This is a genomic window from Akkermansia sp. RCC_12PD (assembly GCF_036417355.1).
Classification (GTDB): Bacteria; Verrucomicrobiota; Verrucomicrobiia; order Verrucomicrobiales; family Akkermansiaceae; genus Akkermansia.
The window spans coordinates 230687-288357 of sequence record NZ_CP143889.1; the positions used below are offsets into that span (position 1 = coordinate 230687).

At 52.6% G+C, this 57671-nt stretch carries 42 protein-coding genes, 2 tRNA genes and 1 pseudogene (2 of these 45 running past the window's edge); 24 read left to right on the forward strand and 21 right to left on the reverse strand.

The features are described 5' to 3' along the window. The 5 genes from V3C20_RS00930 to V3C20_RS00950 form a co-directional block, all read right to left on the reverse strand. Positions 1-770, reverse strand: partial view of a hypothetical protein gene (locus V3C20_RS00930; protein ID WP_161983221.1) — the 5' portion only. Its footprint begins 40 nt before the window's first position; the window shows 770 of its 810 coding nt (coding positions 1-770); its start codon is at positions 768-770; the stop codon falls past the left edge of the window. Positions 771-1137: 367 nt separating this feature from the next. After that, positions 1138-1791 (reverse strand): hypothetical protein, encoded by a 654-nt coding sequence (locus V3C20_RS00935; protein ID WP_130083360.1) that lies wholly within the window; start codon positions 1789-1791, stop codon positions 1138-1140. A gap of 211 nt (positions 1792-2002) precedes the next feature. Beyond that, entirely contained in the window at positions 2003-2860 is an 858-nt protein-coding gene (locus tag V3C20_RS00940) for a hypothetical protein (protein WP_130083359.1), read from the reverse strand. A 287-nt stretch (positions 2861-3147) separates the two neighbouring features. Beyond that, entirely contained in the window at positions 3148-3573 is a 426-nt protein-coding gene (locus tag V3C20_RS00945; RefSeq protein WP_130083358.1) for a hypothetical protein, read from the reverse strand. Between the two features lie 551 nt (positions 3574-4124). Next, positions 4125-4199, reverse strand: a tRNA-Arg gene (locus tag V3C20_RS00950). Between the two features lie 114 nt (positions 4200-4313). On the opposite strand from V3C20_RS00950, the gene V3C20_RS00955 reads away from it, so the two are divergent. The 7 genes from V3C20_RS00955 (at position 4314) to V3C20_RS00985 (ending at position 22779) form a co-directional block, all read left to right on the forward strand. Then, positions 4314-5987 (forward strand): hypothetical protein, encoded by a 1674-nt coding sequence (locus V3C20_RS00955; protein WP_130083357.1) that lies wholly within the window; start codon positions 4314-4316, stop codon positions 5985-5987. Between the two features lie 50 nt (positions 5988-6037). Next, the gene (locus tag V3C20_RS00960) at positions 6038-7222 is read left to right on the forward strand and encodes an iron-containing alcohol dehydrogenase (protein WP_130083356.1); all 1185 of its coding nucleotides are present in this window, start codon (positions 6038-6040) and stop codon (positions 7220-7222) included. A gap of 51 nt (positions 7223-7273) precedes the next feature. Next, complete coding sequence (locus V3C20_RS00965; protein ID WP_130083355.1) at positions 7274-8299, forward strand: hypothetical protein; 1026 nt, start codon at positions 7274-7276, stop codon at positions 8297-8299. Positions 8300-8430: 131 nt separating this feature from the next. Further along, positions 8431-14778, forward strand: a complete 6348-nt coding sequence (locus V3C20_RS00970) for an MG2 domain-containing protein (protein ID WP_130083354.1) — start codon at positions 8431-8433, stop codon at positions 14776-14778. 148 nt (positions 14779-14926) lie between these two features. Further along, positions 14927-15841: a DMT family transporter gene (locus V3C20_RS00975; RefSeq protein WP_130083353.1), complete on the forward strand. Its 915-nt coding sequence runs from the start codon at positions 14927-14929 to the stop codon at positions 15839-15841. A 540-nt stretch (positions 15842-16381) separates the two neighbouring features. After that, positions 16382-22222: an RHS repeat-associated core domain-containing protein gene (locus tag V3C20_RS00980; protein ID WP_240042128.1), complete on the forward strand. Its 5841-nt coding sequence runs from the start codon at positions 16382-16384 to the stop codon at positions 22220-22222. A 5-nt stretch (positions 22223-22227) separates the two neighbouring features. Next, the gene (locus V3C20_RS00985; RefSeq protein ID WP_130082905.1) at positions 22228-22779 is read left to right on the forward strand and encodes a hypothetical protein; all 552 of its coding nucleotides are present in this window, start codon (positions 22228-22230) and stop codon (positions 22777-22779) included. Positions 22780-22892: 113 nt separating this feature from the next. On the opposite strand, the gene V3C20_RS00990 is transcribed toward V3C20_RS00985, so the two are convergent. After that, positions 22893-23111, reverse strand: a complete 219-nt coding sequence (locus tag V3C20_RS00990) for a hypothetical protein (protein WP_330935407.1) — start codon at positions 23109-23111, stop codon at positions 22893-22895. 50 nt (positions 23112-23161) lie between these two features. On the opposite strand from V3C20_RS00990, the gene V3C20_RS00995 reads away from it, so the two are divergent. The 10 genes from V3C20_RS00995 to V3C20_RS01040 all read left to right on the forward strand — a co-directional run bounded on the left by V3C20_RS00995 (position 23162) and on the right by V3C20_RS01040 (position 31095). Beyond that, on the forward strand, positions 23162-23395 hold the full coding sequence (locus V3C20_RS00995) for a hypothetical protein (protein ID WP_149877190.1): 234 nt from the start codon (positions 23162-23164) through the stop codon (positions 23393-23395). Positions 23396-23414: 19 nt separating this feature from the next. Further along, entirely contained in the window at positions 23415-23996 is a 582-nt protein-coding gene (locus V3C20_RS01000; RefSeq protein ID WP_330935408.1) for an RHS repeat-associated core domain-containing protein, read from the forward strand. Positions 23997-24040: 44 nt separating this feature from the next. Then, positions 24041-24274 carry a hypothetical protein gene (locus V3C20_RS01005; protein WP_330935409.1) on the forward strand — a complete coding sequence of 78 codons (234 nt, stop codon included), beginning with the start codon at positions 24041-24043 and terminating at the stop codon, positions 24272-24274. Beyond that, on the forward strand, positions 24274-24663 hold the full coding sequence (locus V3C20_RS01010; protein ID WP_130082909.1) for a hypothetical protein: 390 nt from the start codon (positions 24274-24276) through the stop codon (positions 24661-24663). Before V3C20_RS01005 ends, V3C20_RS01010 begins: the two co-directional genes overlap by 1 nt. Positions 24664-26545: 1882 nt before the next feature. Then, on the forward strand, positions 26546-27190 hold the full coding sequence (locus V3C20_RS01015; protein WP_149873413.1) for a hypothetical protein: 645 nt from the start codon (positions 26546-26548) through the stop codon (positions 27188-27190). Between the two features lie 238 nt (positions 27191-27428). Continuing rightward, positions 27429-27572 carry a hypothetical protein gene (locus tag V3C20_RS01020; RefSeq protein ID WP_153812528.1) on the forward strand — a complete coding sequence of 48 codons (144 nt, stop codon included), beginning with the start codon at positions 27429-27431 and terminating at the stop codon, positions 27570-27572. 76 nt (positions 27573-27648) lie between these two features. Then, the gene (locus V3C20_RS01025) at positions 27649-27882 is read left to right on the forward strand and encodes a hypothetical protein (protein ID WP_149874711.1); all 234 of its coding nucleotides are present in this window, start codon (positions 27649-27651) and stop codon (positions 27880-27882) included. A 159-nt stretch (positions 27883-28041) separates the two neighbouring features. Further along, on the forward strand, positions 28042-28824 hold the full coding sequence (locus V3C20_RS01030) for an RHS repeat-associated core domain-containing protein (RefSeq protein WP_238623760.1): 783 nt from the start codon (positions 28042-28044) through the stop codon (positions 28822-28824). Positions 28825-29370: 546 nt separating this feature from the next. Next, positions 29371-30174: a hypothetical protein gene (locus V3C20_RS01035; RefSeq protein ID WP_130082913.1), complete on the forward strand. Its 804-nt coding sequence runs from the start codon at positions 29371-29373 to the stop codon at positions 30172-30174. 291 nt (positions 30175-30465) lie between these two features. Next, positions 30466-31095, forward strand: a complete 630-nt coding sequence (locus tag V3C20_RS01040; RefSeq protein WP_330935410.1) for a hypothetical protein — start codon at positions 30466-30468, stop codon at positions 31093-31095. Here V3C20_RS01040 and V3C20_RS01045 read toward each other — a convergent pair. After that, on the reverse strand, positions 31032-31394 hold the full coding sequence (locus V3C20_RS01045) for a hypothetical protein (RefSeq protein ID WP_130082915.1): 363 nt from the start codon (positions 31392-31394) through the stop codon (positions 31032-31034). The two genes, V3C20_RS01040 and V3C20_RS01045, sit on opposite strands and share 64 nt — an antisense overlap. Positions 31395-31750: 356 nt before the next feature. Here V3C20_RS01045 and V3C20_RS01050 point away from each other — a divergent pair, with 356 nt between their 5' ends. Then, complete coding sequence (locus V3C20_RS01050; protein WP_130082917.1) at positions 31751-34630, forward strand: PD-(D/E)XK nuclease family protein; 2880 nt, start codon at positions 31751-31753, stop codon at positions 34628-34630. Position 34631: 1 nt separating this feature from the next. Continuing rightward, positions 34632-37784: a UvrD-helicase domain-containing protein gene (locus V3C20_RS01055; protein WP_130082919.1), complete on the forward strand. Its 3153-nt coding sequence runs from the start codon at positions 34632-34634 to the stop codon at positions 37782-37784. A gap of 362 nt (positions 37785-38146) precedes the next feature. Here the strand turns inward: V3C20_RS01055 and V3C20_RS01060 are convergent, their stop codons facing one another. Continuing rightward, on the reverse strand, positions 38147-39580 hold the full coding sequence (locus V3C20_RS01060; RefSeq protein ID WP_130082921.1) for a DUF6056 family protein: 1434 nt from the start codon (positions 39578-39580) through the stop codon (positions 38147-38149). Positions 39581-39621: 41 nt separating this feature from the next. Then, positions 39622-41067 (reverse strand): RIP metalloprotease RseP, encoded by a 1446-nt coding sequence (gene rseP / locus V3C20_RS01065; RefSeq protein WP_130082923.1) that lies wholly within the window; start codon positions 41065-41067, stop codon positions 39622-39624. Positions 41068-41189: 122 nt separating this feature from the next. Here rseP and V3C20_RS01070 point away from each other — a divergent pair, with 122 nt between their 5' ends. Further along, positions 41190-41987, forward strand: a complete 798-nt coding sequence (locus V3C20_RS01070) for a thioredoxin-like domain-containing protein (RefSeq protein ID WP_130082926.1) — start codon at positions 41190-41192, stop codon at positions 41985-41987. 128 nt (positions 41988-42115) lie between these two features. Here V3C20_RS01070 and V3C20_RS01075 read toward each other — a convergent pair. Both V3C20_RS01075 and rpmI (V3C20_RS01080) read right to left on the reverse strand, forming a co-directional pair. After that, positions 42116-42313, reverse strand: a pseudogene (locus V3C20_RS01075) (50S ribosomal protein L20); the annotation flags it as partial. A gap of 21 nt (positions 42314-42334) precedes the next feature. Next, complete coding sequence (rpmI, locus tag V3C20_RS01080) at positions 42335-42544, reverse strand: 50S ribosomal protein L35 (RefSeq protein ID WP_130082927.1); 210 nt, start codon at positions 42542-42544, stop codon at positions 42335-42337. A gap of 77 nt (positions 42545-42621) precedes the next feature. Between rpmI (V3C20_RS01080) and V3C20_RS01085 the strand changes: the two genes are divergently transcribed. Further along, the gene (locus tag V3C20_RS01085; RefSeq protein WP_149874405.1) at positions 42622-42882 is read left to right on the forward strand and encodes a hypothetical protein; all 261 of its coding nucleotides are present in this window, start codon (positions 42622-42624) and stop codon (positions 42880-42882) included. Positions 42883-42988: 106 nt separating this feature from the next. On the opposite strand, the gene V3C20_RS01090 is transcribed toward V3C20_RS01085, so the two are convergent. The 8 genes from V3C20_RS01090 to V3C20_RS01125 all read right to left on the reverse strand — a co-directional run bounded on the left by V3C20_RS01090 (position 42989) and on the right by V3C20_RS01125 (position 53380). Then, entirely contained in the window at positions 42989-43444 is a 456-nt protein-coding gene (locus V3C20_RS01090) for a hypothetical protein (RefSeq protein ID WP_130082929.1), read from the reverse strand. 87 nt (positions 43445-43531) lie between these two features. Continuing rightward, positions 43532-45367 carry a hypothetical protein gene (locus V3C20_RS01095; RefSeq protein ID WP_130082930.1) on the reverse strand — a complete coding sequence of 612 codons (1836 nt, stop codon included), beginning with the start codon at positions 45365-45367 and terminating at the stop codon, positions 43532-43534. A gap of 63 nt (positions 45368-45430) precedes the next feature. After that, a complete protein-coding gene (locus V3C20_RS01100) occupies positions 45431-47158 on the reverse strand; it encodes a hypothetical protein (protein WP_130082931.1) in 1728 nt (575 codons plus the stop codon). Positions 47159-47406: 248 nt separating this feature from the next. Further along, the gene (locus V3C20_RS01105) at positions 47407-47850 is read right to left on the reverse strand and encodes a hypothetical protein (protein ID WP_130082932.1); all 444 of its coding nucleotides are present in this window, start codon (positions 47848-47850) and stop codon (positions 47407-47409) included. 321 nt (positions 47851-48171) lie between these two features. Further along, complete coding sequence (rplT, locus tag V3C20_RS01110) at positions 48172-48555, reverse strand: 50S ribosomal protein L20 (protein WP_067571526.1); 384 nt, start codon at positions 48553-48555, stop codon at positions 48172-48174. Positions 48556-48706: 151 nt separating this feature from the next. Then, positions 48707-48916, reverse strand: a complete 210-nt coding sequence (rpmI, locus tag V3C20_RS01115) for a 50S ribosomal protein L35 (RefSeq protein WP_012420592.1) — start codon at positions 48914-48916, stop codon at positions 48707-48709. A 107-nt stretch (positions 48917-49023) separates the two neighbouring features. Continuing rightward, on the reverse strand, positions 49024-50607 hold the full coding sequence (locus V3C20_RS01120; protein WP_130082933.1) for a hypothetical protein: 1584 nt from the start codon (positions 50605-50607) through the stop codon (positions 49024-49026). Between the two features lie 634 nt (positions 50608-51241). After that, complete coding sequence (locus tag V3C20_RS01125; RefSeq protein WP_130082934.1) at positions 51242-53380, reverse strand: excinuclease ABC subunit UvrB; 2139 nt, start codon at positions 53378-53380, stop codon at positions 51242-51244. A gap of 86 nt (positions 53381-53466) precedes the next feature. Between V3C20_RS01125 and V3C20_RS01130 the strand changes: the two genes are divergently transcribed. Continuing rightward, positions 53467-53847, forward strand: a complete 381-nt coding sequence (locus V3C20_RS01130; protein WP_130082935.1) for a hypothetical protein — start codon at positions 53467-53469, stop codon at positions 53845-53847. A 31-nt stretch (positions 53848-53878) separates the two neighbouring features. Here the strand turns inward: V3C20_RS01130 and V3C20_RS01135 are convergent, their stop codons facing one another. Next, positions 53879-54334, reverse strand: coding sequence for a hypothetical protein (locus V3C20_RS01135; RefSeq protein WP_130082936.1), 456 nt, complete (start codon positions 54332-54334; stop codon positions 53879-53881). A 104-nt stretch (positions 54335-54438) separates the two neighbouring features. Here V3C20_RS01135 and V3C20_RS01140 point away from each other — a divergent pair. Both V3C20_RS01140 and V3C20_RS01145 read left to right on the forward strand, forming a co-directional pair. Next, positions 54439-54523, forward strand: a tRNA-Leu gene (locus tag V3C20_RS01140). 355 nt (positions 54524-54878) lie between these two features. Beyond that, positions 54879-56192, forward strand: a complete 1314-nt coding sequence (locus tag V3C20_RS01145; protein WP_130082937.1) for a hypothetical protein — start codon at positions 54879-54881, stop codon at positions 56190-56192. A 369-nt stretch (positions 56193-56561) separates the two neighbouring features. On the opposite strand, the gene V3C20_RS01150 is transcribed toward V3C20_RS01145, so the two are convergent. Then, positions 56562-57671, reverse strand: partial view of an MFS transporter gene (locus V3C20_RS01150; RefSeq protein ID WP_130082938.1) — the 3' portion only. 51 nt of this gene lie beyond the right edge of the window; the window shows 1110 of its 1161 coding nt (coding positions 52-1161); its start codon lies beyond the right edge, outside the window — the gene reads right to left on this strand; its stop codon occupies positions 56562-56564.

The window sequence follows — 57671 nt, forward strand, 5'->3', positions numbered from 1 at the left end:
AGGGGAACCTGCCGCAAAGTCACCTTGTTCCAATAGGACACTGTCACCTTCAAGGAACGGATCTTCTCCGGCACGAGGTACCCTGTCTCCCAAAATCTGCTCTTGCTGCTTTCCCGTCCAGAGCTAGGAAAAAAGCTGTTTCCCTGTCTCCATGCATATTCCGGCAGCGCCATCCCCTTATCGTCCTTGACAAGGAACGCCCTGAAGTGGAAGTCCATATCCCCCTCCACCTTCAGTCCCCAGGCCTCCGGGTATTTTTTCAAGGAAAGCGTCACCTCTTTTCCGGAAGAATCCGGCAGCGGGACCCGAATTTTCGCTTCTTCTTTGTCCAGAAAAAACGTCACCGGCCCCAATTCCGCGGTTTCTTCTCCAAAGGCGCAGAGCAGGTTTCCCCGCAGGCGCACCCACTCGGCAGAGGAATCCGGAGCCGGAGAACGCATGAAAATCCTGACGGGATCTCCATGAAAAGGCCGCTGGCTCTTTTCCGACTCCGAACAAATATGGGAAATCTTCAGCACGTTTCCGTTGGAATCCGTACAGGTGACATCTTCCGGATTCTGTTCGTAATAAACGGGCGCTCCAAGCTGATCTTCATAACGGCACAGCAGTTTTAGCATCATCACGGGCGGCCGCAGGGAAAAACGCAAGGCGGGACGCACATCCATGCCGCGCAACTCCAGGCGCGGATGGCTCAGCAGCGCTGCCGCTGGAGCAGGACAGCCGGCTTCCACCGCCATGCAGGAAAAAACACATGCACACAGCGCCTTCATGGGAGAGAACGAGGCGCAATCTAACAAACAGCTAAAAACAGGCAAGAAAAAAGATCAATCCTTTCCGGAAGACAAATGGCCTCCGGCAGCCATTGCATCCTGTAAAACTTCCGGAACCTTTTCCAATTAGCCCTATAGATGGCATGCCTCATGATGAGTTTAATTTTCTCTGTATCGTATGAGATGGTTATTCCTTCTCATTTTTCATTCCGTTCAAAACACCTCCATATCCTGCAAGATGAACAATGCGGGGCCACTGTTCACACTGTTTCCGACTGGATGTCATCGCGGCGACCGATCCCAGTCAAGTCAATTGTCCGCATTTAAAAGTTGATTGCCGGAACAAAATTAAAGCATGTAATTCCGTTCAATAATAATCAATTTTTCTTAGATTCCGAAGACGGACCCCTGACTCAAATTTTTGAGGCAACAAAAAAGTCGGCTCACACCGGTGAGTTGGAATGGGATATTTGCAATAGGCCAGCATGAGTAATGCATCCATGTAAGGAACAGTAAATGAAATGCTTTCTGTACACTTAAAGTAATAGGTATATTTATGTTGATAACCGCTCGATAAAATTGCCACTATGTAATTTATGGATTGTTCCTTGTAATTATCATTTAGTTCATTCATCTTGCGCTTCCCTGATTCAGAGAAGGTAATATTCAAATTGACTTGCCCAGGTTTATTTTTAATAGTTTGATAACCTATTTTTTTAATATCATTCTCTAAAATAAGAATAGGTTTCTGATTAATGAAAGACAAATCCGGAATTTCATTTGTTGCAAAAAATGGAAATAGCATGGAACACGATGTTTTTTCATTTTCTAAAACGATAGAAATACTCGCATTGTGTATCATGGATTCTCCGGGCAATAAAGTTTTCAACTTTATGTTTTTCCCGGTCCATTGCAAAATGCTTTTTTGTTCGGATTGTTCGGCTGACACATGACTCTGCAACTCAATATAGCTCAGAAAGGTCAGTCTGTTCGTAATAATGTTCTGGATAACATCAACCATGCAATTCGGAACTCGAATTTCACAGATAATATCAGAAGAATTTTTTTTAACTTCTTCCTGAGCGAATACAAATGGGGAAGAAACTAGAAAAAAATGGATAACAATATGAAAAATTTCATGATTTTTTTCAGGACTGAAGGAATATAAATTGTTTCTCGTATAAAAGGTGGAAAAAATAAATGCCGGATTCCCTTTTATTCATCATAACCTTCTATATTTCACCACAGAAATCAAAAAAACTGGATATCAATATTTTATATTCTTGAGAGGAAATATATTTTTTAGACATTTCTCTTTGATCGTTAGATTTATTCCCGTTTTCTTTACCATAAGACTCAGGAAATGCAAATGAATCATAATCATAATATTTTTCGAAAGATTTTCTCCACTGGCCTTTATTTTCTTTGACATAACGAAAATATTCATTCTCCCACCCATCAAAGCCTTGATGTGATAAATGCTGTTTTTCCAGCCATATGGTAAAACATATTGCTAACAGTAACGCATGATGGGAATCAGCAACTTTAGAATTTTCAATATATGATAAGAGACTGTGTATTTTATAAAATTCTGACAAGGAATTTTTCTTAAAAAACATGTATTTATCTTGATTATCGGCGTTAATATTAAAAGATGGCTTACTTTTAATATCAAATTTTGGAAACCTCAGTCCTTTAAATATTTTAGACATATATACTTGCAAAACATTATTCCATCCCTCATTTATTAAAAAGTAAGCATATATATCTGAGTTATTTTTAAGAACTGACTGAAACAATCCTTTCTGTTCAGATTTTTTAAGAATATTATCATATTCGATAAATATTTTCATTAAATCGTTATAGCATTGTTCTCTTATGGATGAATTTTTTATTAAATTCATGTTAAGAAAATCAACTTTGGTAAATAGAAAAAGAAGGCAGTTCTTTTTCCAAAAGCTCCTCATCCAAAGATCATATTTATTATCTTTTTCGCACTTGCCACAGGTTTCTTCTAATTGACTTATTTCTGCATTCGCTTTAACAGCAAGCATAGTGGATATCATTAATATAATTACAAGGGCTTTCATTTTTTCAAGATGTTTTATTCAAATAAATATTATTTATAATACCAAATAATGGGAAGACAGGAGTGCATTTTTCAATACTTCAGTGTTGTATACTAAAGCATTTACGGACTTCTTCATGATATATTTAAGAACTTCTGGAAATTATATTGATATTTCTAGACAGAATGCGTAACTCTATGAGAAAAAGAAAAATCTTTATATTTTTCAAATTTTGTTTTGAGCATTCAATCTCTAATCCTGATCCATCAAATCAGGAAATAATGTTATTACCTAAAAAATTTTTAATGTCAATGGGGAAACCAACCAATGTATAAATACTTTTCTTCCGGATTATAGCAAAGCCAGACAATAGCATTATTTTCTCCTCGTTCAAACGATGTAATAAGATCACCATCTTTTTGTATTTCCATTCCGGGGAAAAATATCTCTCCGGGACTGTTTCCCCAGACACATCTGTAGCGGCTTTCTATATCCTTTTTTAATACGAAAAAATCGGTTTTTTTTAAATTAAATTTAAATCTAGAATAGAAATGAGGAACGGAAAATTCCGGAACAAAAGTTCCTTGATAATGATCCATGTAAATACCAGTCAAACGGTAACATTCTTTGCTTCCTCCATGATCAGGTTGGCCTGTATACATGAATAATGACAAAATGAGTATAAAAAATAAAAGTATATAAAGGAATATCTTTCTAATATGTTTCTTCTTCATGATCACAGTCACGATAATAAAAGAATCAGAAACTAGTTTATACCCCCAAATGGAGTCGGTTCAAATGAGAGAATTCTGAGGATTGGTAATAGTTTATGGTGTATTTGTCTAGCGTATAATGCCGGAGGAAGTCCGGCGCATGCACTATGCGGTCTTTCTTCCTTATATTCTTCTTTCCATTCCTCATGTGACTTTTTCCTGACTGACTTTGACCATCAGTTGGCTTTCCTCACTTTTTTCTCATTCCTTGCCTGCTTGTTGCGATAGGCGATTGAACGGCTTACTTTCGGGTAACGGCAGGCTTGCCGTTCTGCGCAAAATTGCTTCTTTACCGCGTGCCCTACTCTGGTCAACCTCTTTCTTGGTGATAATTCCCGGCAGTAGATCCCCTTCTCATCGTGTTTCCAGCCACTGTAACAAAAATAGTAGCGCTAAAGTGGTGCCGTTTTCTTACGTTCTGGCGACCTTTCCCATGCTTTAAGCGATTTTCAAGCAAGGTTCCAGAACAAAAGAAAAGCCCTATAATCTTTCAACTTATAGAGCTTTACAAGTGGCGTCCCCGGCAGGAATCGAACCTGCATCTAGTCTTTAGGAGAGACCCGTTCTATCCATTGAACTACGGGGACCGGACATTGTCCGTGCAGGACAATAAACGGGAAAATTCCGGGGCTCAAGCAAAAAGCGGCACGATTGCGCCATGAACCTTGATTTTGAACGGTTATTTTTCTAGTTTGGTTTTCATGAGGTTTCTCTCCGCTGCCTGTTTTCTGTCTCTTCTGTACTCTTTCACGGGATGCTGTGCCTGTGGCTATGCCACTTTCCCCGATGCGCGCGCCGCCATACGCGCCACCTACCATCCTCCCTTCACTCCCGACCAGACGGGAGCAAAACTGGAAAATTTAAAATACTATCCCTACCACCTCTATTGGGAAAGCAAACGCATCCCCCTTCCCTTTTTGCACACGCTTCTGCCGGAAGCCGCTTCAGATTATGAACTGGCCGCCACATATTCCGTCTTCCAGGAGCCGGAATCCTCCATTGCGCTCCGGGGGAATGAACTCTACTGGGCTGCGACGGCGCAAGGAACCAACATTCCATATTACGTCAACAGCGCTCCCTTGTGGAAAGGCAGGTGGGTTACTATCCTCAGAGACCATCTTCCGGCCTGTTTCCCCAATGAAACTTTCCCATCCTGGTTTCATCCATATCTCGATCTGGTGGAAGCCCGCATGTATGATGATATCGCACGTCGGCTCCAGCAGGAATACAGCAGGAATTACGTCCTCCGCGGCGTTGCCGCCCTGCCGCCCGCTCTGGCGCAGGAACTTAAAACGACCTGGAAGGAATGCCTGGAAACTGCCGTCCTTGACCTGCCTGTGGAAGTTTTTGAAAGCTGCGACCAGGGATGCTGCTATTATTCTGCGACTCCAGGGCTGGTGGCGACGGAATTGCAGTTTTCCCGCCGCACACTCCCTCTGAAACGCCAGATGTTCCACATTTTCCGCATTCTTTTTGATGCGGCAAGCATGGATGATTTCACGCCCGGTACGCAGCGCATGCTGATGAAACTGTGTGCTGATGCCCGCAGCACTGCTGCTGAAATGAAAAAAGCACCGCCGCATGGAATATCCGTTTCAGAGTTGATGACCAATTTCTTCCCTCCCTTTCCGGACGATGGATACGAGTTATGGGAAGGGAAAAATCCCCCTTTGCGCCATGGCAAGCGCCTGAAGGAAGATACCATCAAAGAATGCTTGGCTCTTCCCCTCTCAAGGAATCCGGTGTGGAAAGACCTGTTTCCCAATACTCCAGAGGACACCGCGGCCTGGATGCACGTTTATCCGGAAGGACCATGCTGCGGCGCATTTATCCACCAGGGCTTTTTGCATGTAGCCACCACAGAACTCGGACTGCCCTTTTACCGCATGCACGATTTCAGCCGGATGGACAATCCCCCGTCCATGTCGCCTTATGAGTTGTGGTGGAACGGTGAAGGAATGAGGGTTCAGCGTTTCTTTTTAAAGCTGGAACCTGCCGCGGAAAAGGAGTTGAAAACCTATCTCCGCCTGCTTGCCCGGTCCAGGAGCGGGAAAAAACTCCAGGAGACCTTCCCGGACATGCTTTTCCGTACGGATCTGGGGAAGGAGGGGCTGATTCAGGAAAACCCGGAGGAAGGCCCCGGACAAGGACTGGATGATGATCCTGATTCCCTTGCACCCGGAATATCAGGCATTCTGACGGATGTTTACCGGTTCCGGAGGTGGGTAAGAATGGACTATCTTCAGGAAGGTTCCGAAGAACTGGAACAGCTCCGGAAGGACAGAAGGGAACTGGAACGGTATTTGGGAAAACATCTTCCGGCAAAAAAGACGGATGCCACATCCGCAACGGCACGGGGCGAACAAAAGCCTTGAGCCGGGAATGGAAGAGACGTAGCGTTGGTTTATCATCCCCCTGTTTCGCCATGCTCAATTTCATTTACGACAACAAGACGACGCTCATTTTCGGAAAAGGAACCCAGCATGAAGCAGGCGGGCTCCTGAAACCGTTCGGCAAAAAAATCCTGCTCCATTACGGAGGCGGCAGCATCAGGCGCTCCGGACTGCACGACGCCATTACGGCATCCTTGAAAGGCGCAGGCGTGGAATATGAGGAACTTGGCGGCGTTCAGCCCAATCCCACGCTGCCCCTGGTGTATGAAGGCATCCGCCTGTGCCGGGAACACGGCCTGGGCCTGGTGCTGGCTGTGGGAGGAGGCAGCGTGATTGATTCCGCCAAGGCAATCGCCCTGGGCGTTCCTTACAGCGGAGACGTCTGGGACCTGTACCTTTCCAAAAAACAGCCGGACTTTGAGCCGCTGCCCGTCGCCACGGTGCTGACCATTCCCGCCGCCGGCAGCGAGAGCAGTCCGAATACGGTCATCACGAATGAAGAGACCAGGAGGAAGCTGGGCTACGGAGCTCCCACACTGCGGCCTGTGTTCAGCATCATCAATCCGGAGCTGTTCTTCACCCTGCCCCACCGCCAGATGGCCAACGGCGTAAGCGACATGATGAGCCACATTTTCGAGCGCTATTTCACCCGGACCCTCCATACGGATCTTTCCGACGGCCTGTGCGAGGCCACCCTGCGCACCATCATGAGAAACGCCCGCATCTTGAACGGGAACTTGAATGATTACGATGCCTGGGCGGAAATAGCCTTCTCCGGCAACATCGCCCACAACAACCTGCTGGGCGTGGGCCGGGAGCAGGACTGGGCCTGCCATGCCATGGAACATGAACTCAGCGCCCTGTACCATGTGGACCACGGCGCGGGCCTGGCCGTCGTCACGCCCGCATGGATGAAGTACGTTTCCCCCCGGCACCGGGACATGTTCCTTCAATTTTCCCTCCACGTGATGCGCGTGGAAGGCTCCTGCCGGGAGCCGGAAGCCATCATCCGGGAAGGCATTGCCAGACTGGAAAGCTTTTACAGGGAACTGGGGCTGCCCACGTCCATGGAGGAACTCGGAATCCGGCCTGAAGATTTTCCGCTGATGGCGGAACAGGCCATCAGCGTACGCGGCCCCATCGGGGGGCTGGAAAGGCTGGATGCGGAGGATGTCCGCAACATCTACCGGCTGGCCTGCCGCAATGGCGGGAACTGATTGCCCTATTCCCGAATACACAGGAAAAGGGGAAATCATCTTCTTCTTTCAATGGAACCGCCCTATTCTTTGCAGGATGGTAGTCGATTGATATTGTTCTCTTATTGCATTTATATACAATTCATGATGAAAACGTGTCAACTGTCAGCCATTTTAGGCGCCATTCTCGTTTCTCCGTGCTCTTCACTCGGAGATTTATCTCCCCATTCCCCAAAAGAAGGGAACAGCGAAGAATTGCAAAGGCAGTCCAGCTCAGAAAAAGGTTCTCTCCCGTCGTCAAACAATAAACACTTCCCAAGAGTCCAGGCAAGGGCCCGGCATCGTGATATTCTACAAAACGAATTGCCTCAGGTTCTGCCCTCTTTTCAGGAACAGGCTCAATGCATTGAAGAAATAGTGGATATCTTTCTTTCCATTGACAGCCTGGAAAATTCCAGCAACGCTGCCGGCCGGTTGAAAAATGCACTGCCAAAACTGCAGATGCTGAATGCCAGGATGAATGCTGAACTCCAGCTTTACGTGGACAAACAGCAGGCTATGACGGCAGGCTACAATCCTGCCGGAGACCCTTTATTGGAAACATATGCCTCCTATCTCCAATCCCGGTTCGTCCTGTTCGGAATAGAGCTTGTTTCATCCATCACGGCCCAGGGCCTAATGACTCCCGAATTGGGAAAATCTCTTCAAATTGCGCCGCCGGCTATTGTTCCGGAAGAAGTCTCCATGTCTCCGAAACTTCAGAATTACTGGAAGGAAAAAATGATTCAGCAAAATCGGCGTAACCGTATTTTGTATTCCCTCCGCACGGAAAACGACATTCCCCGCGTTCAAAAGGAATTGGGTATCTGTGCCGCGGCCCTCCGCAATCTGGAGAAAAAGGAAATGTCCCCGTATCCGCTTCAGAATGAACAGGACAAGGCAGCAGATCAAGTCATGCGCCGCCGGGAAGCCAGTGGACCCATCCGCATTGCGAACGTTTTGACGGCAGTATTGAAAAACCGGGGCTTGCTTGAAAGAAGGGAAGATGGAACATATGTCTTCCAAGGCATGCAAACAATCATGGATCATTTGAAATGAAACAAACCTGCATATTGACCGGGCTGTTTTTCGCAAGCTCTCTCCCATTTGCCGCCCCCTCGTATTGACATTCCTCATTTTGTAACCTACTTGTAACTTGCCAAACTTCCTTTGTGAAGTAATGTGGTGGAATGAACAAAATCTTTTCCGCTCTTCTTCTGGCGGCGGCTTTTCTGTTTTCCGGAGCGCCGTGTACGGCAGCCGTTCCTGCCTCCGCTCCGGAGCAACGGGAGCAGTCCATCAAGGACATGGACAAACTTCTGGATAAAAGGCTCTTCAAGCAGGCCGCGGAACAGGCCCTGAAACAGCTTAACGAATACGACGACCAATACAGCGGAAAGGATCTGGCCCTTTACTACCGCGCCCTCCAAAATTTGAACGGCCTGAATGATTCTACGAATCTGGACACCATTCTTCAGGAACAAATGAAACGCCATGGAGAAAACCCATGGTTCCTGATGGCCGCCGCCGAACTATATCAAACGGCCAGCCACACCTTCAAACTGGCGGACGGCAAGTACATCCGCGTCAGCCGCCCCTGGCAGGGCGAATATTCCGGACAAAAAAGGGACAAAGTGGAAGCTCTGCGCTGCCTTTTGAAGGCAATGGACATCGCGGAACGGAACAAGGACATGAAACTGCTCGGCCTTGCACGGTTCATGATGGCGAAGGCACTCTTGAAGAATTATGGTTATTACCAGCCTTTCTCCGCATTCCAGACTTATGCGGCCCTGGGCAACCTGACCGGGCTTGAAAAGCTCCCGGGTTACGTTTCCAACCAGGAAGCCCCCGAATTCCGCAACGTTTCCACGCTGCCCGTTGTCGTGAACCCAGCCACGGGAAAAACGGAAATCGTCTTCTACCACGCTTCCTCTTCCTGGAGCGCAGCTAGGAATGACGGCGAACGCGTACGCTGGCTGCTGGACGCCGCCGTCCGGGCGGACCCGGAATTGGAAAACGAGGTCAGCCTGTTTACGGCATCCTGGTGCCGCAATCTTCTTTCCTATGCGAATACGGCTCCGTATCAGGAATTCGTGTACGGTCCCGGCAATGCGGGATCGGTGGAGGGCATCAACCCTGCGGATTTGAAAACGGACCAGACTGTCGTCAGAACGGACCGGACGGACAAGGGCCAATTCATGCTCATCACGCTGCCGCCGGATTACGACTTCATCCGGATTGCATCCCGGGTGACCCCTTCCCCCTATCCTGCGGAACCCTATCTGGATGCCGCAAAAATCATCAGTGGAGAATTTCTGGTGCGCAACCAGCGCCCGGCAGCCGCCGATGTTCTGAAAAAGACACTGCAAACTTACAAGGACATGCTTCAGGCGCACCATGAACGCGGCGGTGCCAAACCGCCGGAATCAGATGCAGAAGAGACTGTAGAATATACGGATGACACTACCGACTCTCTTCAGGAGGAACTTGCCTCCATTACGGAACCTAACGGAGCATTTGAGGAGGACGAAAGAACGCTGCTTTCCGGAGAGCCCGTCTCCATGGCGTTCATTTACAGGAACGCCGCCAGCGCCTCTATCACGGCACGTCCCGTCAATGTCAGGCTGTGGCAGGAGGAGCGCATAAACACCCTTCTTGCCTCAAAAAAACTGGGGAAAAACTATGAAAAAAAATATTCCGGGTTTGATACCCTTCTTTCCAATCTGTTGAATGACAAATCGGCCGCCCGTTACCTGGGGAAGGAAATCAAGGGGGAAAGCATCAGCCTGGAACCCGGGAATCAGCATCTGGACCGGATCGCCCAGCTATCCGTACCTGTCAGTCAGCCGGGATGGTACCTCCTGACCGTCACGCTGAACAACGGCTACCGTTTCCACCGCCTCCTCTCTCTGTCCGACCTGGTGCTGATCCGCCGTTCCATTCCGGAAGGCAATCTCTGGTTCCTGGCGCAAGCCAAAACGGGAGTTCCCGTGGAAGGCGGCAAAATCAGCCTGGTGCGCTACAGAGAAAACAAAACGCTTCAAACAAAACAAGTGAAGGGAACCACGGATAAAAACGGCGTTCTGGTAGAAACACTGCCTCCGAACGACAGCAATTCTCCCACCTACTATAATCTCCTGGGCATCGCTACACATGGAGACAGCTACGTCGTAACAGGAGGGAGGAAGGAATGGTACTCCGGCGAATCCCGAATGTCCCTGAACAACAAGGTTTCCAGCTCCTATGGCTGTTTCTTCCTGGAAAGCCAGCCCGTTTACCGGCCGGGCCAAACGGCCCGGTTCAGAGGGGTCCTGTTCCGTCCGGATTTCGCCAATCCCGGTACAAAAGACTGTGCCGGAAAAAAATTGACGCTGACGATCCTCAGTCCCATCGGCGACAAGGGAATTTTCCCGGAACAAACAGTTACTACGGACGCCACGGGCGGCTTTGACCTGGAATTGTTCATCCCCCACGGAGCGCCTTTGGGCCAGTACAGGGCAACACTGGATTTCAGAGAGGCGGATCGCATTCTGTATGCCCCCCTGTTCCGGATGGAAGAATACAAAAAACCGGAATTCACCGTCAAGATGGACGCCCCTGATAAACCCCTCAGGCTGGGACAGCCCATCCCCGTTTCCGTCCAGGCGGACTATTATGCGGGTGGCCCGGTGAGCGAAGGAAAGGCCACCATCACCATCACCCGTACTCTGGGAGCGGAAGTATGGACCCCGTACTGGAAATGGAGCTGGCTGTATTCCAGGAAATCCAGCCCCTACTATACCTGTTTCACGTCCGACCCTCCCCTAACGGTGCTGGAAAAAACCATTCCCCTGGACAAGGAAGGCAAGGCCACCGTGGAACTCTCCACGGAACAGGACGCCAGGGACTTTGCCTCCCAGGACATCACCTACCGTATTTCCGTCAGCGTCACGGATGCCTCCCTGAGGGAAGTCTCCGCTTCCGGCCAGGTGATCGCCACCTGCCGCCCGTTCAATATCTTCACCTCCCTGAGCCGGGGATACGCCCCTGCGGGAGTGCCGGTCCGGGCCACCATCACGGCAGCCACGGCGGACGGCGTCAAGATCGGGAAAGCGAAAGGAAAGTCGATATTGTACCGCGTCCATGCGGACTCCAGCCGGCAGTCCCTGGCGGAATGGGACGTGGTAACCAATGAGGAAGGCTCGGCTTCCCTCACCTTCCAGACAGGGGATTCCGGCCTGTACCTCCTGCAAACAACGCTGGAGGACAGCCAGGGTGGCAAGGTAGAAAGCTCCCGCCAGTTTCTTTCCTATGGCACGGGAGAACACCATCCCTTTAAAATAAATCCCCTGTCCATCACTCCGGACAAAAACGAGTACGCTCCCGGAGAAACCGCCAGCCTGCTCATTGCGTCCGACTATCCGGACGCCCACGTCTGGACCTTCCTGCGCAATTCATGGAAAAACGAATCCCGCCGCCTGGTCGCGCTGGACAGGCAGACGGCCCTGGTGGAATGTCCCCTGACCCGGGAAGACATGCCCAACATGGGCGTCAACGCCTTCACCGTACGGAACGGGGAGCTGCACCAGGCATCCGCGGAATTGCTGCTGCCGCCGGCCAGCCAGATGCTGGAGCCTGCCGTCTCTCCGTCCAGGCCCCGGTACCAGCCGGGCGAAAAGGGCCGCATGACCGTACAGGTCAAGGGACCGGACGGAAGCCCAGTGAAGAACGGCATTGTGACTCTGGCAGTTTATGACAAGGCGCTGGAATACATTGCCCGGCCCAACGTCTCCAACATCGCCGAAACCACGTGGGGGGGGTTGAATGGGACCCGTTTCCTCAACATCAGCGCCATGCAGGACAAAGGGACGGAAATGGAAAACGGGCCGGACCAGCCCTATTTCGAACCTCTCGCCGAACCGGACCTCTCCATGCCATTCGGAGATTTCGCTGGTGGAATTGGGAGGGGAGGGAGCAGAACGGGAGATTTTGCCATAAGTAAAAGATCGGCAAACGGCATGCTGTCAAAGGGCATGTCATTTCCTCAAACACCGCCAACGCCGGTCATGCAATCAATGCGTGACGCAGAAATGGCGGATGCCTTTGGAGAAGAAGAAGTAGAGGATGAACGGCAGGGCGCCTCCCCCGCGATTCAGCTGCGCACCAATTTTGCGGACAGCATCAAGTGGTGCGGCACACTCAAAACGGACGAAGAAGGCATGGTTGCCGTCCCGGTGGACATGCCGGACAACCTCACCACGTGGAAGGCGGCCGCCTGGGTGGTCACCTCCGCTCTGCAGGTAGGGCAGGCTTCCGCGGAATTCCTGACCACGAAGAACTTCATGGTCAGCTTGCAGGCTCCCCGCTTCTTTGTGGAAAAGGACATCGTCATGCTCAGCGCCATCGTCCGCAACCGGACGGACAAGGACGTGCTGGCCCGCATCTCCATCACCCTGAAAAACGGCTGCCTGAGCCTGATGCCCGGCAACTCTCCCGCCCTGAACGGATTGGGCGCCGGAACGGACAACGCCGCCTCCAGGAAAGTGACCGTCCCCGCCCAGGGGCAGGTGACCGTGAACTGGTGGACCACGGCCATCAGGGAGGGAACCGCCACCGTAGCCATGGAAGCGGCCGCAGGCTCCCTGGGAGACGCCATGCAGATGGACTTCCCTGTGCTGGTGCACGGCATGAAGCAATTGCACGCGGACAGTACCGTCCTGCTGCGTGGGGACCAGGAACGGCAGCTCACCATCAACCTTCCGCAGCAAAGGCGCAGGGAGGAAAGCCGGCTCGTCGTCAAGGTCTCCCCCAGCATCGCCCTGAGCATGGTGGAAGCCCTGCCCTATCTGGCGGAATACCCCTACGGCTGTGTGGAGCAGACGCTCAACCGCTTCCTGCCCGCCGTCATCGTAACGGACACGCTCAAGCAGCTTGGTCTGGACCCCGGCCAGGCGCTGGAAAGCCACCGCAACCTGAACCCGCAGGCCATACGGGACAAGGCGTTTTACGACAAAATCATGGAACGTCTGGAACGCAATCCCGTATACAGCGAACGTAAACTGAAGGCCATGGCAGAAAAGGGCATTCGCGACCTCCGGGAAAAACAGCTTTCCGATGGCTCCTGGGGATGGTTCGGCGGAGCGGACCGGGGAGACCCGGTGATGACCGCCCACGTCGTCCACGGCCTCAAGATTGCCGGAAGCACGGTCAAGCTACCGGGGAATATGCTGCTCCGCGCCGTGTCATGGCTGACCGGCCACCAGAACAGGCAGCTGGCCCTGCTCGTCAAGGGGGACGCCTACCGGAAACTGGAAAAACAGCCTGACGGCCCGGCAACGCAAAAGGCTATCCGGGAACTGGGAGACTACCGTCTGACGGCCTCCGCGTCAGACGTGCTGATTTATTCCGTGCTTGCGGAAAACGGCGTCCGGAACCTCCAAATGGAACGCTACCTGTTCCGCGACAGGCTGGAACTGCCGGTCATCAGCCAGATCCAGCTTGCGGAAATTCTGCTGGACGCCCACCGCATGGACGACTTCAAGGAAATAATGCCCGTCATCTCCCAATTCCTTCAACAGGACGACTCCCTGCAAACCGCATGGCTCCGCCTCCCCAACCAGGGCTACTGGTGGCGCTGGTACGGCAGCAATGTAGCCACCCAGGCGGCTTACCTGAAACTGATGGCCAAGAGCGATCCCAAAAACCCCGTCACGTCCCGCCTGGCCAAATGGCTGCTCAACAACCGCGCCAACGGCTCCTACTGGAATTCCACGAAGGATACGGCGGACTGCCTGGAAGCCCTGTCCGCCTACCTCTTCCAGACCCGGGAAGGCATGGAAGACATGGAGGCGGAAATTCTCTATGACGGCGTTCCGGTGAAAACCGTTTCCAGTACCAAGGAAACCCTCTTCACCTTCGACAACGAATGGAGCATGAGCGGCAAGAACCTGACGGACGGCCAGCACCGCATCACCATCCGCAGGAAAAAGGGGAACGGCAGCATCTATGCCGGCTCCACGCTCAGCTACTTCTCCCTGGAAGACCCCATCCCCGCCGCAGGAAACGCCGTCACCGTGGAACGTTCCTACTACCGCATGGAAAAAGAAACGGTAAAGGAAGACTCCGTGAAAGACACGCAGACGGACGCCGGAGAACTCGTCTCCCGCGGCCGCGACCAGACCCGTCGCACGCTGCTGAAAGACGGGGACATCATCGCCAGCGGAGACATCATTGAAGTGGTGATGAGCGTAAAAACGAAAAACGACGTGGAATACCTGATGCTGAGTGACCCGAAGCCGGCTGGCTGCGAATCCCGGGACACCGTCAGCGGATACGCCTGGATGGGCACCGTCTCCGGCTACAAGGAAATAGGCGACGAGGAAATACGCGTCTTCCTCTCCTCCCTGCCGATGGGCGAATACCAGATCAGCCACCGCCTCCGCGCCGAACGCCCGGGCAGGTTCAGCGCCCTCCCCGCCGTTCTGGAAGCCATGTACGCTCCGGAACTCCGCGGCAACAGCCGGGAACACAAGATCAGCATTTCCATGCCGAAGCCGTAACTCCGGAAAACGGGAACGCCGCATCCCCCCTGCGGCATTCTCCGCACTACATTCAGGGAATAGGCACACCGCAGGAAATACGGTAAAAACTCTTGCATTCCTTCCCCGGAAGCGGACAATGCCGCCTCCGTAAACACAGGACGCCAAGATGGAATCCGGAACCTTGAAGGGACACACCGCCATGGCTGCGGCCGCCGTCATCTGGGGTCTGATGTCCCCGGTCAGCAAACTGGTCATGCAGGGAGGGGAAGTAAGCTCCGCCTCCCTGGCTACATTCCGGCTGCTGGGCGCCGCCGTGCTATTCTGGCTGGCTTCCTGTTTCGTGCCCCGGGAAAAAATCGACCCCCGCGACCGTCTGAAGTTGTTTTACGCCTCCCTGTTCGGAATCATCTTCAACCAGATGGCCTTTACCGTAGGCGTGGGTTTCACCTCCCCGGCGGATGCCGCCATCATCACGACCATCACCCCCATCCTGACCATGATTCTGGCGGCCTTCGTACTCCGGGAAATGATCACGGGGCGGAAGGCGGCGGGCGTATGCGCCAGCGCCGTCGGGGCCGTCCTGCTGATTACCGGGGGCAGCCACACTCCGGCCGCACCAGGAGACAACAACCTGCTGGGGGACATCCTCTGCCTGGCATCCCAATGCAGTGTGGCCGTTTACTTCGTGTTCTTCAAAAGGCTGATCGGCAAATACTCCCCTGTCACGCTGATGAAATGGATGTTCACATACGCCGTATGCGCGTGCCTGCCCTTCACTTTCCGGGAAGTCTCCTCCGTTCCCTACTCCAGCCTGTCCCTCCAGACGTGGACGGGCATCGCCTATGTGGTCGTGCTGGCCACCTTCGTCAGCTATATCTGCCTCTCCTTCGCACAGCAGCGTCTCAAGCCCACCGCAGTGAGCATGTACAACTACTGCCAGCCGGTCATCGCTTCCTCCGTGGCCGTCCTGTGGGGCATGGACCAATTCGGCTGGCTGAAAACGCTCTCCGTCCTGCTGGTCTTCACGGGTGTCTTCCTGGTAACGCGCGGCAAGGCGCCGGCAGCCATGCAGGAACAATAGGCCGGCCAATCCGCTCCAGTAAATCTATCTAAGTTAATAGATTATATAGTTTTTCTTTTATTCTGTAGCCTTGCTCAAAAATCGTTAAAAACGTGTAAAAACGCACCAAAACGCAAGAAAAGTTGCACCACTTTAGCACCACCATTTTTGCTGCAGTAGCGGAAACCGCATGAGAAAAGGAGTCATTGCCAGAATTACAAATAGCTGGCGGAAGAACTGGAAAGCAGAAAGACTTCTCGTAATTCCTGTAGACTTCGTAGTTTTTTACAGGAATGTGACAGGAGGCAGGAAAAAATGGTCTTCTATCAGAAACTTTTCTCTAACAGATAGAAAATATTAATGTCTATGATACAAACAAATTGATGTTAAAAATAGTAGTGTAGTTTATCCATAATAAATTCCCATGATTTCATAACGTAAATATGGAAAATTCGGGATAATTACATTGACATGAGATGCGGACATATGCTACTGGGGAAATGATCATGGAGGACAGCCTTCCTCTCATTTCGTTCATCAATCCCAACACCTTAATACCTTATGAACACTCCAGCTGCTACTCCTGGCAGCAAGTCTTCTTCCATTCCTGCTTATCGCAAATGGTACTTCGGCTCTACGGCCAAACCCATGCTGCGGGGCATGCGCACCGCTTCGGAGCCCGATCCGCTGCCGTTTGAACCAATCCACGAAAAAGACAACCACAAAGTAGGTCCTCCCAGCACCTCGGCGGACGGGTACAACACCTACGGCACCTTCACCATCCCGGAAGGAGCCGATGGCAAAAAGCTCTACGGCACCTGTTCTCTCTTCCTGGGGGTGGACGACTGGGGCAGTCTGGAGGTGAAGGACTCCGGCGGCAAGGTGGTGGCGCAGGTGGACCTGAAGGAAAACTCGCAGGAGGCGGGAGACAAGGGCGGCCACAAATACCACACGGGCACCGGCGGGGCGCAGCTGCCTTCCGGTTCCTACAGCTGGGAAGTCAACCAGACCAACATCGACTACAAGCCTGAAAAAGACAACGTCTCCATCTGCAACTACAGCATCGACGTGGTTCCGACGGAGCCGGGCGGCAAGGAGGAACCTGAGAAGTGCCCGTGCGAGGGAGACACGTGCGACAATAGCGGCGGAACGCCGCCCTCCCCGTCGCTGGCCCGGTCGGGCTCTGCGGCGGGTGTGAAAAGCAGCACACTGGGGAACTACTCCTCGGCAGGGTGCAGCGTGACGGCGGAAAGCACGGCTACGCTGATGTACTGGTCGTGCAACTTTGGGGCATTCAGGGGGCTGGGAAATCTTCCTGCGGGGCGGTTGGAACTGAGGGCTGAGGAAAACATCTCCGGCCTGGAAAACCCGGTGTCTCTGGCCTACAACCATCCCTTGAACAGCCGTCTGGACGTGCCCGAAGGGGGCATTGTGCCCGGAGTGCGGTTCAATCTGGTGCAGGGAGACCGGGTGATTGCGATGCGCTGCTACACGGACGGGTCCGTGCTGCCCATCGGGGTGGACACGTCGGGCGGAGGGCGCGCGGCTCTGGCCACGGTGGAGGGGCAATCCTGCCTGCAATGGACCGTCATGGATGGCAGCGCCTACCTCTTCTCGGCGGAAACAGGAACGCTCCTCACCTACACCACGGCCGACAGGCAGGTCATCTCCAATGTCGCCACTTATCTGGACGTCAGGCATGCCCAGGACGGCTCCCTCAGGCAAATCTGGAACCTGTGGGACGGCCTGCTCAACGTGGAAAACGTCACGGCCGCGGGCTACCTCATCGCGCTCTACACGCCGGGGCAAATCACCGGAACGGACGAACAGGGATTTTATAGCGTTACAGGCGTTCCCTTCAAAACGTTTGCCCTCTCCCTTTCCACGGACGGCCAATTCACCATCACGGAGCAGACGCCGGCCAGGCAGCCCTATGCCGTCACCTGGTGGAAAAACGGCCTGGCGTGGAACATGCGGAGGGGGACGGGAGAAGAGGCGATTACAACCACCCGCACGCGCACGGAGGTGGAACCGGAAGACTCGGTCTGGCAGCTGGTGACGGAAATCTCCAAAGGGGGCATCATGGCGGCGCGCACCTGCTCCATCTATCAAACGACGGACGTAGGCGACCTGCTGCTCACCCGGGTGGAAGGCTACCAAAGTCCGGAGGCGCAAACCACGCAATACGCCTACGACCAGTGCGGACGGCTCAAGACGGAAACGGCTCCCGACGGCAGCCAAATTCATTACGCGTATGACCTCTACGGCCGGCTGCTTACCCGCGACGAACCGTGGGCGGAAAGCGGCAGGCGCATCACGCGCTACACCTATGCCTATTCGGGAGAAGCCGACTTCAACGACGAACCCGCCACGGAAACGGTAGACCTGCTTCCACTGGAAGGGCACATCAAAACGCTGGCGTCCACCGCCTGGAAATACACGACGGCCAACCACGTCAAGAGGACGGAAAAGAGGGTCACGGGGTCAGGTGTGACGGGCACGCACCTGACGGCCACGGAACAATGGCTGGCCGGCGCGCCCGATGTCTACGCCCGCGGACGCACCCGGATGACCCGGGACCTCAACGGCGTGCAAACGTGGCACGACTACGCGGCCACGACGGAACACGGTGCCCTCTACACGGAAACGGTTGAAACGCGCCTCAACGGGGAAACCGTGCCGGGACAGAGCACGCGCACCATTACCTGGATCACGGCGGAAGGGCAGCGCGTCAGGGAGGAAAGCCACGTTCTGCTCAGCAGCGGGGAATGGGCCATCACAGACAGCGCCTCTTACGAATTTGACACGCAGAACCGGTGGGTGAAAAAGACGGCTGGCAACGGCCGGGTGACGCAGCGCGAATTGATGTGCGACGGGCGCCTGCTGTGGGGTATTGATGAAGACGGCGTCAGAACGGACTACGCCTACGACACGGCAAGACAATTGATGGAAACAACCCGCTCCGGCGTGACGGACGGGGAAACCGTCGTCACGCCGGAAACCATCACCACCTACACGAGGGACGCCCAGGGGCGTGTGCTGCAAACACGCACGGACACGGGAGCGATGACTACGCAGGAAAGCACGGCATATGATCTTCTTGGAAGAACAATCTCCACCACGGACGTCCTGGGCCGGGTCACCACCTACGCCTACAGCCAGGACGGTTTGACGACCACGCGTACCATCCCCTCCGGAGCCACATTCATCACGCGCAGCGCCCCGGACGGAACGGTCCTGGAAGAATCCGGCACGGGACAGCGTCATGTCATCCATTCCATTGACTTGGCCAATGACGGCGTTCGGACCTTCACGAAAGCCATCTGTGGTGAGACGGAAATCGAGCTGCAAAGAATGATCGTCAACGGAGCCGGGGAAACCCTGCGCACGGGCGTCCCCAACACCGTCGGCGGGTTCATGTACACGAGAAACACCTACAACGCCAAGGGACAGCTCACCAAAACACAGACGGATGCGGAAACCGCGGCCACAACGATGGCCCCGACCCTGTGGGAATACGATGCCTTCGGCAACAGAACGAAAGAAACCTGGAAGCTTGCCGATCCGGCCACCGTATCCAACTCGCGCATCACCGCGTGGAGCTACGGCGTGGAGCAGGCAGAAGATGGCGTGTACCGTGTCGTCACGGCAACCAGCAACAACGGCCAGGGCACGACCTATGACGAGACGCAAAAAACGCTTCTCTCCTCCCTCTCGCCCACGCTGGAAAGCAAGGTCATTTCCATCGACCCCAGAGGAAATATATCCACGCAGTGGAGCGAATACGGCGCGGGCGCTCTGCGGACGCAGAAAAGCAACATTCCCACCTCCAGCATCACGGCTACAGCCACGGTTATCGACGGCTTCACCACCGCGCAGACCGACTACGCAGGCATCGTAACCAGCCAAACCCGCACCTATGCGGAAACCGGCATCGTCTATACCCAAACCGACGGCCGGGGCAACACGACCACGACGAAGACCGATATTGCGGGGCGCACCGCCTCGGTGACGGACGCGGCGGGCAACACGACTTCCACCGCCTACAGTCCTTATTTCGACCAGCCTTCCGTGGTCACCAACGCCCTCGGGAATGCAGCCCATTACAAGTACGACGTCCGGGGTCGCAAGACGGCGCAATACGGCACGGGCGCCCAACCCCTGATCTTTGCCTACGACGAAGCCAACAGAATGGTAAGCCTCACCACGTTCAGGGAGGACGCGGGGGACATCACCACCGATCCCACGGGACGCACGGACGGGGACCTCACCACCTGGAGCTACGATGACGCCACGGGCCTGCTCATCCGCAAAACCTACGCGGACGGCACCCATGAGGACACTACCTACAATGCCCTGAACCTCAAATCAACGCTCACCGACGCGCGGGGGATCGTCACCACCTGGGGCTACAACCTGAAAAAGGGGGTCAACACCTCCGTCTCCTACAGCGACTCCACGCCCGGCATCCAATACGCCTACAACTACCTCAACCAGCTGATGAGGGTGACGGATGCTTCCGGTACGCGCACCATCTCCTACAACCAATACAGCGAACCGGACACCGATAGCATCACGATAGGGGGAGCCTCCTACCAGCTCCAGGAAAACTACGATATCTACGGCCGGTCCTCCGGCTACGCCTTAAAGCAGGGAACCACCGTTCTTCAGGAAGTCAGCCAGGGGTATGAAGCCAACGGGCGGCTTGCCAGTGCCGGAATCATGCACGGAGGAGAAGAACAGACATTCGCCTACAGCTATCTGGCAGGAAGCAGCCTGCTCTTCAGCCTGGCGATGCCCAACGGCATCGTCAGGGAACTTGCCTATGAAGAACACCGCGACCTGGCAACAGCCATCAACTACCATCTGGGAGAAACCGTGCCGGTCTCGTGCACCCAGAGCTACGACGCATTGGGACGCCCGGTCACCCGCACCCGGCAGCGGGGAACCGAAGCTGCCCGCAATGACAGCTTCAGCTACAACGGCAGAAATGAACTCACCGCAGCTACCCTGGGCACCGCCCCCTACGGTTACAGCTACGACAACATCGGCAACCGCAAGACGGCGCAGGAACTGGCCGAGGAACTCGCCTACACAGCCAACGAACTCAACCAGTACACCCGCATTGAAGAAAGGGGGGAAACGCCTTTTGTGCCGACGTACGACGCCTCGGGCAACCAGACGCTGATCAAAACATCAACGGGTATCTGGACGGCCGCTTACAACGCGGCCAACCGGGCGGTGAGCTTCACCAGCCGGGACGGCGCTACGGTGGTGGAATGCGGGTACGACTACCAGGGCCGCCGCTACATGAAGAAAGTAACCGTCAACGGAACGGTCACCAGCCATGAACGCTACCTGTACCGCGGCTACCTGCAGATAGCTGCGCTGGACATGCTCAACAGCCGGAACGTGCTTCGGACACTGTTGTGGGATCCTCTGGAACCGGTGGTCACACGGCCTCTGGCTCTGGTGCAGGATAATGCCCTGTACTGCTATGGCGTTGACTTTAACAAGAACGTGACGGAGGTGTTCGACGCGCAGGGAACAATCGCGGCGGCTTACGATTACTCACCCTATGGACAGGTTGCTTCCACGGGAGACCTTGTCCAGCCCGTGCAGTGGTCCAGCGAGATGAACGACGAAGAACTCGCCCTGGTCTATTACAATTACCGCTATTACAACCCGGCTGATGGCAGGTGGATTAATCGCGATCCCGTCGCCGAAGAAGGGGGATGGAATCTTTATGTCATGATCAATAATAATGCTATAAGTTGGATTGACATTCTAGGATCGGAATTTAAAGCTAATCAAACCGAAGGCTCATTAGCTCAAGGTAATATGCCTGTTGGTTGGTATGGAAAAACCACTCGGCCTATACCAAAACCTGAAGGTGAAAATGAGATTTCCGAGGAATGCGTGGAAGGAAAACGAAAGAAAACATATAAAGTTTCTATAAAGAAATCAAAAAAATTTAATGTTACTGTTGATTCATATGTAGCCAACGATCAAACCGGGCGAGCGTACACGGCTAATGGATTGGTTGAAATTCGAGCACACGAGCAAAGACGGGTTGATGTTTATCAAAAGGCCTATGACGTCTATCTCAAAATATTTGAAAAAGAAATCACCGATAAATGTTCTAAATCAGGGTTGAACAAGTCCCAGGCGACTATTTATAAACGTAAGTTAAAAACTTGGTTGGAAGGAAAACAATCCCTTGCTAAAGGCAAGTTTTTAAATTGGTCGAGTAAACAGCAGCAGAAGATTACAAATGAAAATCAAACATATTTTAATGAAGAAGGAGGCAGATGGTTAGAAGCTGGGGGACTGTTTGACTCCATTGGATCTCCACATCTGGTTGGAGAGCCTGAACCTATAGATATGAGTTGCCCACAATAATAATCATGATGAACGCAAACGTTTTTTTACTTTTTTTGTTCTTTGCTTCCTATGCTTTATGTTCAGAAGTGAACATTGAGGTAGGCGCTCGGTTTGAACCTACCAAAGTTATACATGATCCCGATATATTTTTCATTATAGATATAGTCAATGAAAGCCAAAAAGATATAATGATAAAAAAATTGAACGGCGAAATCATGGACTGTGGAATTGAATTGTGGATATTCGAAAAAGCTGTGAAGCTTTGGCCCCGGGCTGATGCGGAAGGAAAAAGAGAGGATGCGTTCATCTTATGGGACAGAGAAACAATAAAGGCTGGAGAGAAGAAAAGAGTTGTATTGAAATTGAGGGATCTTATGAGCGGGTATTCTGAAAATGACGATCTTGCCCGCACAATAAAGGAAGAAGTCTCATTCTTAAGATCAGGAACGGGACGCGTAGTGCTTAAATACTACGATGCTGACGAGGAGGAAAAAATAGCTGAAGGCAAGTTCGATTTGGAAAAACTCAATGAAGAACAGAAGAGGAAAGCCTTGCCCCCGGCCAAAAAAACGTGAATCAGGAATCATTCAAAAAAGTTGGCTTTTGTATGACTGGATCAACGATCACTTTCTTTGGCTGTTGAAAAATCAGTGTATGAAAACTCACCTCAGGCGAGCCCCCCTTCACATCACGAACCCTCCCCTGAGGCCGGATGCGCCCCCCCCACGCTGTGGGCATGAAACGCATTTCCTTCAATGCCGGGGAGCTCTCCCCGGAACTCTTCCAGAGCGCCGATCTCAACGCCTTCCACCGCGGCGCCTCCACCCTGGTCAACAGGAACGCCTCCCAGATGGATTCCCTGCGCCGCCGCAGGGGCATGGCCCCCTTCGCGGAGGCCGGGGACCACTCCCGCCTGGCCCCTACATCTACTCCAATTCCGGCAACGAGCGCTTCCTCATGGAAATCTCAGGGGATGTCCTGCACGTCCTCTCTCCGAATTCCGGCGAAGAACTCGTGGAGGAACTCGCCTACACGGCCAACGAACTCAACCAGTACACCCGGATTGAAGAAGGGAGGGAAACTCCCTTCGCACCGCAATATGACTCCAACGGCAACCAGGTATTCATCAAGGCCGCAACGTATACAATGTGCCAGCCGGGACGGCAATACGGTGGTAGAATGCTGCTATGACTACCAGGGCCGCCGCTACATGAAGAAAGTAACCGTCAACGGAACGGTCACCAGCCATGAACGCTACCTGTACCGCGGCTACCTGCAACTAGCGGCCCTGGACATGCTCAACCGCCGGAACGTGCTCCGGACACTGTTGTGGGATCCCCTGGAACCGATGGCCACGCGGCCTCTGGCTCTGGTGCAGGATAATGCCCTGTACTGCTATGGCGTTGACTTTAACAAGAATGTGACGGAGGTGTTCGACGCGCAGGGAACAATCGCGGCGGCTTACGATTACTCTCTCTATGGACACGTGGCTTCCACGGGAGACCTTGTCCAGCCGGTGCAGTGGTCCAGCGAGATGAACGACGCGGAACTCGCCCTGGTCTATTACAATTACCGCTATTACAACCCGGTTGATGGCAGGTGGATCAACAGAGATCCCATCGCTGAAGAAGGGGGTTGGAATTTGTACGGGTTTGTTAAGAACGACGCCATAAGTAAAAATGATTTATTGGGGATGGCTGTAACTACTTTGGATACGCCTGCAGGGATACAAGCTATAATAAATTTGGCTAAAGTTACAGGAGCAGGAGTTGAATTACGGCCAATCAATTAAACAATGAATGTACAATAGTCCATCAAGTAACAGATCCTCCTGTTTTGTTTAATGTTGAGTGTGAACAAGAATGCTCTCGTCAGAAATGGTATTATTTGCCATGTTTTAATAAAGAAGGAACAGGTTTTAGAATGGGAAGAATGGTGTGTACTCAAGGATTATTCAAAAAATATTGGAAATTTATTGGTTGGGAAGGTGCCCCTTATGGTTGTAGTGCTGCTGGTCAATGTGGTTCTTGTTGTGATAATGGCACTGTAACTTATGAAGATAAACTGTGATGAATAATGCGATTAAAGTTATTGTTGCGGCAAAATACTATATTATAGGAGTTTTATTAGGGATTTTTTTATGTTGGCCGTTTGATTACCTTCAACTGGAGAATGCTGATGGGTATGCCGAATATAAAAAAGCCAGATCAGCATATGAAAGTTATTTGAAAAAATACGGTAAAGAACCTTGCAATATTAATTTCCTTCCCGAAGACATCAGGGAGAATATAGGAAAACACGATTATCCTATTAAATTTATCGAGGAAACAGGAAATTTAACATATAAGTATCCTAGGCCATATCCTTATGGAAAATCCAATTTGATTGATTATATCTTTTGCAAAAAAATGGTAGTAGGCAGTATTATAGGTCATATAGATGATAGGAACTGCAAATGATACTGACAGTTCATAAAAAATTCGACTTTTTGTCTAATAGAAAAAGGCATTTGTTCCGGGCTACTTGGAATTGAGAATCAATCGTCTTAAGAATCAAAATACTACCTCTCATACTAATTTGTGGCCTTATTCCAGTGGATTGTTATTGTGGTCTCACGAGCGAGGTTTATGGACAACAGATTAAGTAATTTGACTCTATGGGGATTGTTACAAAAATAGAAATAGTAATCCTCCGGGAAGATGGTCTAGAGTTATAATAACGTACCCTTTTTGATCAATGAAAATTAATTATAAATTTAAAAAGCATTTTATATATATTAAGAGAATATAAAAGAAAAACATATAATGAATTATTAAAACATGAATACCCAATAACTGATCTTGTCACTATTGAAAAAGATACATTAAGTATAGAAATAATTCTTCTTGAAAAATATAGAGATCATCTCCTATTAGGGTTAGACGTTACTTTGCTTGGATCGAAAAAAATATGTTGTAAAAATTCAATTAGAAGAACTTTTACTGTATATAATAAATAGGTCCAATACAATTTAAGAAGGAAATTTCTGAATAAAGAAAGTAATAAATAGCACTGTTCAAGAGACAGGAACTGGTTAATAACGCTAGTCCGCTTTTGTTTCCCTTCACATCTTGTTCCCTTGCGTGCGCTATGTGTAACAGACTTTTCAAAATTACCCCGTTTACCTGTATACTATGATTCAACTCAAATAAATTCAATGCACTAAAACAGTAGTTAAATTCACTACAAAAGTTAATATTCATAATTCATATAATTTTAATCCTGAATGGTTTTCAACGCATCGCACAATTATGAATGAGTTGAAAACAATAGATGTTGCAATGCTTCAGTCAATATGTGGATGGTCTGATTTTAATCATGACGGAACATGGGAAGAAACTGAAGAGCTTTAATTATATATGAAAAAAACAAGTATTATTTCTATATTTTTGCATATATCACTATTACTTGTAGTATTGAATATCTTAAGAGCTAATACTAGCGATTTAAATGTAAGAATAGTTATAGTGCTAGTCGTTTTAAATTTGATATCTATAACTTCAGCATTCTTGATTATTTTTTGTGTAAAAAATAATAGAGTAAATGTAAAAAACGCATTAATAAATAAGTCAAATATTTCATGTAAGTTATTAATATTTGCAATATTTACGATGTTCTTTTTGTACATGAAAAATATATTTGAACATCTATTTGCTAATTTTTCAAATGAAGCGATCAATATATCTTATTTAATTATCATATCTACTGTTTTTTTATTGTGTGTATTATATTTTTTTATCAAAATATTAGTTTTTAACAACTTGTATAAGAAAATCATTGTTTCTATCTTTTATCTAGTTTTATTGATATCTTTATTGATTGGATGGATATTTTATCTAGCATTTTCTATTGGTAACTTTTCTGAAGTATTTATCAATTAGACGGCGCAGTCACAAGACGAGTCCTGAAAAAGACAAAATATGTTTATCATCAATTAATCGATGCATTAATGAACAGAATACTTTAATCTTGCCTTGCCTAATCTCCCTAGCTCACTCATCTGAAATCATTGATAAACAACTTTAAACTTCTGTAGTTGCCATTCGAATACCGTTGGTAGAAAAAAAATGACGTTACAAGATTATTCTGTATAATTCCGATTTGTATTAATGATCTTAATAAAGATGGGAAGCTATGTAAGGGATTTGGTTGTTGCATAGGAGAAAATAAAACAAAAATTCCTCATACTGTGGCTGTACAACAATTAACTGCGGAAGTGAATAGGTTGCTTAACAGCGAAGATTGCCCATGCAAGAATGTTTGCATTTTATCCGGACCAATAAATCAGTGAAGATTCCATCTATGAATATATTTTTATTTTGTTTTTTAACTTTATTTTTTTCTTATAGTCTATTCGGGAAAAATTCAGAAAAAGAGGTAGTTGTTAATATTTCTAATATGTCCGATATAGAAAAAGCTAATTTTTCTAGCATTTTATTATATATTGATGATTCCAATGTTTCTTGGAATAACGTATTAATATACCTAATGAAAATTAATTCAATTGGTGTAAAAGATATCAGCATGGGCAAAAATGGTGATATTATAAATATATCATCGAATGGGATTGAAGATGACATCAAGGTAGTTAGGTATTCTGTCGATAAAAAAACAAAAATAAATTTTAAAAAAGAAATTAATATTGACAGCATCAATCATTCGATAGGTCAATATGTATTGATATATTGGCCCATAAATGCATGGAGGAATGACTGTCTAAGAAAAATCAGCGTAATGATTTTTAAAACAAAAATAGACTCTTTAAAAGATAAGAAAATAGGATTGAATTTTTGTATTGATAAAAACGTTTCCATTGGTGATGTTTTCTGTTATCTATCTGTACTATCTCAACATCGTAATTGTGTAGGAATAGTTTTTTCATACAATTTTATCTTCAATCCTGAATATTATCAACTCTCTCCAAATATCAGTTCTGAACTTCCTTAAATGTTTTCTTGCAGCCCCAGGCTTACGCCAGGGCGCGTGTTGCCTGAATACTACAATGCTGGCGAGAAGGGGAAAATAGCTGAAGGCAAGTTCGATTTGAAGAAACTCAAAGAAGAGCAGAAGAGGAACACCTTGCTCCCGGCCCAAAAAGTGAATCAGGAATCATTCAAAACCAAGGTGCCCCTTTCATATCACGAACACTCCCCCGAGGCCGGATGCGCCCCCCCATGCTGTGGGCATGAAACGCATCTCCTTCAACGCCGGGGAGCTCTCCCCGGAACTCCTCCAGCGCGCCGATCTCAACGCCTTCCACCACGGCGCCTCCACCCTGGTCAACAGGAACCCTCCCAGATGGGGTCCCTGCGCCGCAGCAGGGGCATAGCCCTCTTCGCGGATGCCGGGGACCACTCCCGCCTGGCCCCTACATCTACTCCAATTCCGGCAACGAGCGCTTCCTCATGGAAATCTCAGGGTATGTCCTGCGCGTCCTCTCTCCGAATTCCGGCGAAGAACTCGTGGAGGAACTCGCCTACACGGCCAACGAACTCAACCAGTACACCCGGATTGAAGGAAGTAGGGAAACGCCCTTCGTACCGCACTATGACTCCAACGGCAACCAGACATTGATCAAGACCGCAACGTATACAATGTGCCAGCCGGGACGGCAATACGGTGGTAGAATGCTGCTATGACTACCAGGGCTATCGCTATATGAAGGAAGTAACCGTCAACGAAACAGTCACCAGCCATGAACGCTACCTGTATCGGGATTATTTGCAAGTAGCGGCCCTGGACATGCTCAACAGCCGGAACGTGGTCTGGAATCGGTAGCCACGCGGCCTCTGGCTCTGGTGCAGGATGCCTCTCTTTACTGCTATGGCGTTGACTTTAACAAGAATGTGACGGAGGTGTTCGATGGGCAGGGAACTGTTGCGGCGGCTTACGACTACTCTCCCTATGGACAGGTTGCTTCCACGGGAGACCTTGTCCAGCCCGTGCAGTGGAACAGCGAGATGAACGATAAAGAGTTAGAGCTGATCTATTGCAACTACTGTTCTTACAATCCTGCCGATGGCAGGTGGATCAATCATGACCCCATCGCTGAAGAAGGGGGATGGAATCTCTATCTTTCAAATGGTATAACATATTTATCGGATTATATAGGGCTTAACAGATATATTACACATTTTGATATAGCAGGGTATGGAGGATCTGGAACAACAACACTACATGTTGGAGTAGCAGTAGATCAATGGATTGAAAAAGAGGGGAAATATATTAAGAATGGAATTGTAACATATGATTTTGCGGCTGTTTTAACAGAGAAAACGGGGTTTTGGTGTTCTGTTGGGAATATTCTGAATTGCATATCTTCTATTGTAATTGCAAAAGGAAAAATGGTATCATCAGAAGGTTTAAATCTTGAATCTCCCATTACAATGAATTCATCTCCATGCCAAGATATCGAGATGCTTTCTAAATTGAAGGAGGATGAAGCAGATCCGCCATTATATAACTTGATATTCAGTAGTTGTATAATATGGTCTAGTAATGCTGCAGCATATGGAATGGATAAACCAGGAATTGGGAAATGTTGCAATCCGGACGGAACAATATTTAAATCCAATGAATAAATTATCTAAAAATCCGTTAACATACATTTTAGTTTTTTTATTTTACTGTCATTATTTGCGATACATGACTATATGGTAGTATACTGTAAAATGCAAAATTTGATTGTAGACAGCGTATGGAAAAATATTCATATATTTATTATTTTTCTAATATTATTCTTTTATATATCTTTGTTATTTTTATCAAACAGAAAAGTAAGAAAGTGTATAATTATTAGCATTTTTATATTATTATTGTTTCTGTTTATGACATTAACGGTAGTTTGTATACCCTAATAAGTCTGGAATTATACTCGTATTTTTTTACTTATTATTTATATAAAAACAGATGAAAAAATTGCTTATCAAAAATTTTATGAGGCAGCGAAACGATATCAAACGCTGAAAAAAAAGACATATTCAAGTTGTTTTGAATTATGTCTGGCTATGGCAGAATATGCAAAGGTATTTTTAAAAAGTGATTTAGGAAAAGGAATGATTGAAATTTCTGCTAGATATTGTATTACACGTTGTAATAAAATGCACAAAGGATTAGATTGATAAAACATGAACCATATCATCAATATAGCTATATTCAGTGTTATGATTATAAATGTTGCCCAGGCACGGGATGATATAGCAACCTTGAAACAGATGGTTCAATCTATAGATTCATTTCAAGATTGCGATGTGATGAAATTTATAGATTCCAATCCGGATTTGAACGACATTGCAAGATTTGCGCAGATTCCATATTATCGGGATAGGTTTGAAGCGTGGAAGAATGCTAAGACAGTTACCTCTGGTGTTATCAAATTTAAAAAAGACAATATAGCCGGGAGGTCCAATGATATTATTGGAATAGATAGGCAAACCAGAAAACCTGTTCCGAGTTTCTGTATGTTTGGCGGTCGAGATGCTGCAATTTACATATATCAAGTTTTAAAAATAGGGCAAACCATGTATTTGTGCCACCAATGGTATAATGAATCATGGAAGCCTGCCCATAATGAATGGGGAATGTCCAGCGTAATAATTAAACACGATTCTCCGCAAAACAGGGCCGTTATGTTTTTTTTGGATGAAGAAAGAAAACCATATTTCTTACCATGTGGCGTTGCTTCAATCTTGTATGAAAAAAAAGATCAGAAGATTGTATTAACATTTTTTGATCGAAAGAATCAGCTTGCTGAATTAAATAATGCAGGATACCGTATTTCTAAAATAGAAGCTTCATATGGCACTGATGACGTAACGTGTTATTTGAATGATGAAAGAATTGATATGCAATGGTTCAAAATGGGAAATTGGAGAGAAATGATGATTTATAATTTGTGGACTTACGGTAATGGAATCGACTGGAAGGACTGACGAGTTAATAAATTGTGCGATTCATGGACATCGTTTCAATTCTGAAATAGAAAGGAACAATGAAAATGGATTCCAATCAGTACATTCCCATCTCCTATGCCACTTTCAAAGCTCTGCACCGGAATAACATTTCGTGCTACAATATAATGCCCTTGGCAATCAGATCTTGGTCAAAACTTTAATAAGAGTCTGGATAGTCGTGCACAACGCTGTCAACCGGGCGATGAGTTTCACCAGCCAGGACGACAATATAGTGGTAGAATGCTGATATGACTACCAGGGCTGCCTCACATGAAGAAAGTAACCGTCAACGAAACAGTCACCAGCCATGAGCGCTACCTGTACCGCGGTTATTTGCAAATAGCGGCCCTGGACATGCTGGGCAACCGGAACGTGCTTCGGACACTATTATGGAATCCCTTGGAACCCATTTCCACGCGGCCTCTGGCTCTGGTGCAGGATGCCTCTCTTTACTGCTATGGATGGGACTTCAACAAGAATGTGACGGAGGTATTCGATGGGCAGGGAACTGTTGCGGCGGCTTATGACTACTCTCCCTATGGACAGGTTGCTTCCACGGGAGACCTCGTCCAGCCGGTGCAGTGGAGCAGCGAGATGAACTCTCCTTCACTCTCCTTCACTCTCCTTCACTCTCCTTCACTCTCCTTCACTCTCCTTCACTCTCCTTCACTCTCCTTCACTCTCCTTCACTCTCCTTCACTCTCCTTCACTCTCCTTCACTCTCCTTCACTCTCCTTCACTCTCCTTCACTCTCCTTCACTCTCCTTCACTCTCCTTCACTCTCCTTCACTCTCCTTCACTCTCCTTCACTCTCCTTCACTCTCCTTCACTCTCCTTCACTCTCCTTCACTCTCCTTCACTTTCTTTCCTGCATGGGGAAACATGACGCACACGGCCTGATGAGGAACCCGGCGGAGCAATTCTTTCAGTTTCAAGTTCAGGGAATCCGTCAGCTCCGCATCATCCTGCAGGATGAGCACCCAGTCCTCCGTGCAGGAGGCAGCCTGCTCAATGGCGCGGCGCATGACCTGCTTGCACCCGGTCACGCGGCAGACGTATTCCGGAGCCTGTCTGAACCGTGCTACGCCATACGCTTCCCAATCATTCCGTTCTTCCGGAGGAATATCTTCCATGGCGGCGATGCGCACGCCATCCACCCATTCCCAGGCAAGCCCCTGAACGGAGAGACGCTGTGCCATGGTTTTGCGTTTTGGAGAATCTGGAAGACTGACTACGAGTATCTTGTACATTCCTAGGAATATGAGCCTGCGCCGCGGAAGTCAACAAATCCTACAGGTAATAAGGAAGATGCCCATGTCCTTCCCAGGCTTGCAACCCATGACCGTTTGATTAACAGCATGATTAGGAAAAACATAAGGATAAACATTTATTCCGTGTGCAAAGACATGCCGCGGGCGACGAAAAATGCTGCAGAATAAAACAATGCCGGCGACGATAAAAAAGAATGGGAAAAGGGCGCTTTTTCCATTAACATTTCCGTACCGTTTCCCCACTCTGCCCGCCCCCTCCGGAAACGGTATCCATTCTCCCTCCCATGCACCGCTTTTTTCTATCCTGGGACAAACCAGCCTGCCGCGCCGTGGCGGAACGCCTGCTTGCCGTGGAAATGGACTTCTACAAGCACGCGGTACTGGTTCCCACCCGTGAATCTGGCAGGCAGCTCAGGGAATTCCTGACGGCCTCCTGCCCCGGGAAAGCCGTGTTCCCTCCGCGCGTGCTTCCGGCGGACCAATTCATCCAGCCGGAAGAGGAGGAAAACGAAGCCACCCGCCTGGAGGAACTGGCGGCCTGGATGCAATCCCTTGGAGACGCCCCCCACCGGCTCTATCCGCGCCTGTTCCCCAAGCGCATGCCGGATGACTTCTCCAGCCTTCTGGACATGGCGGCGGCCCTCCAAGCCCTCAGCCATTCCATGCTGAACCAGGGCGTCACCTGCGGGCAGGCCGCGGACGCCTGCGCCGGCATGGACGAACGCTGGCCGGACCTGTCCCGCCTCTTTTCCCGGTGCGGCGAACATCTGGACGGATGGCAGCTCCGGAACCGGACGGAATCCTTTCTTCAGGCAGCCGCCCCTTCCCGCCTGGCGGCCACCCTGCTGGAAACGGGCGGTCAAATCATCGTCGCCTGCGTGCCGGACATCCCCCGGCCGCTGAAACACGCCCTCCGCCATGCGGAAGAACAGGGCATTCCCGTGCAAATATGGGTTCACGCTCCGGAAGAGGAACGGGACGCCTTTGACGATTGGGGCTGCCCCAGACCGGAAATCTGGGCTGAACGCGCCATCCCCGTCCGCGAGGAACAAATCCGCGTAACGCCCGGCCCCGGCAGCCTGGCCGTGGAAACGTGCCGCATCATCGCGCAAACGGCGGAATCCGGAAAAACGGACCTCGCCCTGGGCGTATGCGACCCGGACATGAACGTAGCTCTGGATGCACGGCTCAGATCATACGGCTGGGGCTTGTACAACCCGGAAGGCAGGCCCTTTGCCGGAACAGGCATCATGGACCTGCTGCGCCACCTCCTGCTGGCCATGGAGGAAAACGGAAAAGCGCGGCCCGTGTTCAACCTCATGCGCTCTTCCCTGCTCTGCACCTCTCTGGGCATTCGGGACCAGCAATACTGCTGCGCCTCCCTGGACAGGGTGCGACAAAAATACCTGCCAGAAACGGAGGAATACCTGGTCAAGCGCCTCCGTACCGACTATCCGGGCGCCATCCCGTCCGTGTGCAAAATTCTGGAATGGAGGGACTGCATGAAAGAGCCGGGACGGCTGGGAGAACGCCTGCTCGCGTGGCATCCGGCGCTGGCGGACGCCTATGGGGCGGATACGGAAGCGGCGGAAGTCTTCCATTCCTGCATCTCCGGCCTGGCCCGCCTCCAGAAAAAAAGCGGCCTCTTTTCCGCTCCGGCCACGGCCCTTCAATTGCTGATGCGGTGTCTCCACGCCGCCCGCGTCAAGAACGGCAGAAAGGAACACGCGGTGCTGGATGCGCTAGGGTGGATGGAACTCCATTTCCGCCCGGAAAAAAACCTCATCGTGACCGGACTGAATGAGGGCATTGTCCCGGAAGGAGGCATGGCGGACCAATTCATGCCGGAACCGCTCCGGGAATCCCTGGGCATGGACTCCTTTTCCCGGAAAAAGGCGCGGGACAGCTTCCTGCTCACGGCCCTGATCCACTCCCGGGAACGGGAAGGAAGCCTCTTCTTCATCCTGTCCCGGACGAGCAGCAGGAACGATCCCCTGACGCCTTCCTCCCTGCTGATGCGCTGTGCTGATGAAGAGCTGCCGCGCCGCGTGGAACTGCTCTTCCGTGAATGCTCCGCGCCGGAACCGCCGCTGCCCTACCGCCGCGGAGGCTGGCACATCCAGCCGGCGGAAGGCTGGAAAACGGCCACGGACATCACCTCCATGGCTCCCGGGTACCGGAACCCGTGGAAAGAACGGGAAAAACCCTTTTCCCCCACCACGCTGAAAAACTTCCTGGCCTGCCCCATGCGCTTCTGGGTGAGGGAGGCCCTGCACCTGAATGCGGACGAATTCCAGCCGGACAAGGAAGACATGGCCGCCAATGAACTGGGAACCATGCTTCACGACGTGCTGGAACAATTCTGCCGGCTTCACCCCTCCCTGGAAGACGGAATGACCACGGCCGCCCTGCAAAGGGAAATCGGGGAAATACTGGATGAAACATTCACGCGCCAGTATGGCAGCCGCCCTCTCATGCCCCTGCTCCTGCAGAAGCGCTCCATGGAACAGCGGCTGAATGTGTACGCGGAACAGCATTTGGAGGACCTCCGGAACGGATGGACATGCATCGCCTTTGAACAATCGGTGGAAAACTGGCGGCTGGAGGACTTCAGCATGAGGTTCCGCATTGACCGCATTGACCGCCACGCGGACGGCTCCCTGCGGGTCATTGACTACAAGACCGGCAAGACGGACTCCTGTGAAAAAAAGCACCTGGGGTCCATGAAGCGCCCGGATGCCCTGCCGCTGCTCTCCCCGGCCCTGCACCCTTACACCAGACGGCAGAAAAACGGAAAGGCGGTCCACTTCCGCTGGAAGGACCTGCAACTGCCCCTCTATGTCCTCTGGGCCATGGAAGAATACCGCGGCCGTCCTTCCGCCGCTTATTACGCACTTCCCGCCAATCCACTGCACATCGGCATCTCCGCATGGGACACGCTGCATGATCCCCAGCCTGGATGCGACATGTGCGCCCTGGAAAGCGCACGCTCCTGGATTCTGGAACTCATGCGCCTCATCCGCGAAGGGCGCGGCCTCATCACGGCGGAAGAACTGGGCTGGGATACCCCTTCCTATGACGTCTTCAAGGACCTTGTCTCCTCCAGCCATGAAACCCTTCAGGATCTGCTGGGACTGAACATCACGCCCCACCTGCCGTTCTGACATGTCCGCCCTGACCAACATCCTCATTTCCGCCTCGGCCGGCACGGGAAAAACCTACCAGCTCTCCCTGCGCTTCCTGGCCCTGCTGGCGCTGAACCGCGGCAGCCATCCGGAGCGGCTCATCGCCGTTACCTTCACCCGGAAAGCCGCCGGAGAATTCAAGGACCGCATTCTAACGGACCTGGCGGCCGGAGCCACGGACTCCGCAGGAGCCGCCCGCCTCAGGGACCGCCTCTGGACCGTCATCAAGGGCACTCCGGAAGAACCGGGGCTCTGGCCGCAGGCCGCGGAGGCCTGGAAGAAGGAACACCTTTGCCAGGAACGTTTCCGGCACATGCTCCGGCTGCTCGTCCAGCAGCTCTCCCGCCTCAACCTCTGCACCATTGACAGCCTGTTCGCTCAGATTGCCGCGACCAGCACCTTTGAACTGGGAGTCAGCGGATTCAGCATGATAGACACCACTGCGGAAAAACTTGCCCGCCGGGAAGCCCTGCTCACCCTGTACCGGGAATGTTCCCTGAACCCGGAACAGGAGCAAAGCTTTGAAGACGCCTTCCTTTCCGGAGCGGACTCCGACGCTGAAGCCGCGGACGCGGAAGACTCCATGACCCGCAGGCTCAACACCTACCATGAACTCTTCCTGGATGAGCCGGACGCCGGAAAATGGGGTAATCCCGCCACACTGGGCTTCACGCCGGAAGAACTTCTCCCTCCCGTTCCGCTGGAACGGTTCAACGCCGCGCTGCACGCCCTGATGGACCGGGCGCGGGACATGCCTGCGCCGGAAGGCAGGAACGGGGCAAAAAACAAGGAAATGTTCCTGCGCTTTCTGAACGGATTCTCGACATACGTCAAGCTGGGACGGTTGAAATTCCACGATACGGAAAAAAAACTCACCATGGAAGAGGCGCGGGAGAAATTCCGGGACTTCTGGTCTCCTCCCCTGGATGAACTTATTCAAAGCTGGCTGCGGATGGAAACTCTTCAGGCGCTGCACCGTACCCGCTCCACGCACGGCCTGATGCGCATCTTTGAGGACAAATACTCCGCCCTGGTCCGGAACAAGGGCAGATTCCTGTTCCACGACGTCACGCGCATGCTGGGGAACGGAGCCGTCACTCCGGAACTGAAAAGAGACCTCCAGTACCGCATGTACTGCCGCTACGACCACTGGATGCTGGACGAATTCCAGGACACCTCCCAGTCCCAGTGGCGCGTGATCAAGCCGTTCCTGGACGACCTGACAGACACCCGGGAGGAGCAGGAAGGCAGCATCTTCGTGGTGGGGGACCTCAAGCAAAGCGTGTACCAATGGCGGGGGGGGGACCCGGAACTTTTCCGCTCCGTCGCCGGGCAGCTCCATCTGGAGGAGCGCGGCATGGCCACCTCCTACCGCTCCGTGCAGCCCGTGCTGGACATGGTCAACGACATCTGCGACTACGCCCGGACGGCAGCGGACTGCGGACAGGCGGCGCTGGAACAGTGGGGGGACTACCCGTCCCACGTCTGCGCAGCCGCCCTGGCCTCCCGTACGGGATGCGCCCGTATCTGGCAGACACCCAGGACGGAGGAAACTTCCGCCAATGACCTGGTGTGCCAGGCCCTGGCCGATATTCTGGAACAGGCAAACGCCCTGCGGCGCGGCCTGGACGTCACCGTTCTGGTCAGCACGAGAAACCAGGCCCTGATCGTCCGGGAATGGCTGACTTCCCACGGCTGGCCGGCGGAAGTGTGCGACGACGTGCCCGTGGGCCAGGACTCCCCACTGGGAAAAACCCTGCTGTCCTTCTTCCGGTGGCTTCTTTCTCCGGGGGACGCCTTTATCTCCGGGCTGCTTTCCCACTCCCCCCTCCATCCCCTCATCAATCCGGAGCGCAGGCCGGGCATGGACTGGAACGAATGGCATATGGTGCTGGAGCGCGAGGGATACGCCGCCGTCATGACGGAACTGGAAAAAAGAATGGCCCTGGCAGGGGTGGAACTGACGGACTTCCACCGGGACCGCCTCTCCGTCTGGATGAACGAGGCGGAACAGGTGGACGAACACGGCGCATCCCTGGACGAATGGATACGCCATATGGAAGACCTGACGCGCCGGGAGGATCCCTCCGGAGGAATCGTCCGCATCATGACCATCCATAAATCCAAGGGGCTCGGATTCGACATGGTCATCCTGCCCCAGATAGGCAAGGACGCCCCCTTTGCGGACAGCCGCCACTTGACCCACTTTGTGAAAAGGGACGGAAACGGCCTCGTTGAGGGTATCGTCATGGCCCCCTCCAAGCAGGTATACACCGCCGTCCCACAATTTCACGCCCTGTACGAATCATGGAAGGCGACACAGCAATTCGACGGATTCTGCAAACTCTACGTAGCGCTCACCCGCGCCAGGCGCGCCTGCCATATCATCCTGCCCGGCCGGGAAAGCAAGGGAGAACTCAAAACTGAATCCATGTGGAAAATCATCCGGTACGCCGCTCTGGCCGTTTCATGCGGTACGGAAGACACGCTGCCGGAATCGGGGGCGGAATGCCTCTACTCGCGGGGGGAACCGGAATGGTATGCGGAACTTCCCGAAACGGACATCCGGACCGGACTGGAAAACGTTCCCGAATGGCCCGTTCACAAGCCGCTTCTCAGGCAGCGCGTGTCCCCTTCCGGCCTGGCCATGGAAAACGACTTTTTCCGGAGCATGCAGAATGCCGCTCTGCGGGAATCGGCCGCATTCGGGTCGACCGTCCATGCCGTCTTTGAACGGATTACCCGTTGGAATCAGGAAGACAGGCCACACTGGGCCCTTCACCCCGCCACGGAGGCGGAACGCACCGTGGCGGCATGCTTGAATGTACCCGCCATCAGGGAACTCTTCATGCCGGCGGAAACGGCTATTGTCATGAAGGAGCAGCGCATTGAAGCCATTGACGGGAATATCTGGATTTCCGGCGTTATTGACAGGCTGGTCATTGACGGCGATTCCGCCTGCATCGTGGACTTCAAGACGGACCATGCGGACACGGCGGAACAGCTCCGGGAACGCCACGGGGTTCAGCTACAAGCCTACGCCCGCATCGTTTCCAAAATAACCGGCATCCCCACCAGCCACATCAGGCGTGTGATTGTTTCAACGCACTTGAAAACAGTTATTTCGGCATAGGTACTCTGGACGAAAAAACAGCCGCCGACAGAAAGAGGGGCTGCCCTTCCCGGCCATCATCTTCACGGTCTCTCCATTCCCTTCCGAAACAGGCGGTTCTTATCAATGCGGCGGGTACCTGCCAGCAGAAACGTATCAATTTGCTCATGCTGCTAAAAAGGATAGTTGATGAATCCTTTCAATGCCGGGCTCCATCCGGAGGGGAGTCCCATGCGCGTACGGCAATTGTATTACAGTCAAATGGCGATGCCGCATGAACTTCCCATCATCCGGCAAAATCGTGGCCCCCGTGTCAACGCATCCGCCACGTTTCACACAAAACTCCATGCGCCGGACACGTCATGCAGCCATTTCTCCGGGTCTCAATCCTGCTCCCCGGAACTTTCAAAACAACACCGGGACGAGGGTTCCCGGTCGCCGCATATATCCACACGGATGCTTTCAATCCCCAGGTAACGCGCTACCGAGCTGTTGATAAACTCATCCGGATCTGCGCTGCACATCCGCCACATGACGGAAACGTAAGGAGCCAGCGGAACCGGTTCGTACGGAGGAACCACAATGCTTCTTTTCCCCTCCGCCAACTCATGACGAATGAGGGCTTTCCTCTCCTCGCACTGGCGGTGGATGCGCGGAAAGGCGTCCAGATACCCGGCACATACCCACAGGGCCAGCCCTCCGGCCGCCGCCAGGATGCAGGCGGGAACCCAGGGCCTGGGCGCCCGGTCCATCCACACGCCGTACAATCCGAGCACGCCCGTCATCATCAGGACAGTGGCGGAAAACATGGCATGCCATGCCGGAACAACGCGCACGAAAAAGCTGACGGCCATGGCATGGGCCACCAGAATGAACAGCAGGCTGGCGGAAACACGGCGCCCCGCCGTCCCACTCCATACACGCCGCCCCTGCCGCCACGCGAGCAAGGCCAGGGCCAGTGCGGCGACGGCAAGCAGAACCTTCGGCAACCGCATGAACTCGTAAAAGGCATTCAACAATTCAGGAATGGAACCGAAGCGTTCTCCCCAGGACTGAAGAACGGCCGCCCCGCCTGCAGTCTCCGAATGCAGGCGGGCCGTATTGCCGGGCGCCAGCAGAAGGCAGGCTCCCCCTATGGCATGGGCGGCCCATCCCGCAAAAAACCACCGGGGCAGGCTGCGCCCCTTCCAACGGGCATGCAGCCAGAACAAAAACAGCATGCCCAGGGAAGCCGGGACCTGGTTCTCATTGGTCATTCCGGCGGCAAACCCTGCCGCGCCAATCCAGAACCAGGAAAAAGGCCTGTCCTGAATCCGGGAACTTCCCGCCCACAAGCCGCGGTACAGGCACAGAAATCCCAACCATACGGCGGCCGCCCACGCGTAATTCGTCCCTCCGGACAGCCAGAACATCGTGATGCCCGGCCTGGAAGAAGAAGTCAGAAGCAGCAGCCCCCCCACAGTAAACAGCAGCACGTCCCGCCAGTCCCCAGGACGTACCCGCCTCCCCCGCGCCAAATAAAACATCATCAGCGCCAGGGAGAGAACCACAAATGGATTAACCAGGCAAAACAGCCACTTCCCGGCCGTCGCGGTAAAAATAGCCAAAAACTCCCCCAGCCTGGGATTCCAGTTCATGTAGGACCACCAGCAGCGTTCCAGCACCGGCCAGAAGGAAAGGCGGTGCTGCGCCCCAAAGACGGAATGCATGAAACTGTCCCCGGTAAACGGAGTCCACCAGGTCAGAAGCATGGCATAAACCAGGAACGCCAGCACCACGCACCGGAACAGGACACGCACAGCAAAGGAACCCTTCATACCAGAAAGCCGGGAACCGCAGCCCCCCGGCCAGAGGGAAATTAATCCGTTACGGCCCTGAACACCGGATCAGGCAGTTTGGAAGGCTTCTTGCCGAAAAACTCTCCCACATCCTTGAACGTCACGAACAGGAAAAAGCCCATCAGCAGGAAGACGAACCCGAACTGGACGAACTCCAGCACCTTCACATTCAGAGGACGCCGGAAAATCAGCTCAATCGTATTCATCACCACGTGGCCTCCGTCCACCACGGGAAGGGGCAGGATATTCAGAATGGCCAGGTTCACGTTCAGCACCACGGAAAACCACAGTGCCAGCTTCCACCCTTCATCCAGGGAAAACATCCTGTAAAACTGGTTGGCGATTCCTACGGGACCGGAAAGATGCTCCACGCCCACGTTGCTGCCGGGCGCAACAACTTTCGCCAGGGTATCCCCCATCCATTTCAGGCTCTGCCTGATCTGGGCCCACGGCGTAGGATGCACGGTCACATCGCGGCCTACGGCGCTTAAATCCCAGACCACCCCCAGGATGGGCTGGGCGCCCTTCAGCAGGGAGCCGTCCTGGCTGTTATGCCAATTCTCAGGCAGCCTTCCCTGCACGGTCACCTGGCGCACGGCTCCATCCTTGCCCGTTACATCCAGCATCAGGGGTTCTCCCTTCTTCAACGGAACATCCAGAGCGGACGGATTCCAGACATGCACGCCGTTGACGGCGGTGATGGAATCCCCCGCCTTCAAGCCGGCCTGGGCCGCAGGGGAATTGGGCAGAACTTCCCCCACCACGCAGGGAATGGCCTGCATCAGCCCCACCTGGCGCATGCCGGAACGCTGCCACCACTCCGTTTCCGGAATCCTGAACCCGCAGGCGATATCCAGCTCGCCCGGCGTTCCGGGCCTTTGAATCGTGAACGTCACCTTGTCCTTTTCTCCCAGCATGATCAGCTCGCGCACGCCTTCCATGTTGCCCGCCCACTTGGTCACAGGGCGGCCGTCCACCTTCACGATCTTGTCGCCGGGCAGAATGCCGGCCTGGGCGGCGGGACTGTCCGGCGCCACGAATCCGACGGTGGTTACGCCCATCTCAAAATCCGGCTTGCCCACCAGCCAGACGGCTACGGCAAAAAGCACGGCCAGCAGGAAGGAAGCGACGGGTCCGGCGGCGGCCACAATAATCTTGTCCAGCGGCTTGACGGGCTTCAAATCCTTGGGAAGTTCCACGGAACCTTCAATGGCCTCCATGGGAGCCATCTGCGGCAGGGACACGAAGCCCCCCGCCGGAATCCAGCCCAGCCCCCACTGAACGCCGTTGATGGTCTTCTTCCAAATGGGACGGCCGAACCAGATCTGGAACCTGTCCACATAAAGGCCGCGCCAGCGAGCGGCAAAAAAATGCCCCAGTTCATGAACGAAAATCATGAAGTTAAACAACATCACCACGCCAAAAATAATGCCGATGGTGGTAAGAACGGAAAGTACGTTATCCATGGTAGTGCTTTGTTTGTGAGTATATCATGACACTTCCCGGCGAACAAGCTTCAAGGATGTCCTAATGACAAAGGGCGGGTTTAATTCTGGACAAACGGCAGAAAACACCATAACGATAGAATATGATTGTCTCTAAATTTTCCATGCCAAGTGTTCTGACGGCCATATTCCTAGCCTTTCCCCCCTTTCTTCACGCGGCGCATCAGGAAGAGCCGGATATCCCTTCCATGACCCGGACCTGGACAAACAAGGAGACGGGCGCCACCTTCCAAGCCAGGCTGGTCGGGCTGAACAGCGTCAACGCGATCATGCAGAATATCTTTACAAAAAAGAAAATCCCCTTTCCCCAGAAAAAGCTTTCCAAGGAGGACCTGGAATGGATTGACTTCCACAAGGAGCTGATCGGTAAGACGGACGCGGAGCTGGCTAAAATGGTCATCCCGAAAGGCATTCTGGGCAAACAGCTGAAAGGGCTGACCTACCGGGAAAAAGACGGCAGGTTCATTAAAATGGACGGCAAATGGAACGCTAGGTATTTTATCCTGTACTATTCCGCCAGCTGGTGCGGGCCGTGCAGGGCCTCCCTCCCGCGCAACCTAGAGGTGTACCGGGATAAAATCGCATCCCGCAAGGATTTGGAAGTAGTCCTGTGCAGCATGGACCGCGCGTTGGAAGGAGCCCAGAAATGGGCCGTTTCCAACAAGATGCCGTGGCCGGTCTTCCTGTTCGGCTACCTAGACAACCTCTCCAAGGAAAGCCCCCTGATCCGCAAAAACTATCCCGGTCCCATCCCCTCCTTGGTGCTGGTGGACGCCAACGGGAACAAAATCGCTTCCGGCAGCATGGATGGACTGGTACGGAAGGTGGAAGAACTGGCCAGCGCGGAGAAGGAAAAGCAGACGGCTGCCGAACCCAAATAACGAAGCCTTCCCGCCGGAATTTCCACGGCTTTTTCCCGCCTCTGGACATAAAAACGTAAACAGCCCCGGAAGGTTAATTTCCGGGGCTGTTTGTTAATGTTTACTGAACAGATGGACTCTGTTGCGTTTTAGGCGCGTAGAGCGGCGCCGTCCTTGGCTTCAATAGCCTTCTTGGCTTGCGCGAAGATGGCGTCGAAAGCCTTTTCGTCGGAGACGGCCAAATCGGCAAGAACCTTGCGGTCCAGGTCGATGTCGGCGGCTTTCAGGCCTTCCATAAAGCGGGAATAGGTCAGACCGCGGTCACGCACGGTAGCGGAAGCTCGGCGTGGGTCGAGCGTTTTCGCGGTTCAGGCGAAAGGCAGGTTCTGCTTGACTGCCCAGACTTGCGTTTCATCCACCAGAGCCACCTTGCCAAGCTGACGCTTGCGCTTGCTGGACTTCTTCTGGAGAACGTGGCGCTTATCCTGTTTGCGGCGCAGTACCTTGCCCGTGCCGGTAACCTTGAAACGCTTGGCGACTGCCTTGCGGGTTTTGTTGATACCACCTTTGCGGGTCATGGTGGAAGAAGTATAGTCCCCAATCCTCCGGCGTCGCAAGCGGCAGGCCATCCACTGTCTGCAGCTCAATGCTGCGAATGCTCAGCGGAACATCCACTTCCAGCTCCAACAGCTTTTTACCTCTTTCCCCTTCAGCTTCGGCAGGCAGGGCATCCCGGTACTCGTTCACCACAAGCCTTGCCTTCACGTCCTCCACGCTGCCGTCCTTCCCCAAATCGCCTCCCTTCAACACAAGCGGAGCGGAAGCCCCCTCCACAAGTTTTACCGTTACCGGGTCTGCTCCGGCCTGCTCCCGGGAAACGACAAACGAAATTTCCCCGTTCATCCTCACCCATTGAGCTCCGGCAGACGGCATCCAGCCCAGGGACTCCACCATTAAAACGCTTCGGAACTATTTACTTTAGTCTTGTATCAGTCGTTTTGGCTGCCTCTCCCGCCAATTTATTACCGAATATCAGCGTTAGCAACAATGCAATATTCTAACAAGGTTATTCTACATAATTCCGAAACGCTTTTGTCTTCAGAAACCAAAAAATGATACTGCACATCCGGAAACTTCATATCCGGCGTCGTCTTCCTTTTGGAATCCTCCATCCTCACCCGTACTGACCTGCCCTCCCACCAGTCGAGTTTCCAGCCGGGCGCATGGGATACAGCCCACGACAAAATAATATTCCAACCTTTTTTCGTATCTTTATCCCGAATATTCTTTTCCACACTCAAAGAATTCAATGCCAATTGCAAAGATGGCGGAGGAATCTCTTCAGCAGCAGGAGGGGAACACAAACCGGAAAAACCGGTCACGGCAGACAGTAACAGCAGAATGGATTTTTTCATCACAGGATAGGTTGAATATAAAAATTCAGAAATCGTAATATAAACAGCAACAACATATTCCATCAAAGAAAAGACCGCGTTTTTTTCCAGAATCTCAGGCAGTCCGGAACCTTGAAGCGGAAGGCGCCGTAATAATTGGATATCTCTCCATCACGGCTGCTTTACGGCAAAAGTCTGCGGCAGAAGACCTCCAAGTCCGATTTTACAATCCACGGGCACATCCACCGTTTCCATATCGGCCTTGTACTTCAGACGCACCCGGAGTTTTTCCATGCCGGCGGCATTCCCGATTTTAAAATTATGGTTCCAAGACCTCTTTTGATCTTTGGGACTGAATGAACGTCCGGTTCCGGCAGACTCAATGTTTTTCAGGGGAACACCGTTGCCGTCCACCAATTCAAAACACTCCAGGTCAAACGGCACGCCTTCCACTTCCAGAGCAACCGTTACCTGCACGCCTCCATGTTCCTTCTCCTCCACGTTTGCCAGGCTCAACAGGCAATTAGCGGTATCCCCCACAGCCGCCACATCATGGACATTCTCACCGTCATCAGCCCTCCCCGGCACGGGAATCTGCAATTCCGCCTCTTTCTGCAGCGGCAATTCATACACGGGACCATCCCGCACGACGGCTACAGGCACGCGCAAGGTTCCTTGGACACGCAGCCATTCCGCTCCTGGAGAAGCCAGTCCTGAACATTCGCCGGAAAATCTGCTCCATGTCATCCCTTCCTCTCCGGCCCCGGAAGACAGCCATGTCAGGTCAAACACGGCCTGGCCCACTACATGCCCCAGGGAATCAGACACCTCCAAACTTTGTTTCTCCACATCGGCACGGTCTCCGAAAACAGCAGGCTGTTTTACTGCCAGATCAAGATCCATCCATATGGAATCGGCCCCGGACGCCGACACATCCCGGCTTCCAACACTTAAAAGGGACAGCCAGGCCGAAACCTTTTCTCCCTCCGTTTTAACAACGCCGGAAAAAGGCTTGGCGGCATCATCCGAAGCTGGCGGCCTTTTAGAGGAAGACTCGCATTTGCCGTCGAACTCCTTGATTTCCTTCCCCTCAAACAATCCGGACAGAGATGCCTTGTGGTCAATCAAAATCCTGTATCTCCTCAAGCCCTGCGAATACCTGACTGACACTTGTAATTCACCCTCCTCCACAGGATCAATATCCCATGCCCGAACCGTTGTTTTGGAACGCCAGCCCATCGGTTCCGGCTGTTCCGGAAATGTTTCGTCGCGGTCAACATCAAAGTCCAGCAAAAAATCAATAATTCCTCCCAGCGCCAGCACTTTTATCATACTTAGGTCACTCTCTCCCGTCATTACCGGCATTCCTTCTACTGTCTGCAACTCAATATCGCAAATGCCTACCGGCGCCTCCGATACTACTTTCAGAATCAACTTCTTTTTTTTCCTCTCCTTTCCGGAATGCTCCCCACCATAGTAATCCACCACCATGTCCGCCTTTACATCCTCTGCCCGGCCATCCTTCCCCATTCCCGCATCTTCCAGCACCAGAGGCACGGAAGCCCCCTTCGCCAGCTTTACCCTGACGGGCTCCGTCACGGCCTCCCGGCAGGAAATGACAACCGGAAGCTCCCCCTTCGCTTCCACCCACTGCGCCCCGGCGGACGGCAGCCATTCAGGAACATCCATACGTCCGAAAATCCTGTCCTCAAGATTTAAGAACATGCTCTTCACATCCGGAGCCTTCCGGCCCACGGAATCCTTCAGGGTCACACGGACCGGTTCATCATGGCAGCAATAAATTTCCCAACCTGGTGCCTGCGGCACCAGCCATCCCAGCAGTATGTTCCAACCTTTCTCACGATCCGCCGGGCGGCGTTTTCCCTTCAAAACCATCTGCTTCAACTCCAGGCGCAATGGAGGCGGTGAAATTTCCTCCCCGGAAGAAAGGGAACCCAAACCGGAAAAACCGGTCGCAACAGACAGCAGGAGAGCAGGTATCTTCATGATGGTAAAAGCGTACGATAGTTTATTGTAAAAAATTATAAGCCGATAAAAATAAGATATTTTCTATAATAACGGACCTCCCGGGCCGATGGTGCAATCCACGGGCACGGCCACCGTTTCCGCATCCGCCCTGTACTTCAGCCGCACATGCAGCCTTTCCGTGTCCGCGCCTCCCTTAAACTTGAACCTTTGGAGCCAGAACCGCTCCTGTCCCAAAGGCCCCATGGAGGCGCCGACACCGGCAGATACGGCGTTTTTCAAAGGCAATCCCTTGTCATCCACCACTTCAAAACACTCCAGGTCAAACGGCACGCCTTCCACTTGCAGAGAAACCTGCGCATGCAAGTCCCCGTTTCCCTGTTCTTTCACGCCTTCCAGTTTCAACCGACAGACGGGCACGTCTCCGGCAGCAGCTACATCGTCCCCCTCTTCTCCGGAATCGGACATTCCCGGCACGGGAATCTGCAGTTCCGCCCCTTTCTGCAGCGGCAATTCGTAGACGGGACTTTCCCGTTTGACGCCCACAGGCACGTGCAGCGTTCCCCTGATGCGTATCCATTCCGCTCCGGGTGAAGCCGGCTCCGGACTTGTGCCGCAAAGGGATATCATCGCCTGCCCCTTCTCCAGGTTCCAAGACTTCAACCATGTCAGGTCAAACATGGCCGGGGATAACACACGCCCTGTAGAATCGGTCACTTCCAGGCTCTGTTCCCTCATATCGGCTCCTCCCCCGAAAACCGCCGCAGTCTTTGATGTCAGTTCAATCTCAAAAACCATCTGCATGACATCCTCGCCAGCCTCCTCTGCATCCACTCTCTCCACAATCAATCGAGTCACTTCCGCCGCAACAGATGGGCGGCTCTCGTCGACCGGAAGCCCACCTTCAGAAGAAGAAATACCGCCGGATTTCATGGCTGAATGCCCCGTTTCAGAAAACCCGCTGCCAGGACCGCGCCCCTTTCCGGTCTTCCCTTCGCGGAAACCGGCCAGTGACGCCCTGCCATCAATCAGAGCCTTGCACCGCTGCAGGTGTTGCGAATACCGGACGGCCACTTGAAGCTTCCCTTCCATCACAGGATCAATCTTCCATTCTCTGCCCAGCGTGCTCCATCCACACATCTCTGCCGCCACCGGCGTTCCATCCACTGCCTGCAATACAAAATCACGGATGCCCAGCGGTTCATCAGCGTCCACTTCCACCTCCAGCATTTTCTTATTCTCCCATTCCCTGCCCAGCGCGGCATCCCCATATTTCCGTATGACCAGCTTTACCCTCACATCCCGCGCCTTTCCGTCCTTCCCGATGCCTGCACCTTTCAAGACCAAAGGCACGGAAGCGCCTTTCTCAAGTTTTAACGCCACAGGCTCCGACACGGCCTCCCGGCAGGAAATGACAAGCGGAAGCTCCCCCTTCACTTCCACCCACTGCGTCCCGGCGGACGGCAGCCAATCCTGGGGTTCCACAAGCAAATGAGCAGTCTTGCGGTCAAAACTACTGGAATAACATTTAGCCCTGGAAGCCTTCCGGCCTGTGGAATCCTCCACTGCCACGCCCATCAGCTCATCCCCCACCCAATCGATCTCCCAGCCGGACGGAACAGCAACAACACCCCCCAGCCTCATCCTCCAATTCCGTTCCGGATCATCCTCCGGATGCTCCCGGCCCACCTCCAGCTTCTTCCACGCTACCTGCAGGGATGGAACCAAATCATCTTCACCAGGCGGCAAGGAACACAAGCCGAATCCACCGGCCACGGCAGCCAATGACAGCAGAGAGAGAAACTTCATCATAGGATATGTTGGAGTGTTAACACAAATACTTTGATGCACAAGAAGAAATAACATTTTTCATAAAGAAGGGTACCGTGCATACAAGAAAAAAATGCACGCAAATCTTCCGCCCTCAGCACCCCAATAAATAAAAAAGCTCACGGAGGGCAATCATGAAATTAAACGTCCTCATGACATGGAACACCATCAAAACGGCTGCAAATGGAAAATATATGAAAAACAATCATAAAATATTATATATGAAACATTTATAACATTGAATAATACTTTTGTTCAATCAACTTTGATCGAAAAACTATTGATGATGATTCCGGACAATAACAAAAGAGGCAATAACAGCCCGGAACGGCTTGTCCCATGCTCTCCGTTTCAGCCATTCCGATAGCCGGATTCAAATCTTGTACCCTCTTCCGGTCTGAATTCAGGAAAACTGGAAAATGCGCCTGCTGTAAGAAACGCAGGAAAAACAGAGGAAGGAAGAGGATTGCGAAAAGAGGAAGGAAAGCGGAACAGAAGCAGACGGCAAATGAAAAACATGACCGTTCATTCTCCATCATCCGCCAGCCGGGAAGGATACCCTGTGCCTCTGCCTCTAAAACAGGGAATGCACCGGAAAAAAAACAGGCTGCAAGGATGCGGAAATGTCCACGGGCGCCATGAAGTACAGCACGGACCAAGCCGGAAATGGCCAATCTCCGTTAAACAGACTGCCCTTTTCCCTGGCTGTCAGACTGCACAAGGCATCCAACAGGGGCCCTGGCCCACAAGACATCCGAACTCCTGCCCTTTCCCGGTACAGGCAAACACCAACGGACACAATACTTCTCCCGGCAGGTGAAAAGCTGAAGAAAAAGATGAATATACCGGACACCGCCGGACAAATATCCGGAACCACGGCCCGGTTGCACCATGAACAGCCGCAGCCATCTCCGTTATATAAACAAAACCAGCCCCGGAGATAAACTCCGGGGCTGGTCTGCTAATGTTCGTTGAACTGCGGGCTCTGCTGCGTCTTAAGCGCGGAGAGCGGCGCCGTCCTTGGCTTCAATGGCCTTCTTGGCTTGCGCGAAGATGGCGTCGAAAGCCTTTTCGTCGGAGACGGCCAAATCGGCAAGAACCTTGCGGTCCAGGTCGATGTCGGCGGCTTTCAGGCCTTCCATAAAGCGGGAATAGGTCAGACCGCGGTCACGCACGGCAGCGGAAATACGGGCGATCCAGAGACGGCGGAACTGCCCCTTCCTTCTCTTGCGGTCACGGTATTCATACTGCCAAGCTTTATAAACAGCATCCTTGGCGTAGCGGAAGAGTTTGCTGCGGAAACCGCGGAAACCCTTGGCACGCAAAAGAATGCGCTTACGGCGCTTGCGGGAGGCCGGTCCATTAGTGGCACGTGGCATAGCTTATTTCTATTTCTATCTTGAACAGACTGTTCTTCCTCACCTCCCTGCAGTCTCGCCTGTTCTTTATCTTCCTCTTCGGAAGAAGGCTGCATGAAGGCCCCCCGTTCAGCGGGAGGAAAGCTCGGCGTGGGTCGAGCGTTTTCGCGGTTCAGGCGAAAGGCAGGTTCTGCTTGACTGCCCAGACTTGCGTTTCATCCACCAGAGCCACTTTGCCAAGCTGACGCTTGCGCTTGCTGGACTTCTTCTGGAGGATGTGGCGCTTGCCCTGTTTGCGGCGCAGTACCTTGCCCGTGCCGGTAACCTTGAAACGCTTGGCGACTGCCTTGCGGGTTTTGTTGATACCACCTTTGCGGGTCATGGTGGAAGGAGTATAGGCGCCAATCCGTCCTTGGCAAGTGGAAAATATCCTTGGAATCATTTTCTTTCACTATTCCATGCACAAAAACTCCTTCCGGCAATACCGCATCACACGGCAGCCTTCCCGGAAGCGCTCCTTGCGGTAGCATCCGGAATACTCCTTCTTTTGGCGCAGCCAATGGAATAAAGCAGCAGAATAGGGAAAAGAAGCTCTACAGGCAGCAAATACCTGACTTCATAAGTGGTAGCTGCTGCGCCTATAACAAGCACTACTCCTAAAAACGGCACAAACGGAATCAGACAAGACCATTTCCTGAACATCCCGTATACAAGAAAACCAAGAACTCCTCCGTAAAAAATAAAAAGCTGGGGCATATCCCTGATTCCCCTGGCAGGCAGATTCCAAACCATCTGGCTGTTAAGAAAAAGAATCTTTGCCGCAAGCAGGGGATTATCCGCCGACAACGATAGAAACAGCTTTCGAACAACTTCACCCTTATCCCCCAAAGTCCAGGCAAAACCATACTTCATGCCGGTTTCCCAAGAAGAGAACGATCCCGTATGAATGTATTTTTCTCCATGCCCCGTTGATACTACGGGATGCATGGAATCCTGATAAAGATGATATTGCCTCATGATCACTTCCCTGGGCATGATTTCCCGTTCAATCAGGGCCATGTCATCCTCGCTTACTTCCCCTCCCTCTGCAACAATATCACAAACCACCTGCGCCATCTTTGCATACTTTGTGCCGGAGGCTCCCGGCTCCGCATGCATTAGTACAGGAAGCAGAGCAAAATTAAACAACCAGCAAACAATCCCGGCTGCAACAGGAATCCATAAGCGCCGAACTTCTTTTCTCCGGAAAAACATATACGCAATCAACGCCACAACAGTCAGGAAAAACGGAACATAACCGTCATAACGCAGACTCCCTGTTCCCATCAGTCCCAGACCAATCAGCCACAAACTGGAAATGCGTTTCTCAAGCATGTAAACGCATAATCCGACCGTCAGGGCCATCATGGAAATGGCATACGGAACATCCTTGATGATCCTGGTCACTATCGTAAACTGGGTTATGCATAATAAAACTGCCCCGAAAACGATAACGACTCGTATTCTTTCACGCGCTCCCCATGAAAAAATCATGAAATAAACAAGTAGCAACAACACCATATGAACCAGAATGATAGCGTGGAAATTATTCCAGATGCTTAAAACTCCCTTGCACATCAAAGTATGGGACAAAGTGTGCATCAAATCATACTTTCCGCTGATAATCTGCGGATATTGGCGTTGGAGAAAATCAAAGGAACATTGAGTGCCCCAAAGCCACCATGCCGCAACCATCATAAGAGTGGTTGCAGCCATAAGAACCCATTTCTGCCACGCCTTCCATACTGTCGCATTCCCTGCTCCGTACCACACGATGCAATTCAATGCCTGCATAGACAGGCACAAGGCCGCCAGAAAAACAACATACTGCACAACGGCAGGCATGGCACTTCCCCATTCCCTGAAACATACGCCGTCCGTACAAAAAACCAGCCCCAAAGGGAAAAGCACAATACTGCAAATTCCAGAAGATAGCACAACTTTCTTCCATGAAAGCATCCGGCTATCCACACGCCAGAGCCACAACACAAACAAGGAAGCCAAAATAACAAAAAATAAAAACACTACAAACATAATTCAAGATAAATACAAATAAATTAAGCATAACATAATTTATCCTGAAAAAGAAACTATCGGATTGTAAATCCGGGTGGTTTCTTGAAGAGTGACCTGATTCCTTTCCGGTTTAATCCAGAACACCCTACTCCGGTGAATCAACAAATCCGCCCCGTTTCTACAAGGACGCAAGCCCCTGGGAGTAAGAGCCTCCCGGCCCTTGTAAAACCTTGGACGGTAAAAAGAGAAAAAATTCCCCTCAGCTCTGCTTTGGAAATGATTTAACTACGAAAGGCAGGAGCCTTCCGTTCCCAGGGGCGAGGCTTCCAATCCGTGAAAGGTTATTTGACGGAAGGGAGTTTTTTAAATTTTAGATTGACTCCGGATTTACAATCCGGTCTTTCCTTTACTTGCTTTCCGGAAAACCGTTACTTCATTGATCCCGGACCTGCGCAGATATCTTTCAGAATACTTGCGGAAACTTTTACCTCAACCATGCAGTGAATGATTACAATCCCTCTGGTCATCATTCAAACCACTGCCCCCGGAACATCTGGAACAGAAAAGGGGCACCCTCTAAACCAGTCTACAGCTGCATGGCAAAAAATCATCAGGAACATCCGCAGCCCAGACAAGCCGACTCCCCCTGCCATTACCTTTTGCCGCCTTCCCTCAACTGCCGTATTTCATCCCGGATCAGGGCCGCGCGTTCGAACTCCAGATGAGAGGCGGCCTCTTTCATCTCCGCTTCCAGCTTGGCAATACGGTCTTCCAGACCATATGGAGCCTCGTTTTCCGCCACGCGGAAAGACTCTTCATCCTCTTCCGAGTACAGCTTCAACTGGCCCTGTTCCGGCCGGCTCACGGTCTGGGGAACAATACCGTGTTCGCGATTGTACTCTTCCTGAATTCCCCGGCGGTAATCGGTCAGTTCAATCAGGCGCTTGATGGAATCCGTCATCACGTCCGCAAACAGCACGCATTCCCCATGCACATGGCGCGCCGCGCGGCCCGCCGTCTGCACCAGGGACGTTTCATTGCGCAGGAACCCTTCCTTGTCCGCATCCAGAATGCACACGAGGGACACTTCCGGCAGGTCCAGGCCTTCCCGGAGCAGGTTGATGCCCACCAGCACGTCTATCTTCTGGGCACGCAGGGCGCGCAGGATTTCCACACGCTCAATGGCGTCCACATCCGCATGAATATAGGAAACCTTCAGGCCCACGCCCCTCAGGTAATCCGTCAAATCCTCCGCCGTCTTCTTGGTCAGCGTCGTCACCAGAACGCGCTCATGCTTGGAAACGCGTTCGTTGCACAGAGCGATCGTCTCGTCGATCTGCCCTTTCAGCGGGCGTATGGTAATCTTCGGTTCCACCAGCCCCGTGGGACGGATAATCTGCTCCACAATAAGCGGCGTGGAGCGCTTGGTGGGATCAAACTGCTCCACGGGCTGGGAGGAAGGGCTGGGACTGACGCGTATCTCCTTGGGGGAGGAAAACAAAATCCCCTTGAAGCCTTCCGGAGCCTTCTCCCCGGAGCGGGCGGCGCGCTTGACGGGAATGTAAGTCTTGTTATCCGCACGGCAGTTGATCAACTCAAACGGTCCTGGCGTGGCGGAAGCATACACGATCTGGTTCTGCCTCTCCATGAACTCATGGAACTTCAACGGCCTGTTGTCCAGGGCGCTGGGCAGGCGGAAACCGTGATCCACCAGAATATTCTTGCGGCTGCGGTCTCCCTCGTACATGCCGCCTATCTGGGGCACGGCCGCGTGGCTCTCGTCAATCAGGGTCAGGGAATCCTTGGGAAAGAAATCAAGCAGCGTGGAAGGAGCGCTGCCCGGCAGGCGTCCGGACAAATGGCGGGAATAATTCTCAATCCCCTTGCAGAACCCCAGCTCCTCGATCAATTCCAAATCGTAATCCGTGCGCAGCTTCAGCCGCTGCGCCTCCAGCAGGCGCCCCTCCTTCTCAAACCAGGCAACGCGGTCGGCCAGCTCCTGGCGGATGGCCTTCAACGCCGCGGCCCTCTTCTCCGGAGCGGCCACATACTGCTTGGCCGGGAAAAACGTATAGCTCCCCAGCCGTTCACGCACACGGCCGGACACGGAATCTATCAGGGAAACCCGTTCCACCTCGTCGCCGAAAAACTCCACGCGGATAGCCTCCCCCTCGGAATAGGCGGGAAAAACCTCCACCACCTCGCCGCGCACGCGGAACGTGCCGCGGAGGAAATCGAAATCCTGCCGTTCGAACAGGCGTTCCACCAACTGGCGCAGGAACACGTCCCGGTCCATGATATCCCCCTCCCGGATGCGCAGGGTCAGGTTTCGGTAATCCTCCGGAGTGGACAAGCCGTAAATGCAGGAGACGGACGCCACCACGATCACGTCCCTGCGGGTCATCAGGGAATTCATCGCGTTCAGACTCAGGCGGTCCAGCTCGTCGTTAATGGCGGAATCCTTCTCAATATAAGTATCCGTGCTGGCGATATACGCCTCCGGCTGGTAATAATCGAAGTAGGAGACGTAATAATCCACTGCGTTATTCGGAAAAAAACTCTTCAGCTCAGAATGAAGCTGGGCCGCGAGCGTCTTATTGTGGGAAATCACCAGCGTGGGCCTGTTCATCCGGGCGATCAGATTCGCCATCGTAAACGTCTTGCCGCTCCCCGTCACGCCCAGCAGGGCCTGATGCTTGTTGCCGGCCTCCAGAGACTTGAGAAGCTTGCCAATAGCCTGCTCCTGGTCCCCGGACGGCTTGAAGGAGGAATTCAATTCAAAAGACGACATACGTGATGCCTCCAGTATAATGCACCCCCTGCTCCGGGCTAGGACAATGTTTGACAATTCCCCCCGGCTGACCCAGTATATGCGGCATGTACATCCCCACGCAGGAAGAACGGTACGCGAAAAAAGGACTCCTGTCCCTCATCCTGTGCGTCGTGGTCCCCTCCTGCCTGTACCTCTCCCTCCTCTCCGAACAACTGAACATGGTGCGCGGCCACGAATGGGAGGCCATCATGAAAATCTTCCTGGCGTTCTCCTATCCTCTGGCCGCCCTCTTCGCCATGATGGGCGTCTCCTTCTTCTGGTGGGCCGTAGGCATCTCCGCGGCCGTTCATGGCGGCATCATCGCCTGGCTGAAAATGACGCCGCGCCTGGCGCCCAAGCAGGCGATCTGCGCGGCGCTCTGCCTGGGAATGCTGGACTTCCTCCTGGTGAAGCTCTTTCCGTTCCCGGCGGGAATCCTCAATTGACCTTCCTGAGCCGGAAAAACAGCCTCCGTCTTTATCCCTCCTTTTTGGACAGGGCTATAATCTGTTTTTTAATCTCGCGGCTTGTTTTCTTGGAATCGGCCTTGTATGCCTCATAAGTGAAGCACTGCGCCCGGCCTCCGTCCGTGTCGGTCAGCACCAGCTTGGGATAATACTTCCCTTGCTTCAGGGCAGTCTTCACGGCATCGCTTATGCCGGACTTTTTTCCGTCCTTCACCGACAGGTAAACCAGCACGCAGCGGCGCCCCACGGCCTCAAGAAACCCCTCGGACGCGCCTGAAGCCAGGGGACAGGTGGTGGCCGTATTCGTGTAAAGGTACGCCACAGGCTTCTTCTGCTCGCGGGCAGTCTTCAGCGCTTCCTCCAGCCGATCCGTGGTAAAGGAACCTTTTGGCAGTTTCACGTCCGCCCATGCCTGGGACAGGACAGACAGGGAGCAGACGGTCAACAGGGTAATTAACTTTTTCATCGGCTTTCACTATAAGAAGCTTCCAATCAATGTCAAAGAAAAAGCCGCCTGTTTAGCCTTGAACGCCGGAACGGGACATGGCAGAGTACGCCCACGCATTCGTCGCGCCTGTGGCGAAATTGGTAGACGCGCCAGACTTAGGATCTGGTGCCGAAAGGCGTACAGGTTCGAGTCCTGCCAGGCGCACCATTTTTCCTTTCCGGCTCATCTTCTTTCAGCTTGATCATTCCTTTAGCCGGAGGGATGATGGCAGATAAGCCCCCATCTGCCCATGAAAGCAATCCTCCCTGCCCTCTCTCTCCTCTGTGCACTTCCATGTCCGGCACAACAAACAAAAGACAAACCGTCGGAGCAGCCTGAGATAAAGGTCCGTCCAGACTACTTTTACATCTCGGAAAATCATGCAAAACAGGGAAAACGCGATATCACCCTGTTTCTACATCCCTTCCTGAAAGGCAGCGGAACATTCACGGAACAGGAAGGTCCCCACCAACTGACTCTGTCGGATCCGGAAGGGACATGGAGCGTTCCGCTTGATACGGAAATGAAAACTGACCAGCATGAACCGCTTGCCGCCAAATTGACGCAAATGCCTTTTCCTCCCTTTAATCCCGAAAAAGGAATCAAAAACTGGTCCGTACGGCTCACCTCCTCCCCATTCCACCTGCCTCCCTCAACAACAAAATTCAGAATCAAGGGACATCTCGTCTTCTACATTGCCAAACAAATCCATACGCTGCCCTCTTTCAACCTTCTGCGGGAAGGAAAAGGATGGACGCAGGATATTCCCCTCCCATCCTCGGAACAAGGTGAAGGTGACCTGGCCTTCTCCGGTACGCCGGACACCGCTACGTTTACTTCCTCCACCCCGTCTTCGGACTGTTCGTCCATGACTTTGAAGTACAATCCGTCACGGTTCCAATTTGCACAATTCCTCCTTATGGACAAGAAAGGGAAGCCGGCAGAGGCGCAACCGGCCCGGTTCTCCTTTGATTTCAACAATCAAGAACATCAGGAATATGTCTTTAAACGGCAATATTACTCCAAACAGGACTGGAACCTTCTCCAGGTAAAACTTTCCTACGTCAAGCCGGAAGAAACGCAGCGCATCGTGGTTCCGGTGGATATGGAAATGGACCTTGCGCGCAAAGGCCCCGCTGTCCGCCATTCTCACCAGGGGCTCACCGTATTGCCTGACCCGCCCCCTGCTCCTTTCGTCCATGAACCACATCTGCCGGAGGAAAAAGTACATTTTGAGCTGCATTACTTCCATCAATGCCAAAACCGCGGGTCCAACGGACCTACCCTGATCAACGACGGGCCTTCGACCAGAATCGATTTCCGGCCCGAGACGCCGGAAAACGGACCGGTGGCAATCAGTATATCGCCTGAAAATCCACTGACCCTGAAGGGAAATGAAACGTTACCCCCGGTTTCCGTCGCCGCTTCCAGCCATATGCACTCCTCTCCCTGGAAAAAAGAAGACCCTGTCCCCATCCTGAACCTGAACATCCCGGATCTGCTGCCGGAAACTTCTTCCTGCTGGACTCTCTCCGGAACGGCAAACATGATCATGGCCAGCAGCGCCTGCCGCATATCCTTCCCGCTTCCTACCGTCAGGGGAAGCACCGTTACTCTTCCCCTTCAGGATATTCCCGGAGTCAAACTGCCGGAGAATGCAAAGGCGACGCTTACCGTCGCCGACATGCAATCGGAATCCTCCCACGGCTCCCTGCTCCTGCACGTCCGCAGCACCCTGCCTTCCGCCAGTTTTGGTTCCCTGACTCTCATTGACGCCGACAACCGCCACTATTCCCCGGCGGAACCGGTCGTTCATGACCATCCCCCCAGGGAGTAACACGCACTTACCAGCCTTATTGGGAACCTGCGGACCGGAAAATTACGGCGGAGCTGATCATTTACATCAATCCCCGCACGGTACGGGTACCGCTGAATCTGAAATTCGGAGCCGGAGGAATTGTCCCGGCTCCGCCATCTGAATAAGGACTCAAGGACACGCCGCCCCAAAATTTTCCGCCTTCCCCAAACAACGAGGGCAATTCCCCCTCAATCAGATCATACGGCTGCAGCGGCAAAAAAACATTTCACAGGCAACGGCCACCTCTCCTTGCGGGGAAAGAACCTCCCCCGGCAAACCTCCGGAAAAACGGGGATGAACGAAATCTTCCGGCATGCCGTACCCCCGGAAAAGCGGGCATTCCCTCCGTCATCTGAACTTCTTCAGGAACGGGGCGATCAACGCCGTTCCCAGACCGACCAGGGCAATGAGGGAGAACGACCATCTGAGAGAAGACGCATGGGCAATATGCCCGATGACCGGAGGTCCCAGCAGAAAGCCCAGAAAGCCGATCGTGGAAACGGAGGCCAGAGCCACGCTGGGAATCATCTTTTTGGACTTTCCGGCCATGCTGTAGCAGAGGGGGACAATGGAAGAGGTGCCCAGCCCCACCAGAAGGAAGCCCAGCGTGGCGGACCACAGCACCGGGAACAGAACGGCAACCAGAAGCCCGGCGGCAATCAGGATGCCGCTGGCACGCAGCACGCGCACGGCTCCGAAGCGCATCACCATGCGGTCCGCCGTAAAGCGCCCCAGCGCCATCGTGCTCATAAACGCCACATACCCCGTCTGCACCAGGCCCGGGCCGGGCTGAACCACGCTTTCAAAATACACGCCGCTCCAGTCAAACATGGTCCCCTCGCTGACCATGCTTCCGAACGCAATCAACCCGATGAGCAGCACATAGGCGTCCATGCTCCGGAACATGCCCCCGCTCTGGGAACTGGAACGCCGGGCGTCCCGCGGCAGGAGGAAACGGGAAAACACGGCCAGAATGGCCATGCAAATCAGGAAAATGGCGAGGAAGTGCGTTTTCGTGGACACGTTCCAGTCCACCATGAAAGCCCCCAGCAGCGCACCAAAGAAACCTGCCAGACTCCACAGGCCGTGAAAGCGGGCCATGATGCTGCACTGGTACAGCCGCTCCACGCCCACCCCCTGCGTATTAACGGAAATGTTCGTCAGATTGGCGGCCACACCAAACAAAAACAGCCCTCCGGCCAGTTCCCAGAAGGAGGAAACCAGCCCCAAGCACACAAGTACGGCCGGGTAAAAAACGGAAGACGCCATAAGTATCCTCCGGCTGCCAAAACGTCCTACCAGGTAGCCGGACAAGGCCATGGCTGACATTTGCCCGACGGGCACTGCAAAGAGAACGGACCCCAGATCGGCATCGTTCATCCCCAGGGCGCTCTTGATGTCGGGAATGCGGCATGCCCAGCTGGCGAACACCAGGCCCTGGAGAAAATAGAAGGTGCT

Bases quoted from the DNA above. Each gene is read 5' to 3' on its own strand.
- V3C20_RS00935 (WP_130083360.1), bottom strand. From the start codon at position 1,791: ATGGTTGATGTTATCCAGAACATTATTACGAACAGACTGACCTTTCTG.
- V3C20_RS00940 (WP_130083359.1), bottom strand. From the start codon at position 2,860: ATGAAAGCCCTTGTAATTATATTAATGATATCCACTATGCTTGCTGTT.
- V3C20_RS00945 (WP_130083358.1), bottom strand. From the start codon at position 3,573: ATGAAGAAGAAACATATTAGAAAGATATTCCTTTATATACTTTTATTT.
- V3C20_RS00955 (WP_130083357.1), top strand. From the start codon at position 4,314: ATGAGGTTTCTCTCCGCTGCCTGTTTTCTGTCTCTTCTGTACTCTTTC.
- V3C20_RS00960 (WP_130083356.1), top strand. From the start codon at position 6,038: ATGCTCAATTTCATTTACGACAACAAGACGACGCTCATTTTCGGAAAA.
- V3C20_RS00965 (WP_130083355.1), top strand. From the start codon at position 7,274: ATGGAACCGCCCTATTCTTTGCAGGATGGTAGTCGATTGATATTGTTC.
- V3C20_RS00970 (WP_130083354.1), top strand. From the start codon at position 8,431: ATGAACAAAATCTTTTCCGCTCTTCTTCTGGCGGCGGCTTTTCTGTTT.
- V3C20_RS00975 (WP_130083353.1), top strand. From the start codon at position 14,927: ATGGAATCCGGAACCTTGAAGGGACACACCGCCATGGCTGCGGCCGCC.
- V3C20_RS00980 (WP_240042128.1), top strand. From the start codon at position 16,382: ATGAACACTCCAGCTGCTACTCCTGGCAGCAAGTCTTCTTCCATTCCT.
- V3C20_RS00985 (WP_130082905.1), top strand. From the start codon at position 22,228: ATGATGAACGCAAACGTTTTTTTACTTTTTTTGTTCTTTGCTTCCTAT.
- V3C20_RS00995 (WP_149877190.1), top strand. From the start codon at position 23,162: ATGGAAATCTCAGGGGATGTCCTGCACGTCCTCTCTCCGAATTCCGGC.
- V3C20_RS01000 (WP_330935408.1), top strand. From the start codon at position 23,415: ATGAAGAAAGTAACCGTCAACGGAACGGTCACCAGCCATGAACGCTAC.
- V3C20_RS01010 (WP_130082909.1), top strand. From the start codon at position 24,274: ATGAATAATGCGATTAAAGTTATTGTTGCGGCAAAATACTATATTATA.
- V3C20_RS01015 (WP_149873413.1), top strand. From the start codon at position 26,546: ATGAATATATTTTTATTTTGTTTTTTAACTTTATTTTTTTCTTATAGT.
- V3C20_RS01020 (WP_153812528.1), top strand. From the start codon at position 27,429: ATGAAACGCATCTCCTTCAACGCCGGGGAGCTCTCCCCGGAACTCCTC.
- V3C20_RS01025 (WP_149874711.1), top strand. From the start codon at position 27,649: ATGGAAATCTCAGGGTATGTCCTGCGCGTCCTCTCTCCGAATTCCGGC.
- V3C20_RS01035 (WP_130082913.1), top strand. From the start codon at position 29,371: ATGAACCATATCATCAATATAGCTATATTCAGTGTTATGATTATAAAT.
- V3C20_RS01040 (WP_330935410.1), top strand. From the start codon at position 30,466: ATGAAGAAAGTAACCGTCAACGAAACAGTCACCAGCCATGAGCGCTAC.
- V3C20_RS01045 (WP_130082915.1), bottom strand. From the start codon at position 31,394: ATGGCACAGCGTCTCTCCGTTCAGGGGCTTGCCTGGGAATGGGTGGAT.
- V3C20_RS01050 (WP_130082917.1), top strand. From the start codon at position 31,751: ATGCACCGCTTTTTTCTATCCTGGGACAAACCAGCCTGCCGCGCCGTG.
- V3C20_RS01055 (WP_130082919.1), top strand. From the start codon at position 34,632: ATGTCCGCCCTGACCAACATCCTCATTTCCGCCTCGGCCGGCACGGGA.
- V3C20_RS01060 (WP_130082921.1), bottom strand. From the start codon at position 39,580: ATGAAGGGTTCCTTTGCTGTGCGTGTCCTGTTCCGGTGCGTGGTGCTG.
- rseP (WP_130082923.1), bottom strand. From the start codon at position 41,067: ATGGATAACGTACTTTCCGTTCTTACCACCATCGGCATTATTTTTGGC.
- V3C20_RS01070 (WP_130082926.1), top strand. From the start codon at position 41,190: ATGATTGTCTCTAAATTTTCCATGCCAAGTGTTCTGACGGCCATATTC.
- rpmI (WP_130082927.1), bottom strand. From the start codon at position 42,544: ATGACCCGCAAAGGTGGTATCAACAAAACCCGCAAGGCAGTCGCCAAG.
- V3C20_RS01085 (WP_149874405.1), top strand. From the start codon at position 42,622: ATGCTCAGCGGAACATCCACTTCCAGCTCCAACAGCTTTTTACCTCTT.
- V3C20_RS01090 (WP_130082929.1), bottom strand. From the start codon at position 43,444: ATGGAATATGTTGTTGCTGTTTATATTACGATTTCTGAATTTTTATAT.
- V3C20_RS01095 (WP_130082930.1), bottom strand. From the start codon at position 45,367: ATGAAGATACCTGCTCTCCTGCTGTCTGTTGCGACCGGTTTTTCCGGT.
- V3C20_RS01100 (WP_130082931.1), bottom strand. From the start codon at position 47,158: ATGATGAAGTTTCTCTCTCTGCTGTCATTGGCTGCCGTGGCCGGTGGA.
- rplT (WP_067571526.1), bottom strand. From the start codon at position 48,555: ATGCCACGTGCCACTAATGGACCGGCCTCCCGCAAGCGCCGTAAGCGC.
- rpmI (WP_012420592.1), bottom strand. From the start codon at position 48,916: ATGACCCGCAAAGGTGGTATCAACAAAACCCGCAAGGCAGTCGCCAAG.
- V3C20_RS01120 (WP_130082933.1), bottom strand. From the start codon at position 50,607: ATGTTTGTAGTGTTTTTATTTTTTGTTATTTTGGCTTCCTTGTTTGTG.
- V3C20_RS01125 (WP_130082934.1), bottom strand. From the start codon at position 53,380: ATGTCGTCTTTTGAATTGAATTCCTCCTTCAAGCCGTCCGGGGACCAG.
- V3C20_RS01130 (WP_130082935.1), top strand. From the start codon at position 53,467: ATGTACATCCCCACGCAGGAAGAACGGTACGCGAAAAAAGGACTCCTG.
- V3C20_RS01135 (WP_130082936.1), bottom strand. From the start codon at position 54,334: ATGAAAAAGTTAATTACCCTGTTGACCGTCTGCTCCCTGTCTGTCCTG.
- V3C20_RS01145 (WP_130082937.1), top strand. From the start codon at position 54,879: ATGAAAACTGACCAGCATGAACCGCTTGCCGCCAAATTGACGCAAATG.